48 protein-coding genes (1 of these 48 running past the window's edge) are annotated in these 57,671 nt (G+C 48.0%); 41 read left to right on the plus strand and 7 right to left on the minus strand.

The window, feature by feature from the left end; translation table 11 throughout:
• The first annotated feature begins 145 nt into the window (after window positions 1-145).
• The 3 genes from GKG43_RS08180 to GKG43_RS08190 are packed head-to-tail and all read left to right on the plus strand — an operon-like array spanning window position 146 to window position 2,861.
• The gene (locus tag GKG43_RS08180) at window positions 146-916 is read left to right on the plus strand and encodes an ABC transporter ATP-binding protein (RefSeq protein WP_050642215.1); all 771 of its coding nucleotides are present in this window, start codon (window positions 146-148) and stop codon (window positions 914-916) included.
• Between the two features lie 3 nt (window positions 917-919).
• Complete coding sequence (locus GKG43_RS08185; protein ID WP_050642216.1) at window positions 920-1,600, plus strand: response regulator transcription factor; 681 nt, start codon at window positions 920-922, stop codon at window positions 1,598-1,600.
• Entirely contained in the window at window positions 1,587-2,861 is a 1,275-nt protein-coding gene (locus GKG43_RS08190; RefSeq protein WP_055153432.1) for a HAMP domain-containing sensor histidine kinase, read from the plus strand. Before GKG43_RS08185 ends, GKG43_RS08190 begins: the two co-directional genes overlap by 14 nt.
• Window positions 2,862-2,897: 36 nt before the next feature.
• Here the strand turns inward: GKG43_RS08190 and GKG43_RS08195 are convergent, their stop codons facing one another.
• Entirely contained in the window at window positions 2,898-3,734 is an 837-nt protein-coding gene (locus GKG43_RS08195; protein WP_050642218.1) for an AraC family transcriptional regulator, read from the minus strand.
• A gap of 325 nt (window positions 3,735-4,059) precedes the next feature.
• On the opposite strand from GKG43_RS08195, the gene pap reads away from it, so the two are divergent.
• The 7 genes from pap to GKG43_RS08230 all read left to right on the plus strand — a co-directional run bounded on the left by pap (window position 4,060) and on the right by GKG43_RS08230 (window position 13,053).
• Window positions 4,060-5,607, plus strand: coding sequence for a polyphosphate:AMP phosphotransferase (pap, locus tag GKG43_RS08200; RefSeq protein ID WP_050642219.1), 1,548 nt, complete (start codon window positions 4,060-4,062; stop codon window positions 5,605-5,607).
• A gap of 172 nt (window positions 5,608-5,779) precedes the next feature.
• The gene (locus GKG43_RS08205; RefSeq protein ID WP_050642220.1) at window positions 5,780-6,781 is read left to right on the plus strand and encodes a deoxyguanosinetriphosphate triphosphohydrolase; all 1,002 of its coding nucleotides are present in this window, start codon (window positions 5,780-5,782) and stop codon (window positions 6,779-6,781) included.
• 58 nt (window positions 6,782-6,839) lie between these two features.
• Window positions 6,840-8,615 carry a DNA primase gene (gene dnaG / locus GKG43_RS08210; RefSeq protein ID WP_055153434.1) on the plus strand — a complete coding sequence of 592 codons (1,776 nt, stop codon included), beginning with the start codon at window positions 6,840-6,842 and terminating at the stop codon, window positions 8,613-8,615.
• Window positions 8,616-8,682: 67 nt separating this feature from the next.
• Entirely contained in the window at window positions 8,683-9,792 is a 1,110-nt protein-coding gene (rpoD, locus tag GKG43_RS08215; RefSeq protein ID WP_025657366.1) for an RNA polymerase sigma factor RpoD, read from the plus strand.
• A 10-nt stretch (window positions 9,793-9,802) separates the two neighbouring features.
• Window positions 9,803-10,513: a class I SAM-dependent methyltransferase gene (locus GKG43_RS08220; protein ID WP_055153436.1), complete on the plus strand. Its 711-nt coding sequence runs from the start codon at window positions 9,803-9,805 to the stop codon at window positions 10,511-10,513.
• Complete coding sequence (locus GKG43_RS08225; RefSeq protein ID WP_050642223.1) at window positions 10,503-11,285, plus strand: Nif3-like dinuclear metal center hexameric protein; 783 nt, start codon at window positions 10,503-10,505, stop codon at window positions 11,283-11,285. The genes GKG43_RS08220 and GKG43_RS08225 overlap by 11 nt, the downstream gene beginning before the upstream one ends.
• A 94-nt stretch (window positions 11,286-11,379) precedes the next feature.
• Window positions 11,380-13,053: a nucleoside kinase gene (locus GKG43_RS08230; RefSeq protein WP_050642224.1), complete on the plus strand. Its 1,674-nt coding sequence runs from the start codon at window positions 11,380-11,382 to the stop codon at window positions 13,051-13,053.
• Window positions 13,054-13,869: 816 nt separating this feature from the next.
• Here the strand turns inward: GKG43_RS08230 and GKG43_RS08235 are convergent.
• From GKG43_RS08235 to aroC, 4 genes are read right to left on the minus strand one after another with little or no spacing between them, the layout of a single operon-like run.
• Window positions 13,870-15,753: an extracellular solute-binding protein gene (locus GKG43_RS08235; RefSeq protein ID WP_055153438.1), complete on the minus strand. Its 1,884-nt coding sequence runs from the start codon at window positions 15,751-15,753 to the stop codon at window positions 13,870-13,872.
• Window positions 15,750-16,565 carry an ABC transporter permease gene (locus GKG43_RS08240; protein WP_050642226.1) on the minus strand — a complete coding sequence of 272 codons (816 nt, stop codon included), beginning with the start codon at window positions 16,563-16,565 and terminating at the stop codon, window positions 15,750-15,752. Before GKG43_RS08240 ends, GKG43_RS08235 begins: the two co-directional genes overlap by 4 nt.
• Window positions 16,555-17,628 (minus strand): ABC transporter ATP-binding protein, encoded by a 1,074-nt coding sequence (locus GKG43_RS08245; protein ID WP_050642227.1) that lies wholly within the window; start codon window positions 17,626-17,628, stop codon window positions 16,555-16,557. Before GKG43_RS08245 ends, GKG43_RS08240 begins: the two co-directional genes overlap by 11 nt.
• Window positions 17,618-18,733, minus strand: coding sequence for a chorismate synthase (aroC, locus tag GKG43_RS08250; RefSeq protein WP_050642228.1), 1,116 nt, complete (start codon window positions 18,731-18,733; stop codon window positions 17,618-17,620). Before aroC ends, GKG43_RS08245 begins: the two co-directional genes overlap by 11 nt.
• Before the next feature lie 164 nt (window positions 18,734-18,897).
• On the opposite strand from aroC, the gene GKG43_RS08255 reads away from it, so the two are divergent.
• The 11 genes from GKG43_RS08255 (at window position 18,898) to GKG43_RS08305 (ending at window position 33,689) form a co-directional block, all read left to right on the plus strand.
• Window positions 18,898-20,745 carry a L,D-transpeptidase family protein gene (locus tag GKG43_RS08255; protein WP_330377658.1) on the plus strand — a complete coding sequence of 616 codons (1,848 nt, stop codon included), beginning with the start codon at window positions 18,898-18,900 and terminating at the stop codon, window positions 20,743-20,745.
• A gap of 34 nt (window positions 20,746-20,779) precedes the next feature.
• A complete protein-coding gene (gene tgt, locus GKG43_RS08260) occupies window positions 20,780-21,916 on the plus strand; it encodes a tRNA guanosine(34) transglycosylase Tgt (protein ID WP_129878947.1) in 1,137 nt (378 codons plus the stop codon).
• Window positions 21,917-22,012: 96 nt separating this feature from the next.
• Window positions 22,013-22,318, plus strand: a complete 306-nt coding sequence (yajC, locus tag GKG43_RS08265; protein ID WP_025657375.1) for a preprotein translocase subunit YajC — start codon at window positions 22,013-22,015, stop codon at window positions 22,316-22,318.
• An 874-nt stretch (window positions 22,319-23,192) separates the two neighbouring features.
• Entirely contained in the window at window positions 23,193-24,281 is a 1,089-nt protein-coding gene (gene leuB, locus GKG43_RS08270) for a 3-isopropylmalate dehydrogenase (protein ID WP_025657376.1), read from the plus strand.
• 60 nt (window positions 24,282-24,341) lie between these two features.
• The gene (ilvD, locus tag GKG43_RS08275) at window positions 24,342-26,015 is read left to right on the plus strand and encodes a dihydroxy-acid dehydratase (protein ID WP_129878948.1); all 1,674 of its coding nucleotides are present in this window, start codon (window positions 24,342-24,344) and stop codon (window positions 26,013-26,015) included.
• Window positions 26,016-26,028: 13 nt separating this feature from the next.
• Complete coding sequence (gene ilvB / locus GKG43_RS08280; protein ID WP_129878949.1) at window positions 26,029-27,708, plus strand: biosynthetic-type acetolactate synthase large subunit; 1,680 nt, start codon at window positions 26,029-26,031, stop codon at window positions 27,706-27,708.
• A gap of 84 nt (window positions 27,709-27,792) precedes the next feature.
• Window positions 27,793-28,875, plus strand: a complete 1,083-nt coding sequence (gene serC / locus GKG43_RS08285; protein WP_129878950.1) for a 3-phosphoserine/phosphohydroxythreonine transaminase — start codon at window positions 27,793-27,795, stop codon at window positions 28,873-28,875.
• A gap of 1 nt (window position 28,876) precedes the next feature.
• The gene (locus GKG43_RS08290) at window positions 28,877-30,040 is read left to right on the plus strand and encodes a phosphoglycerate dehydrogenase (protein WP_129878951.1); all 1,164 of its coding nucleotides are present in this window, start codon (window positions 28,877-28,879) and stop codon (window positions 30,038-30,040) included.
• Between the two features lie 292 nt (window positions 30,041-30,332).
• Complete coding sequence (locus tag GKG43_RS08295) at window positions 30,333-31,721, plus strand: 2-isopropylmalate synthase (RefSeq protein ID WP_129878952.1); 1,389 nt, start codon at window positions 30,333-30,335, stop codon at window positions 31,719-31,721.
• 22 nt (window positions 31,722-31,743) lie between these two features.
• Window positions 31,744-32,466 (plus strand): GntR family transcriptional regulator, encoded by a 723-nt coding sequence (locus tag GKG43_RS08300; protein ID WP_243125832.1) that lies wholly within the window; start codon window positions 31,744-31,746, stop codon window positions 32,464-32,466.
• A 26-nt stretch (window positions 32,467-32,492) separates the two neighbouring features.
• Window positions 32,493-33,689, plus strand: coding sequence for an NADP-dependent isocitrate dehydrogenase (locus GKG43_RS08305; RefSeq protein WP_129878953.1), 1,197 nt, complete (start codon window positions 32,493-32,495; stop codon window positions 33,687-33,689).
• Window positions 33,690-33,841: 152 nt separating this feature from the next.
• Here GKG43_RS08305 and GKG43_RS08310 read toward each other — a convergent pair whose 3' ends face one another.
• Entirely contained in the window at window positions 33,842-35,767 is a 1,926-nt protein-coding gene (locus GKG43_RS08310; protein WP_050642238.1) for an ABC-F family ATP-binding cassette domain-containing protein, read from the minus strand.
• A 202-nt stretch (window positions 35,768-35,969) separates the two neighbouring features.
• Here GKG43_RS08310 and GKG43_RS08315 point away from each other — a divergent pair, with 202 nt between their 5' ends.
• The 16 genes from GKG43_RS08315 (at window position 35,970) to GKG43_RS08390 (ending at window position 54,596) form a co-directional block, all read left to right on the plus strand.
• Window positions 35,970-36,614, plus strand: coding sequence for a redox-sensing transcriptional repressor Rex (locus GKG43_RS08315; protein ID WP_025657385.1), 645 nt, complete (start codon window positions 35,970-35,972; stop codon window positions 36,612-36,614).
• A 190-nt stretch (window positions 36,615-36,804) separates the two neighbouring features.
• Window positions 36,805-38,310, plus strand: coding sequence for an NAD(P)H-hydrate dehydratase (locus tag GKG43_RS08320; RefSeq protein ID WP_129878954.1), 1,506 nt, complete (start codon window positions 36,805-36,807; stop codon window positions 38,308-38,310).
• Entirely contained in the window at window positions 38,307-39,470 is a 1,164-nt protein-coding gene (alr, locus tag GKG43_RS08325) for an alanine racemase (RefSeq protein ID WP_129878955.1), read from the plus strand. The genes GKG43_RS08320 and alr overlap by 4 nt, the downstream gene beginning before the upstream one ends.
• A gap of 101 nt (window positions 39,471-39,571) precedes the next feature.
• Window positions 39,572-39,919, plus strand: a complete 348-nt coding sequence (locus GKG43_RS08330; RefSeq protein WP_009004161.1) for a type II toxin-antitoxin system PemK/MazF family toxin — start codon at window positions 39,572-39,574, stop codon at window positions 39,917-39,919.
• Between the two features lie 114 nt (window positions 39,920-40,033).
• Window positions 40,034-40,765, plus strand: a complete 732-nt coding sequence (locus tag GKG43_RS08335) for a YebC/PmpR family DNA-binding transcriptional regulator (RefSeq protein ID WP_050642241.1) — start codon at window positions 40,034-40,036, stop codon at window positions 40,763-40,765.
• A gap of 39 nt (window positions 40,766-40,804) precedes the next feature.
• Window positions 40,805-41,560: a CFI-box-CTERM domain-containing protein gene (locus GKG43_RS08340; RefSeq protein ID WP_129878956.1), complete on the plus strand. Its 756-nt coding sequence runs from the start codon at window positions 40,805-40,807 to the stop codon at window positions 41,558-41,560.
• Between the two features lie 12 nt (window positions 41,561-41,572).
• Window positions 41,573-42,847: an O-acetylhomoserine aminocarboxypropyltransferase/cysteine synthase family protein gene (locus GKG43_RS08345; protein WP_050642242.1), complete on the plus strand. Its 1,275-nt coding sequence runs from the start codon at window positions 41,573-41,575 to the stop codon at window positions 42,845-42,847.
• Window positions 42,848-43,028: 181 nt separating this feature from the next.
• Window positions 43,029-43,757 (plus strand): ATP-dependent Clp protease proteolytic subunit, encoded by a 729-nt coding sequence (locus GKG43_RS08350; protein ID WP_025657388.1) that lies wholly within the window; start codon window positions 43,029-43,031, stop codon window positions 43,755-43,757.
• Window positions 43,758-43,860: 103 nt separating this feature from the next.
• Complete coding sequence (locus tag GKG43_RS08355) at window positions 43,861-46,296, plus strand: DNA translocase FtsK (RefSeq protein WP_129878957.1); 2,436 nt, start codon at window positions 43,861-43,863, stop codon at window positions 46,294-46,296.
• A 16-nt stretch (window positions 46,297-46,312) separates the two neighbouring features.
• Window positions 46,313-47,983 (plus strand): formate--tetrahydrofolate ligase, encoded by a 1,671-nt coding sequence (locus GKG43_RS08360; protein WP_129878958.1) that lies wholly within the window; start codon window positions 46,313-46,315, stop codon window positions 47,981-47,983.
• Window positions 47,984-47,994: 11 nt separating this feature from the next.
• Entirely contained in the window at window positions 47,995-48,834 is an 840-nt protein-coding gene (gene folD, locus GKG43_RS08365) for a bifunctional methylenetetrahydrofolate dehydrogenase/methenyltetrahydrofolate cyclohydrolase FolD (RefSeq protein WP_129878959.1), read from the plus strand.
• An 11-nt stretch (window positions 48,835-48,845) separates the two neighbouring features.
• Window positions 48,846-50,309, plus strand: a complete 1,464-nt coding sequence (locus tag GKG43_RS08370) for a chitobiase/beta-hexosaminidase C-terminal domain-containing protein (protein WP_050642246.1) — start codon at window positions 48,846-48,848, stop codon at window positions 50,307-50,309.
• Between the two features lie 168 nt (window positions 50,310-50,477).
• The gene (locus tag GKG43_RS08375; protein WP_050642247.1) at window positions 50,478-51,659 is read left to right on the plus strand and encodes an iron-containing alcohol dehydrogenase; all 1,182 of its coding nucleotides are present in this window, start codon (window positions 50,478-50,480) and stop codon (window positions 51,657-51,659) included.
• Window positions 51,660-51,870: 211 nt separating this feature from the next.
• Window positions 51,871-52,761, plus strand: a complete 891-nt coding sequence (locus GKG43_RS08380) for a sulfide/dihydroorotate dehydrogenase-like FAD/NAD-binding protein (protein WP_050642248.1) — start codon at window positions 51,871-51,873, stop codon at window positions 52,759-52,761.
• Entirely contained in the window at window positions 52,761-54,146 is a 1,386-nt protein-coding gene (gene gltA, locus GKG43_RS08385) for an NADPH-dependent glutamate synthase (protein WP_050642249.1), read from the plus strand. Before GKG43_RS08380 ends, gltA begins: the two co-directional genes overlap by 1 nt.
• A 30-nt stretch (window positions 54,147-54,176) precedes the next feature.
• On the plus strand, window positions 54,177-54,596 hold the full coding sequence (locus tag GKG43_RS08390) for a C-GCAxxG-C-C family protein (RefSeq protein ID WP_129878960.1): 420 nt from the start codon (window positions 54,177-54,179) through the stop codon (window positions 54,594-54,596).
• A gap of 78 nt (window positions 54,597-54,674) precedes the next feature.
• Here the strand turns inward: GKG43_RS08390 and GKG43_RS08395 are convergent, their stop codons facing one another.
• Complete coding sequence (locus tag GKG43_RS08395) at window positions 54,675-55,235, minus strand: rubrerythrin family protein (protein ID WP_347561992.1); 561 nt, start codon at window positions 55,233-55,235, stop codon at window positions 54,675-54,677.
• A gap of 252 nt (window positions 55,236-55,487) precedes the next feature.
• Here GKG43_RS08395 and rsmH point away from each other — a divergent pair, with 252 nt between their 5' ends.
• The 4 genes from rsmH to GKG43_RS08415 all read left to right on the plus strand — a co-directional run.
• Window positions 55,488-56,537 (plus strand): 16S rRNA (cytosine(1402)-N(4))-methyltransferase RsmH, encoded by a 1,050-nt coding sequence (gene rsmH / locus GKG43_RS08400; protein ID WP_129878961.1) that lies wholly within the window; start codon window positions 55,488-55,490, stop codon window positions 56,535-56,537.
• 67 nt (window positions 56,538-56,604) lie between these two features.
• Entirely contained in the window at window positions 56,605-57,084 is a 480-nt protein-coding gene (gene rlmH / locus GKG43_RS08405; protein ID WP_050642779.1) for a 23S rRNA (pseudouridine(1915)-N(3))-methyltransferase RlmH, read from the plus strand.
• Window positions 57,085-57,097: 13 nt separating this feature from the next.
• Window positions 57,098-57,280: a hypothetical protein gene (locus GKG43_RS08410; RefSeq protein WP_129878962.1), complete on the plus strand. Its 183-nt coding sequence runs from the start codon at window positions 57,098-57,100 to the stop codon at window positions 57,278-57,280.
• 167 nt (window positions 57,281-57,447) lie between these two features.
• Window positions 57,448-57,671, plus strand: partial view of a biosynthetic peptidoglycan transglycosylase gene (locus GKG43_RS08415; RefSeq protein ID WP_050642252.1) — the 5' end (the start) only. Its footprint extends 481 nt past the window's final position; only the first 224 of its 705 coding nucleotides appear in the window; its start codon is at window positions 57,448-57,450; its stop codon lies off the right edge, out of view.

Here is a 57,671-nt window from a genome sequence, read left to right on the forward strand (position 1 = left end):
GATCCAGGTGGTGCCGTGGCAGGTATACGGGGTTTATCCCGGAGTATTGCTTGTTGGGATTATCCTGGCAACCGTCATTGCCACTATGAACGTAAAAAAGATCAATATCCGCGAACTGAATAACCTGGAGTAGGAGGAAAAGAATATGAAGACATTAGAGGTATCGAACCTGTGTAAAACCTATATAATAAATAAGCGCCAGAACAATGTTCTGCGCAATGTAAATCTGACGATCCATGAAGGGGAAATGCTGGGAATTATGGGTCCGTCCGGATCCGGAAAAACCACGCTCCTCTATACGGTGAGCGGCATGGATACCGCAACAGCCGGGAAAGTGGACTTTTTTGGCCGGGAGCTGACTTCTCTGAAAGCAGGTGATATGAGCGATGTGCGCCTGAATGAGATGGGGTTTGTGTTTCAGCAGATGTATATGCTGAAAAATCTGTCGGTATATGATAATATTATTTTACCCGGGTACCAGACGGCGGAGGGAAAGACAAAGAGCGGCAGAAAGCAGCTCAATGAGAGGGCAAAACTGCTCATGCACAAACTGGGAATCAGTGAGATCGCGGAAAATGATGTCAACGAGGTATCGGGCGGACAGCTGCAGCGGGCGTGCATCTGCCGCAGTATGATAAACAATCCCAGAATCATATTTGCAGATGAACCCACCGGGGCGCTGAATAAGCAGAATTCCATTGAGGTAATGGAGGAGCTGAACCATATTAACAGAGAGGGGACTACGATCATGCTGGTGACCCATGATATGAAAGTGGCTTCAAAATGCGGGAGGGTGCTGTATATAGAAGACGGTGACATCCGTGAAGAAATCACTCTTGGAAGGCGGGAAAATGCGCAGGAGGACAGGGCCAGGGAGAGAACCTTAAATGACTGGCTGATCAAATTGGGATGGTAGGACATGAAAGATATATTACTGGTGGAAGACAATAAGGAACTGGCGGTTCTGATACGGGATTTCCTGAACAGAGAGGGATATTCCGTTTGTTGGGCCGGGAGCGGGAAGGAAGCGCTGGATTATATGGAGGTGCAGCCTGTGAAAATGCTGCTTCTTGATATAATGCTGCCTGAAATGGACGGATTTGCAGTCTGCCGCGCTGTGAGGGCGAAGTGGAATCTTCCGGTGCTCATCATGAGCGCACGGGCCGGCAGGGATGATAAACTGACCGGATATGAGCTGGGGGCGGACGATTACATGGAGAAGCCTGTAGACGCAGAGATTTTGATCGCTAAGGTCAAAGCGCTGATGCAGCGTGCTTATGGGGGACGCCAGGAGTCCGATCTGATCGTATCCGGGCAAATCAGCCTGGATACAAGTGCAAGGCAGGTCTATCTGAACGGCCGGGAACTGGAGCTGAATGTGAAGGAGTATGAACTTCTGCTCCTGTTTCTCGAAAACCCGGGGAAGACGCTCAGAAAAGAATATATTTTTGCACAGATATGGGGAATGGACAGCCTGAGCGAGAACCAGACCCTTACCGTACACATCAAGATGCTGCGAAGCAAGATCGAGGATAATCCCAGGCAGCCCGGGCGGATTCAGACGGTCTGGGGGGTAGGGTACCGCTATGAAGAAGTTTAACAGGCTTATTGGTCTTTCCGTGCTGCTGTATATGCTGGCGGCACTGTGGACTGCAGGCATCTCCTATAAAGATGCCGCAGACAGGGAAAAAGAATATAAGGTTGAAATAAACCGCATTTACAACAGCTTATCCGAAGGTGAACCTCTGGATAAGCTTGATTTGCATTCTTACAAATATGTACGGGGCGTAACCTTTCTGTCTTTGGCAAGTCTGGACAGCGAGGACATCACATCGGAATTCTACAGAGGGGATGACGCCGGTGAAACGGAAATCCGGCCCTTGTACACGGCGGACAGTTTGACGGGATTCTTACGCTTTGACTATGACAGGCCTGGCTTTGACCAGAGAAGGATTCTTTTGTGGACGCAGCTTTTTCTTGGAATCATGGAGCTGGGCATACTGGTGATTTTATTCTATCTGAAATACCAGCTCATACGGCCCTTCCAGAGAATGAGCAGCCTTACTTATGAACTGGCCCAGGGACACTTTAAAGGTGCGGTCAATGAAGAAAAAAGCAGATTCTTCGGGCACTTTATGTGGGGGATCAGCCAGCTCAAGGATAAACTGGATGTAACAAAAAAGAGAGAGCTGGAATTGCAGCGGGAGAAAAAGCTGCTTCTCTTATCCCTTTCGCACGACATCAAAACGCCGTTGAACACCATCCGGCTTTGCGGAAAGGCCCTGGAGGAGGATCTGTATCAAACAGAGGGGCAGAAGAAGCATGCAGTTTGGCAGATTGGGGAGAAGGCAGAGGAAATTGAGCGCTATGTAGAGGAAATTATGAAAAATACCCGTGAAGATATTCTGGATATTTCCGTAAATAACGGAGAATTCTATCTGGAGGAGCTTCTCACAAGGGTCCTCGCGACTTACCGTGAAAAGTGCAGCATCCGCATGCTGGAACTGCACGTCGGCAACTATGAAAACCGTCTGTTGAAGGGCGATTTGGAACGGTCTTTAGAGGTGTTTGAAAATATATTTGAAAATGCATTCAAATACGGGGACGGGAAGAAAATTGAGATTACCTTTTATGAGGAGGATTACTGCCAGCTGATCCGCATATTCAATACGGGAATTCCCGTGACAGATAATGAATTTAACCATATCTTTGAGAGCTTTTACCGTGCTCAAAACAGTGAAGGCAGACTGGGCAGCGGGCTGGGACTCTATATCTGCCGCGAGATTATGCGGAAGATGGGCGGCGAAATATTTGCAGAAAAGCAGCAGGACGGCATGGCTTTTGTGCTTGTATTTTCCTGAAGCTGTCCCGGCAGGCTGTCTGGTGGGTTACTCTTTTTATATAAAATGTGTTTCCCGGTAGGAGAGAGGTGTCATTCCAGTATATCTTTTGAAAGATTGGGAAAAGTAATTGGCAGAGGAGAACCCTACAAGACGGGATATCTGACTGATGCTGAAATCAGTTGTCTTGAGCAGCTCTTCGCTGTTCAGAATTCTTCTTTCTAAAAGATAATTGATCGGAGCAATCCCATAAGTTTTGGAGAATATGCGGGAAAGGTAATACTTATTAAAACCGGAAAACTCCGCCAGGGTATCCAGCGTGATATCTTCGGCAAAATGGAGCTTAATATAATCTTTAACGGCGGCGCACTCCGGCGGAAAGCTGTCCGCCGTATACAGGGCAAGTCGGTCGCCTATGAGACGCTGTATCTTCAGAAAAAAAACGGACATATAATGCTGGCATATCTGAAGGGATGACTGCTGCCTGCTCTTTGTCTCTTCCAACATCAGATTCATAACAGGCATGATCGTATGTTCAAATTCCTCAAGCGCATAGATATGAAACTGAAATTTTCTGTTATCCAGAAACTGAAAGAAGAGATTATCGATTCCCATAATCATGTAAGTCAGCGGCTCCGGTCCGCTGGAGCGTTCCGTGTGGGGCGTGCCTGGATTGATCAGCACCAGCGAATTCTTTCGGATTGGAATCTCCGCATCGTTGGAATAGAATACGCCTTCCCCGGAGGTAACAAAGAATACTTCTGCAAAACTGTGAGAATGAAGCGTGTATGCCCAGTTTTTTCCAAAAGCAGCGGATGTCATATAGACTAACTGCTCAGAAGGCTTCAGCGCCGAATGCAGAAAACTGGCAGTGGAATACTGTACTTCAGTCATGATTATGCCCCCTTTGAAGAATGAAGACAGTTCAGGCTTGCCTGACTGCTGCGAATTAAAATGTTTGGAAAAGTATATCATTTTTAATGGTAGTTGACAAGAATATGATGGAACTCCGTGCATATAAATAATTCCATGGCAGGAAAACAGGTGGATCCATGAAAGGACGCCTTTGGTGATCGGCGAAATTCTTTTCCGGAAGGCGGAAACCGTGGTATAATTAGTGACATAAAAGGAGTGCATCTGACATTGTACAAGATGCCGGCGTTTATAAATGAACGGACTCGTGAATACTAAAATCAGTAATGGACGGGAGGAGAAAATTATGTTAGAGAAAGTGGACCTTACCAAATCAATGAGGAAAGAAGAATACAAAGCGAAAATGCCGATGCTTGAGAGCCGGCTGGGAGAACTCCAGCGCCAGTGCAAGGCCCTGAATATCCCTGTGATGATCGTGTTTGAAGGATATGGAGCCGCTGGGAAAGGGCTGCAGATCGGAGAATTGATCCAGAGCCTGGACCCCAGGGGCTTCAAGGTTTTTGCCATTAAGGATGAGTCAGAAGAAGAGCGGATGCATCCTTTCCTCTGGAGATTTTGGACAAAAACTCCTGAAAAAGGCAGGATCGCCATATTCGACGGCAGCTGGTACAGAAAGGTGCTGATCGACCGTTTTGATAAAAGAACACGGAAAAAAGAGGTTCCCGATGCCTACCAGTCCATCTGTTCGTTCGAGAAGCAGTTAACGGACGACGGTACCGCTATCATCAAATTACTCCTTGCAATTGACCAGAAGGAACAGAAAAAACGCTTCCAAAAGCTCAGAAGCTCAAAAGAGACTGCATGGCGCGTGAGCCAGGGCGACCTTGAGCGGAATGTAAAATATCGTGAGTATACCCAGATGATCGAAGAGATGCTTCAGATCACAGATACGGATTATGCGCCGTGGACCATTATCGAAGCAATGGATAAAGAGTTTGCTTCTGTGAAGATCTATACGGTAGTCATCAAGGCCCTGGAAGAACAGCTGGAAAAAGTAAAAAAGGCAAGGGCAAAGGAGAAAGCGGCCGAGGCGATTGCCGAGATGGACGTGGAGGCTTCCAGCGGCACAGAAATACCTAAACAGGAGATCAACGGAAAAGAACTGCAGGAGTCTGTTCTTGCCAAGTCTGATTTGAGCCTGAGCCTGACCAAAGAAGAATATAAAGAGAAGCTGAAAAAATTGCAGAAACGCATGAGTCTTCTCCACAGCGAATTATACCGGAGGCGGATTCCGGTCGTGCTCGGTTTCGAGGGGTGGGATGCAGGTGGAAAAGGCGGTGCAATCAAACGGCTGACTGCAAAAATGGATCCAAGAGGATTTGTGGTAAATCCGACGGCGTCCCCCAATGATATTGAGAAAGCACATCACTATCTCTGGAGGTTCTGGACGGCAATGCCCAAGGCAGGGCACATCGCAATCTTTGACCGTACATGGTATGGACGCGTTATGGTTGAGCGGATCGAGGGGTTCTGTACAAAGCAGGAATGGCAGAGGGCGTACAAGGAAATGAACGATATGGAGCGTGACCTGGCGGATTCCGGGACCATTGTTCTTAAATTCTGGATGCAGATTGACAAGGACGAGCAGGAACGCCGTTTTAGGGCCCGTCAGGAAAATCCGCAGAAACAGTGGAAGATTACGGATGAGGACTGGCGGAACCGGGAGAAGTGGGATCAGTATGAGGAAGCGGTCAACGAGATGCTGATACGCACATCCACAGAATATGCCCCATGGGTTGTAGTTGAGGCAAACGACAAATATTATGCCCGCATAAAAGTACTGGAGACGGTTGTGCAGGCTATCGAAAAACGAATAAAAGAACAGGGAAAGTAACGGCTCATGGCAACAGTTCAGACAGGTCTGAACTGTTGCCCATGTTTCTGTACAGATGCCAATAAAAAGGAAATAAATCGTAAACACAGAATATATTATATATAGAAGTGTTTTATTATGGAAAAGTATGTTTTGTCCCCTGCAGTCAGGATTCAGTGTGAGGAATAGGCCTATGACAATCAGAGAGCAGCTGGAAGAACGGGAACTGGAATATTTAAGCCCTTATGCAACGTTCAGCAGAAATTCAAAGGGAAGAAAGCGGCAGGAGCCGGAATGCGATATTCGGCCCGTATTTCAACGCGACAGGGACCGGATTCTGCACTGCAAGTCCTTCCGGCGTCTGAAGCAGAAGACCCAGGTTTTTTTGCTTCCCAAAGGGGATCACTATAGGACAAGGCTGACGCATACGCTGGAGGTTTCCCAGAATGCAAGGACGATTGCAAAAGCCCTCAGGCTGAATGAGGATTTGGTGGAGGCGATTGCACTGGGCCACGACCTGGGGCATACGCCCTTTGGCCATGCGGGGGAGCGCGCCCTGAACCGCGTATACCATTTTTCCCATAACGAACAGAGCGTGAGAGTCGTGGAGTGTGTGGAGAAGCAGGGAGCCGGCCTGAACCTGACATGGGAAGTACTGGACGGCATCCTGAACCATCCCACAGCGGGCACGCCCCGCACCCTGGAGGGCCAGGTGCTCCGTCTTTCGGATAAGATAGCCTATATCAATCACGACATCGATGATGCAATCCGGGGAGGTATTCTCGTGGAGGAAGATATCCCTTACGAGTACCGCAGGGTTCTCGGCAATACCAGCAAAGAACGTCTGAACACCATGGTACATGACGTGATCATCCACAGCATGGATAAACCGGCGATCATCATGTCCGAAGAAGTGGAAACGGCAATGATCGGCCTCAGAAAATACATGTTTGAAAATGTTTATCTGAATCCAAAGGCAAAGGGGGAGGAAGACAAGGCAGTGCGCCTGATCGAACAGCTGTATGATTATTATATCCATCATATCGAACAGCTCCCCGTGCAATACCTGCAGGCGATTGACAGGACGGACAGCTGCAGGGAGCAGATTGTATGTGATTACATAGCGGGGATGACCGATAATTATGCGGTAAAAAAGTATGAAGAATTTTTTGTTCCGGAAGCATGGAAAAATTAAAGGAAATCAGAATGTTTTGTCGAATATAATATATAGGGCTTTTTTTATGGAGGAATAAATGTATTATCCAGAAGAATTGATAGAAGAAGTAAGAATGAAAAATGACATCGTGGATGTAATATCCGGTTATGTGCGGCTGCAGAAAAAAGGGAGTTCTTATTTTGGACTTTGCCCATTTCACAATGAAAAATCGCCGTCTTTTTCTGTGAGCAGAGGAAAACAGATGTATTACTGTTTTGGCTGCGGCGCTGGCGGCAATGTATTTACATTTCTGATGGAATACGAGAATTTTTCGTTTATAGAGGCTGTAAAGTTTTTGGCAGACAGGGCTGGCGTGGAGCTTCCGGAGATGGAATATTCGAAAGAAGCCAAAGAGAAGGCCGATTTGCGCGCATTGCTTCTGGAGATCAACAAAGCTGCGGCGCAGTATTTTTATGTGCAGCTAAAATCCGAGCAGGGAAAAGCAGCATATACATATTTGAAGAACAGGGAGCTCTCGGATGACACGGTCAAGGCTTTTGGACTGGGTTACTCCAACAAGTACAGCAATGACCTGTTCCAGTATCTCAGAAAGAAAGGTTACAGCGAGGATCTGATCCGCCAGGCCGGGCTGATCAATACAGACGAGAAAAACGGTGTATACGATAAGTTCTGGAACCGGGTCATGTTTCCGATCATGGATGTGAACAACCGCGTGATCGGATTCGGCGGCCGTGTTATGGGAGATGGAAAACCCAAGTATCTGAATTCACCCGAGACGGCGATTTTTGATAAGAGCCGCAATCTGTACGGCCTGAACCGGGCACGCACTTCAAGAAAGCCTTATTTTCTCATATGCGAAGGATATATGGATGTGATCTCCCTGCACCAGGCGGGATTCACAAATGCGGTGGCCTCCCTGGGTACGGCGCTGACAACCGGACATGCCTCTTTGATTAAGAGGTATGTACAGGAGGTCTATCTGACCTACGACAGCGATGAGGCGGGGACTAAGGCAGCGCTCCGTGCGGTACCGATTTTGAAGGAGGCGGGAATTTCCGCAAAAGTAATCCGTATGGATCCCTATAAAGACCCCGATGAATTTATTAAGAACCTGGGGGCAGAAGAGTTTGAAAAGCGGATAGGCAGTGCAAGGAACGGTTTCTTGTTCAGCCTCGAGATTCTGGCAAAGGACTATGACATGGAATCGCCTGAGGGAAAGACCGCATTTTTTAAGGAAACGGCAAAGCGGCTGACCGGATTTGAGGATGAACTGGAAAGAAATAATTATATTGAAGCCGTGGCAAAAGCCTACAAGGTCAGCGAGGACAGCCTGCACAAGCTTGTGACCAAGACCGCCATTAACGAAGGTATGGCAAAGCCCGCAGCAAGGCCCAGACAGGCATCCGGAGGGGGAAAGCCCAAGGAGAACGGTATTCTCGTATCCCAGAAGATCCTTCTGACATGGATGATCGAGGACGAGAAGCTATTTGGCACCATCAAGCGCTACATAAGTCCGGAGGACTTTACGGAGGAGCTGTACAGGTCGGTGGCGGAGTTGCTTTATGAGCAGTACGGCTCAGGGGAACTGAATCCGGCAAAGATATTGAATCACTTTACAGCGGAAGAAGAGCACAGGGAAGCCGCTTCTTTATTCCATACAAAGATCAGAGAACTGTCAACAAAAGAGGAGCAGGAGCAGGCCTTGAAGGAAACGATACTGCGTGTAAAGAGACACAGCATCGACGACCGGACAATGCACCTGGATCCGACGGATATGGCAGGGCTGCAGAGGCTCATGGAAGAGAAGCGCAGACTTGATGATATAAAGAAACTGCATATTTCTATTGAATAAGGATAAAATAAAACAAGATAGCCCTATACCGGGGTATACCGGCCGTAGGCAAAGGAAGGATGGACACATGGAAGAAAACACACAGAAATTTGACGAGAGGCTGAAAGAACTTGTTGCGTTGGGCAAGAAAAAGAAAAGCATCCTGGAACTTCAGGAAATAAATGACTTTTTCAATGATATGGAGTTGGACGCAGAGCAGATGGAAAAGGTATTTGACCATCTTGAGTCAAATAATATTGATGTGCTTCGAATCAGCGGAGATGATGATGACGTAGACGTTGAAGTCATCATTACTGATGAGGAAGAGGTGGATATGGAGAATATCGACCTTTCTGTACCGGACGGCGTCAGTATAGAAGATCCTGTGCGTATGTATCTGAAAGAGATCGGGAAGGTTCCGCTTTTGAGTGCGGAGAGAGAGATTGAGCTGGCACAGCGTATGGAGGAGGGAGACGAGGATGCAAAGAAAGAGCTTGCCGAGGCTAACCTCCGCCTTGTGGTAAGTATAGCAAAAAGATACGTTGGCCGTGGAATGCTCTTCCTCGACCTGATCCAGGAAGGAAACTTGGGTCTGATCAAGGCGGTGGAAAAGTTTGATTACCACAAAGGGTACAAGTTCAGTACCTATGCAACATGGTGGATCCGCCAGGCAATCACCAGGGCAATCGCAGACCAGGCCAGAACGATCCGCATTCCGGTGCATATGGTTGAGACAATCAACAAACTGATCCGTGTATCCAGACAGCTTTTGCAGGAATTAGGGCGCGAACCCACGCCGGAGGAGATCGCGAAGGAACTGGACATGCCCGTAGAGCGTGTGCGTGAGATTCTGAAGATTTCCCAGGAACCTGTGTCACTGGAGACTCCGATCGGTGAAGAAGAAGACAGCCATCTCGGAGATTTTATCCAGGATGACAATGTGCCGGTTCCGGCAGAGGCGGCGGCACAGACCCTGCTGAAAGAACAGCTGGACGAAGTGCTGGACACACTGACCGAAAGGGAGCAGAAAGTACTGCGTCTGCGTTTCGGCATGAATGACGGCAGGGCAAGAACTCTCGAAGAAGTGGGAAAAGAATTCGACGTTACCCGTGAGCGTATCCGCCAGATCGAAGCGAAAGCCCTCCGTAAGCTCCGCCATCCAAGCAGGAGCCGCAAGCTCAGGGATTATCTGGACTAGGTACGGGCGCATGGAATTATCAAAGAGACTGCAGGCAGTCGCCGCTCTGGTGACTGCCGGATATATTACAGCGGATATAGGCACGGATCACGCCTATATTCCGATCTATTTGGTGGAACACGGATTGATCCCCTCGGCCTTTGCGATGGATATCAACGAAGGGCCGCTTAGCCGTGCAAGAGAACACGTGGAAGAGAATGGTCTGTCAGACCGGATCGAGCTGCGGCTGTCAGACGGCCTGTGTGCCCTTCAACCGGGAGAAGCCGAGACAGCAGTACTTGCGGGGATGGGCGGCGGCCTGATGATCCGGATTCTGAAGAACAGTCCGGATGTTACCGCAGGCATGAAGGAGTTTATCCTGCAGCCACAGTCGGAAATAGCAAGAGTCAGAGCCTTTCTTTTAGAGGAAGGTTTTTTGTTTATCCGGGAAGATATGGTATTTGAGGATGGAAAGTTCTATCCTATGATGAAGGTGAGAACCTCCGGGGAGCGTAACTCTCACTCTGAACGCTGGAGTGATGTGGAGATCCGATACGGAAAATACCTGCTGGAGAGACGCCATCCCGTGTTGAAGGCATTTCTCGAACGCGAGATGTCTCTGAAGTCAGAGATACTCAAAGTCCTGGAGGGGCAGAGCGGTGAAAAGGCTCTGCGGCGATTCGGTGAATTAAAAGAAGAAATGGTATATGTGAGAAAGGGGCTGGATTACTATGCTGTGTAAAGAAATCATGACGATAATAGAGGCGGCTTACCCAAAGTCGGCAGCACTGGATTTTGACAATGTGGGCTTGCTGGCCGGACGCTTTGAAAAGGATGTAAACTGCGTTTATCTTGCCCTGGATGCCACCGATCAGGTCGTTGAGCAGGCGAAGGAAGCGGGCGCTGATATGCTGATTACCCATCACCCGCTGATTTTTTCGCCTTTAAAACGTGTCACGGACGGGGATTTCATCGGTAAGAGGATCGTAAGTCTCATACAGTCTGACATTTCTTACTATGCAATGCATACAAATTATGATGTTCTGGGAATGGCGGACCTGTCAGGAAGGATTCTGGAACTGGAAGACGCACAAGTACTGGATATCACTTCAGAAGCGGACGGTGTGCCGGAAGGCATCGGCAGGGTCGGCACTTTGAAAAATACCATGAGACTTGAGGAATGCTGTGCTTTTGTAAAGAATAAACTGGAATTAGGCTCGGTGAAGGTATTTGGAGATCTGGATAAAAAAGTCGGCAGGCTGGCGGTCTCTCCGGGATCAGGAAAAACCGCGGTCATGCCCGCCATACAGGCGGGGGCAGATGTGCTGGTTACCGGCGACATCGGCCATCACGAGGGCCTGGATGCAGTGGAACAGGGGCTTGCAGTTATCGATGCGGGCCATTACGGGACGGAATACATTTTTATAGAAGATATGAAACAATTTCTTCAGACCAGGCTGCCCTCCCTGAAGGTGGTAACAGCACCCATTATCCATCCGTTCCAGGTGCTGTAAAAGAACATTTCATCATCGTTAACGACCGGATACGCCGGTATATCATAACCGGAGGCAATGGAATAAGAGGCAGGAAACTGCGGAAAGGAATGCTATGGAATCAACAACTTGTACAGTACGCATCGGAGAAGAGACGAAGGAATACGCGGCGGGAACGACTTATCAGGAGATTGCACAGGAATATCAGGCCAGATACAGACATCAGATTGTGCTTGTCTTTATCAATCAGTTCCATCTCCAGGAACTGGATAAAAAACTGGAGCCGGACTGCCGGGAGATTGAATTTATCACAACGGGAGATCCTATCGGATACGAGACTTACAAGAGAAGTCTGTGCTTTATGCTTGTCAAAGCGGTACACGACGTCGGAGGCCATGACAAAGTGGAACGGGTCAGGATTCATTTTTCCATGAGCAAGGGATATTACTGTACGGTAGAAGGGGATGTGGAGCTCAACCAGGAATTCCTGGATCAAGTGGATGCGCGCATGAAGGAACTCACTGCAGAGAAAATCCGGATCGAGAAGCGTTCCGTCCATACCACAAAAGCTGTCGAGCTTTTTCGGAAACACGGGATGTTTGATAAAGAGAGGCTGTTCGAATACAGGAGAGTATCCAAGGTCAACATTTACAGCATGAACGAGTTCGAAGATTACTATTACGGATATATGGTGCCGGATGCAGGGTATCTGAAGTATTATGCACTCTACCTGTACGATGAAGGCTTTATTATACAAATGCCTACGCTGGAATCGCCTGAGACTGTAGAACCATTCTCACCCAGGCCAAAGCTGTTTCAGGTATTAAAAAGATCGGTTCTGTGGGGCGATATGCAGGGCATTGATACGGTCGGAGCCCTGAATGATATGGTCACGCAGCATGATATGAGCGAGGTTGTGCTGGTGCAGGAGGCGTACCAGGAGCGTCAGATCGGGGAGATCGCAAAGCAGATAGCCGACAGGCCGGAGGCCAAGTTTGTCCTGATAGCAGGGCCTTCCTCCTCAGGAAAGACAACATTCTCGCATCGGCTTTCCATCCAGCTCCGCGTCAACGGGCTGCACCCGCACCCAATTGCCGTTGATAACTATTTTGTTGACCGTGAGCGCACACCAAGAGATGAAAACGGCGAATACAACTTCGAATGTCTGGAAGCCATCGATGTAGACCAGTTCAACGAAGACATGCAGGCCCTTCTGTCAGGCAGGGAGGTATATCTGCCCACCTTTAATTTTAAGACAGGAAAGAAAGAATACGGCAGCATTCCCAAGAAACTGAACACGCAGGATATCCTGGTTATCGAAGGGATACACTGCCTGAACCCTAAGCTGACAGAATCACTAAACAATGACAACAAATTCAAGATATACATCAGCGCCCTGACCCAGCTGAACATTGACGAGCACAACCGGATCCCGTCCACCGACGGGCGTCTCATACGGCGCATCGTAAGAGATGCCAGAACAAGGGGCAACTCCGCCAAAAACACCATCGCCAGATGGCCGTCGGTAAGGAAAGGAGAGGAGGAGAACATCTTCCCGTATCAGGAAGAAGCAGACGTGATGTTCAATTCATCCCTTTTATATGAACTGGCCGTCCTAAAACAGTATGTGGAACCCCTGCTGTTCGGAATGGGAAAAGACTGCCCCGAATACGTAGAGGCAAAAAGGCTCCTGAAATTCTTTGATTACTTTGTGGGGATTGGGAGTGAGTCCGTGCCCACAAACTCCTTGCTTAGAGAATTCATCGGAGGGGGCTGTTTCAATGTGTAGATTTTTAGTAAGCGGGAATTTTTGGCTAGGGGGGACGCCTGTCTGAGGAGGGAGTTCAGCCGGGAGGCGGGGGACTTTGCATGTGCTTTCTGAAAGCTGTCCGTTTGCCTGCAACCCCTAAATAAAAACCATGCCGGATGGAAAGGCACCGGCGGCATTCACCCCGCAATTCTGATGAATTGCGCGGCTCAGGCCGCCTTAAAATCTGCTTTTGTGAAGCAGATTTTAGCCTTTCCATCCGGCATGGTTTTTATTAAGGGGTTACACGGCGCTCTCTATGCTTCTCAGAAAGCACATGCAAAGTCCCCCGCCTCCCGGCTGAACTCCCTCCTCAGACAGGCTGGCGCATCCTGGCGGAAATAATGCCGCTTATAGGGTGGAAATCTGACGGAGGAGGCGGATTGGGCTGGGGAAGCGGTAGTGTTTGTGCCGGAACAATTATCGCAGGTACAATGATACATCCAGGCACTATCATACGCTGCTCTCGTCCATTTACTCCCGTGCAAGCCGTCCTACCGACCGGGTGCGACTAGCTGAGCGAAAGGGGCTGGGGGCGGGGCTTCCTATGCTGTTTTTGGAACCCTCATAGCGCGCTTAGAATCCGTTACAGGGAAAATGAGGGAAATGAAGGGCAGGATTTGATTTACCAAATCAAATCCTGTAGCCGCCTGCGGTGTGAAATCATCAGATTTCACGCCAAATGCGGCTAGTACCTTCATTTCCCTCATTTTCCCTGTTACGGATTCTTAGCAAGCGGCCGGGCTCCAAAAACAGCATAGGAAGCCCCGCCCCCAGCTCCTTTCGCTCAGCGTCCCCCTACTCCGACTTCACCTCCCGCCAGAGTTGGTTATAAATGGCATCATTTTCATCCCCCAGGAATTGGAAGGTTTCGCAGTTTTTGAGATCCTCCGGATCAGGAAATGCTATTTCACTGTTCCTCATCCAGCCTTCCTCGATGAGTTTGCGTCCCTCGGAGTTCGGGATGGAGTAGGTGATGTAGTCGAAATTCATTTTGGCTATCTCGGGCAGGCAGAGATAGTTTATGAATTTCTCGGCGTTTTCTTTGTGTTTTGCGTTTTTCGGGATGACCCAGGAGTCGATCCAGAGGTTAGAGCCTTCTTTTGGGATGACATATTCCAGATCCGGATTTTCTACCTGGGTGTAAAGCGCCTCGCCGGAATAGATGACGCCTATGGCGGCTTCGTTTCCGATCATTTTGTCGCGGACCTGGTCTACTACGTATGCCTGTACCAGCGGTTTCTGCTCGATGAGAAGCTTTTTGGCGGCCTCCAGTTCGTCCAGGTCCGTGGAGTTCAGGGAGTAGCCAAGGTATTTGAGTGTGACACCGAAAGCGTCACGGACGCTGTCCTGCATGAGAATGCTGTCTTTGTATTTTTCATCCCAGAGGACGCTCCAGCTGTCTATGGGTTCGTCCACCATGGTTTTGTTGTATAAGATTCCGACCGTGCCGAAGAGATAGGGGACGGAATATTTGTTCTCAGGATCAAACTGGCGGGACTGGGTCATGTAGGTGCTGTCAATGTATTTTATGTTGGGCACATTATCAAAGTTGATTTCTGAGAGCAGGTCGTTTTCAATCATGCGCTGCACCATATAATCCGAGGGACAGACCACGTCATAGGCGATAGCGCCTGACTGGATCTTAGGGAACATAATCTCGTTTGTCTCGTATTCTTCATAGACCACATCAATCCCGGTTTCTTCTTCAAACATGGTAATTACCTCGGGATCCAGGTATTCGCCCCAGTTATAGACGATCACCTGATTGCCTCCGGAAGCGCTGTTTTGGGAGCCGTAGAAAAATCCGCCTGCTATGATGACGATCACCATGGCCGTGGGCAGTACTTTACGGAATATAAGGCGGGATACTTTGTGTTTTTTCTGGATTCTGAGCCGCTTTTCGCCTGCAGCCTCCTTTCTGTCGGGGGTTACATTTACAAGGAACAAAAGAACCAGGACTGTCACGAACATGATGGTGGACAGCGCGTACATCTCGGGCTTAATGCCTTTTCTGACTTCACTGTAAATCTTCGTGGAAAGGGTATCCACCCCGGGGCCCTTGGTAAAATGTGTGATTACAAAGTCATCCAGCGACATGGTAAAGGCCAGCAGGAAACCGGAAAATACGCCCGGCATAATATCCGGAAAAACGACTTTGAAAAAAGCATATACCGGGGAAGCCCCCAGGTCCAGCGCAGCCTCATAGGTGTGTTTGCTGGTCTGCTTGAGCTTGGGCATGACGCTAAGGATCACATAGGGAATATTGAAGGTTATGTGGGCCAGTAAAATGGTTTTGAACCCCAGTGAGAAGCGGAATGCGATAAATAAAAGCATCAGAGAGATGCCGGTTACGATATCGGCATTCAGCATGGGTATATTCGTGACTCCCATGAAAAAGGTGCGGAATTTCGGCTTCATGGCTTGAATCCCAATCGCCGCGGCGGTTCCGATGATAGTTGCGATCAGAGCTGATACAAGGGCGATGATAAGCGTTGTGTACAGCGCATTCATAATATCCCGATTCTGGAAAAGGGCCGTATACCATTTTCCTGTAAATCCTCCCCATTTGGAACGGGTTTTGGAACTGTTAAAGGACAGCACCATCAGGGTTACGATAGGAGAGTAGAGCAGGATAAAAATTAAAATTAAGTAAAAGCGTTTTGCAGCGTTTTTTATCAAAATGCGGTCCCCTCCCCATTCTTATCGTATTTGGCGATCAGCGCCATGCTGGCAATAATAAAAATCATCAAAACAAGAGAAAGCCCGGAACCTACGTGCCAGTTGCTTCCCTGTTTGAATTCCTGTTCGATTACATTTCCTATTAACAGGATCTTGCTTCCGCCCAGCAGATCCGAGATGACAAAGGTTGTCAGCGAAGGAACAAACACCATAGTGATCCCGCTGATGATGCCCGGAACGCTTAAGGGAAGTATGATTTTTGAAAATGTCTGGATACCGTTTGCTCCCAGATCCCGTGCAGCAAAAATAACATCTTTGTCTATCTTGGCAAGGACATTGTAAATGGGCAGTACCATGAACGGCAGAAAGTTGTATACCATGCCCAGCACGATGGCATAGGGCGTGTTAATCAGTGTCTGCGCCGGAAGATGAAAGAATCCCAGAATGCTGTTGATGATTCCGTTTTTTTCCAGCAGGTTCTGCCACGCCAGTGTGCGCAGAAGAAAATTCATCCACATGGGCAGGATGAATATCAGAACAATGAAGCTGGTCTGATTTACATTTTTTTCCGAAAGAATCATAGCCAGAGGGTATGCGAGAACGAGGCAGAGCAGTGTGCTTATGAAGGAAAGCAGCAGCGCCAGGCCAAGAGCCTTTAGGTTCTCAGGCGTTGTAATCTGTGCCAGATTCAGTAAGGTAAATCCTCCCTCTTTATCCGTTAGTCCGTAATACACGATCATGAGAAGAGGGATGATGATAAAAGATGCCGCCCAGAATAAATAGGGGCCGCTCAATAATTTTCTACTCTTCAATTCCTACCGCCTCCGCATCTTCAGACTCCGGTTTTTTCATGATCTGTATGTCAAATGGGTCTACTCTGATTCCCACTTCGGTTCCAACCGGGAACATATCCGTGCTGTGTACCAGAAGTTCATAGTTATTTGCAAGGACTTCCATCTCATAATGGACACCTTTGAAGATCAGGTGGGTGACTACGCCCTCGATAATTCCGTCCTCCGGTTTTACCAGGTCGATATCTTCCGGCCGGATCACCGCGTCCACGGGCTTGTTCCTTCCGAAGCCTACATCCACGCACTGCCAGATGGATCCGAGCATCTTTACCACCTTATCCTCCACCATGGTGGCCGGAAGGATGTTGCTGTCCCCGATAAAATCTGCGACAAACGCGTTCTGAGGCTCATTATAGATGTCCTCGGGCGTACCGATCTGCTGGATGTAACCCTGGTTCATGACAACAATCGTGTCAGACATGGTCAGGGCTTCCTCCTGGTCATGTGTTACGTAGACAAACGTGATCCCAAGCTCATTTTTTAAACGGATCAGCTCATACTGCATATCCTGGCGCAGCTTCAGATCCAGGGCGCCCAGCGGCTCATCCAGAAGCAGTACCTTTGGTTCGTTAACGATTGCCCGGGCGATGGCGATGCGCTGCTGCTGGCCTCCGCTCAGAGAGTCGGGGCTTCTGTCCTCGTATCCCTCGAGATTAACCAGCTTCAGTGCATAACGGATCTTATCCTGGATATAACCTTTTGATTTGCCTTTGATTTTCAGGCCAAAGGCGATATTTTCTGCGATAGACATATGGGAGAAAAGGGCATATTTCTGGAAAACAGTGTTCAGCTGCCGACGGTTGGGCGGCAGCTTATTAATGTTCTTTCCATCGAAGATGATATCCCCGGAATCCGGCGTCTCAAAACCGCCGAGAATCCGCAGGAGAGTAGTCTTTCCACAGCCGCTTGGGCCCAGAAGCGTTAGAAATTCGTTTTCACGAATATAGAGATCCAGCTGATCCAGAACTACATTCTCATCAAATGATTTTGTGATGTTTACAATATCAATCAGTTTATTGGACATTCTTTTCCTCCGTATAATAAGCTTTCACTTTATCCAGGCGGCTTCCCATGTTCTCGAGAAGCAAATCCGCCAATGTAAGGGCGGTCATGGACTCGATGACAACAACGGCTCTGGGGACGATGATGGGATCATGGCGTCCATGGATGGATATGGATGTCTCTTCCCCATCCTCCGTCACGGTCTGCTGTGCCTGGGAAATAGAAGGCGTTGGCTTAACCGCTGTGCGGACGATCAGTGTGGATCCGTCGCTCATCCCTCCAAGCACGCCGCCTGAATGATTCGTCTTTTTATATATTCTCCCGTTTTCGGAAGCAAATGCATCATTATTGATACTTCCTGTCAAAGATGCAGCCTGAATTCCGTCCCCGATCTCCACAGCCTTCACCGCGCCTACGGACATAACCGCCTTTGCAAGGCACGCATCCAGTTTATCGAATACCGTTTCCCCGAGTCCAACGGGCAGCCCGGTTACCCGGCATTCGATCGTGCCGCCGCAGGAATCCTGACCCGCGATCAGAGTATCCAGATGTTGGGCGGCTTTGGCAGCGGCCTCGTTGTTTGGCATATAGAGGCTGTTTTCTGTGATTTCCGAAAAATGATAATCTTCTTCCGGGATGTGAACCGGGCCAATCGATTTTGCGTAGGAAATGAGCCCGATTCCAAGCTCTTTTAATAATAAGGAAGCAACTGCACCGGCAGCGACACGCCCGATGGTCTCTCTGCCCGATGACCTGCCGCCTCCGCGGTAGTCGCGTATGCCATATTTTTGCGTAAAAGTATAGTCCGCATGCCCAGGACGGAAGGTGTACGCCAGATTCCCATAATCCCGGGAGCGCTGGTCCTGATTGCGGACGATGAGAGAAATTGGTGTGCCAGTTGTTCTGCCTTCGAAGATACCGGACAGAATCTCTACCTGATCCGCCTCGTTTCTCTTTGTTGTATATTTACTCTGCCCGGGCTTACGCCGGTCCAGAAATGTCTGTATATCTGCTTCGCTTAAAGGGAGCCCTGCGGGGCAGCCGTCGATTACAGCGCCTACAGCGGCGCCATGGGATTCCCCCCAGGTTGTTACCCGAAATAATCTGCCAAATGTTGAACCACTCATGGAAATACTCCTTTCTTTTTGCACATAGACTTATTATATAAGAAGATATATAATCGTGCAATCCTTAATTTATCTTTAAATTCATACTTTTTTACTGTACATTTTCCCTGTTTCGTAATATAATGTGGACTAGATATTGATTAAAAAAGAGGGAGTAATACTAGATGAGCGATAGGAATAAGACAAATTCAGACAGCATTCACCCAGAAGATAAAGAAAAAGAAGAGAAATACTACCAGGATGAGATCGATGAAACAGCCGAGGATTATTTTCTGGACGATGAGATAGATGAAGATGATGAGGACTACTTCTTCGATGAAGAAGAGGAGGAAGAGGAACCGCAAGAAGAGTCTGCCCGCACTGATACCGGCAGGGGGCAGGCGGAGCAGCCCCGGGATATAGCCAAAACCCAGGTGATTCCTGATGTGATCGAGGTCCGTTCCTCCTCACAGAAGGATGCGGCATACGATACAGACAGCGGCAGGTATTATGATGATGACTACGAGGAAGACGATGATTTTGAGGAGGAAGATGAGGAGATAGAGTTCGAAGACATCTTCGAGGAGGAAGAGCCAAAGAAAAAAAATAAGAAGTCTGGGAAAAAGAAAGGCAGAAAAAAGAAGAGTATGAAAAAGCTCTGGATAATTACAGGCAGCGTTGTGGCTGCTGTAGCGGCGGTCTATATCGGTGTCTCCGTATTCTTTATGAGCCATTTCTTTATGAACACCGAGATTAACGGGCATGATTTTTCAGGAAAGACCCCTGCGGATGTAGAGGCATACATGAAAGAACAGGTCGATGGCTATCAGCTGGAAGTCAAAGAAAAGGACAATAAGTCCGACACGATTGCCGGAAGCGAGATCTCATTAACCTACAAGGAAAATGATGATATTAAGCAGGCGTTGAAAAAGCAGAATGGTTTCCTCTGGCCGGCGGCGTTCTTTTCAAAGAATTCGGCCAAAGTGACGGTTGAGGTTTCCTATGATCAGTCTGCACTGGATTCTAAGATACAGAGCCTTCAGGCAGTGACTGCCGAACAGGTTCCTGCGCAGTCCGCGTATCCAAAGTTTGACGGAGAGAAGTTTGTCATAGAACCGGAAGTGATCGGCACCGCAGTAAATATGGACGTGCTGAAGGAAAAGGTGCACCGGTATATTTCCGAGTTTCAGACGGAACTGGATATGGAAAAAGAAAAATGTTATGCAGAGCCAAGATTCACCTCAGAGTCCGAGGAAGTAAAAAAGGCGTGCGATACCATGAATAGCTACTGTAAGGCAAGTATTACATATACAATGACCGAGCGGGAAGTTGTTGATAAGACACTGATATCCACATGGGTTACCGCCGATGAGAATATGAACGTAACTTTTAACGAAGAAGCGGTCAAATCCTGGCTGACAGAGTTTGGTGACAAATACGATACAGTGGGGACAACCAGGACAATCGTTACTCCAACCGGAAAGAGCGCGGAAGTATCCGGAGGCACTTATGGCTGGTCCATTGATGAGGATACCGAATTCGAAGCGCTGACCAACAGCATCAAGAATGGGGAAACGGTAGAAAAAGAACCGGCTTACTATCAGACAGCAGCTGCACATGCGCCTGCGGACTGGGGGAACACCTATGCGGAAGTGGATCTGTCTGCCCAGCATATGTGGTATATTGTAGACGGCGCCGTTGCGCTTGAGACGGATGTAGTTACAGGTTACCCTTCGCCGGAGAAGGAAACCCCTGCGGGAGTCTACAATATTCTGGAGATCCAGCGGAACAAGACACTGGTCGGTGAGATTGACCCGAGTACAGGAGAACCGGAATACGAGACGCCGGTCAGCTTCTGGATGCGTGTGACCTGGAGCGGAATTGGGTTCCACGATGCGACGTGGCAGCCGGGATTCGGAGGTTCGCTGTATACAAGCATTGGTTCCCATGGATGTATAAACATGCCATACGGCCAGGCTGAGGCTTTATTCAATATGATCGGTATGGGCACACCTGTGATCATACATTATTAAGTGCTTGAAAAATTATATAACAGATGAGGTTACTATGTACGAATTATTAAAACGGGACGGTCTTGCTAAGCGGGGCCGTTTTCATACGGTTCACGGAGCGATAGAGACTCCGGTATTTATGAATGTGGGCACCGCGGCAGCCATTAAAGGCGCCGTTTCCACAGAAGATCTTCAGACAATCAAGACACAGGTGGAGCTTTCCAACACATATCACCTTCATGTACGGCCAGGTGATGAGGTCGTTAAGAAGCTGGGCGGGCTTCACAGATTTATGAAATGGGACAAGCCGATTCTGACGGACTCCGGCGGGTTCCAGGTGTTTTCCCTTGCAGATCTGCGTAAGATTAGGGAAGAAGGCGTTCATTTTCATTCCCATATAGATGGAAGAAAGATTTTTATGGGGCCGGAAGAAAGCATGCAGATCCAGTCAAACCTGGCTTCTACAATTGCAATGGCATTTGACGAATGCCCCTCCAGCGTGGCAGACAGAGAGTATATGACGGATTCCGTGGCAAGAACGACCCGCTGGCTGAGGCGGTGCAAGACGGAGATGGCACGCCTGAATGCCCTGCCCGATACGATCAATCCGCAGCAGATGCTGTTCGGCATCAACCAGGGCGGCATCTATGAGGACATCCGGATTGAGCATGCCAAACAGATCACGGAGCTCGAACTGGACGGATATGCAGTGGGAGGCCTCGCGGTAGGGGAAAGCCATGAAGACATGTACCGTATTCTGGATGCCGTTGTACCTTACCTTCCATTGGAAAAGCCGACTTATCTGATGGGAGTGGGTACGCCGGCCAACATACTCGAGGGCGTAGACCGGGGTGTGGACTTCTTTGACTGTGTTTATCCGACAAGGAACGGAAGACACGGACATGTCTACACAAACCACGGAAAACTAAACCTGTTTAATGCAAAATTTGAACTGGACGACAGTCCCATTGAGGAAGGATGCCAGTGCCCCGCCTGCAGAAGCTACAGCAGAGCCTATATCCGCCATCTTCTCAAGGCAAAAGAAATGCTGGGCATGCGCCTGTGCGTCCTGCACAACCTCTATTTCTATAACACGATGATGGAGGAAATAAGGGCAGCCATTGAAGCAGGAGAGTATAAAGCGTATAAAAAAAGAAAGCTGGACGGAATGGCGGGCATAAAAGAGGCATAAAAATTTAGTGAAATTCCAAAAGATACTTGAAGATTTGTCCAATTTTGTGTATAGTTAACTTATTGTTTGTAGAGATAGTAATTAGGAGGATTTAAAATGAATGGATTATTAGCGGCAGGCGGAGCAACAGGGATGGGTGGCATTATCCTGATCTATGTTGTTATTATTGGTGGTATGTGGTTTTTGCTTATGCGCCCTCAGAAGAAAGAGCAGAAGAGAGTACAGGCAATGCTTTCCACAATGGAAGTAGGCGATACCGCTTTGACAACAAGCGGTTTTTATGGGGTAATTATTGATATCACAGATGACGATGTAATCGTAGAATTTGGGAACAATAAAAACTGCAGGATACCAATGCAGAAAGCGGCAATTGCTCAGATCGAGAAGCCTAGTGCTGAATAGGCGGGGAGACGCGGGGTGAGGGGCGCCCGTCAGGGAACACATGGTGATTCCCGGGGCAGGCCGTTTGCGAAGAAACACTAACAGCGAAAAAGCAGCAGCTGATGGAACCAGCCGCATTCACTTAGAAATCTGATGATTTCTAAGCTCAGGCGGCTTTGAAAACTGATTTGGTAATCAGTTTTCATCCATCAGCTGCTGCTTTTTCGCTATAAGTGTTTCTAACGCGCACTTTGATGCCCCGGGAATCACCATGTGTTCCCTGACGGGCTAGGCTCATCCGAGCGGGTGGACGACTATTCAGCAGGTGAAAGGCGGCGGGGAGGGCAGCGGATTGGGCTGGCTTCTAGGGGCTATTTTGGTAGGAGACGAAGGAAAATTTGCTGATCTGATAATATCCCGTCTGGTGAAAGATACACTTTGCCAGGGCACATCCGCTGCTCCCACTTCGAAATCCTACATGGGATGGAATTGTACGTGCCGGCCGGATGAACCAGCCGGCGGCAGGGGAAGGAGGGGCGGCTGCAGGCTCTTTTGGGGATTAGCAGCTCTTCATTAAAAAGGGCGGGAAAATGCGGGCTGGAACCAGGCTCACAAAGCCTGGTTCCAAGCAGGCCTGCAAGGCGAATTCATCGGAATTCGGCTTAAATGCCTGCGGTGCCCGGCATTTTCCCGCCCTTTTTAATTTAGAGCTGCTTATCCTCCAATTCCGCCCTCAGCTGCCCCTCCTTCCCCTGACGACGGCGTCCACCCTTGCGCAATCCCTCCAATCCCTCCATTTTTCGCATTAAAGGGTTGAAACGTGGCGAAAAATACGGTATGATAAAAATTAGCATTTTTATTCTATTACATATATATTTGGAAGGAAGTATTAGGTATGAGACTGAACATCGGAGTGATTAAAGGGGACGGTATTGGGCCGGAGATCGTGACGGAAGCGATGAAGGTTCTGGATAAAGTGGGAGCGGTATTCGGGCATGAGTTCTGTTATACGCAGCTTTTGATGGGAGGGGCATCTATTGATGTGAATGGCGTGCCTCTTACGGATGAGACGATTGCGCTTGCCAAGGCAAGTGATGCGGTGCTGATGGGGTCTATCGGCGGAGATGCCGCGACTTCTCCGTGGTATCAGCTGGAACCATCTAAGAGACCGGAGGCCGGGCTGCTGAGGATTCGGAAGGAATTGAATCTTTTTGCAAATCTGAGGCCGGCGGTGCTGTATGATGAGCTGAAAGAGGCGTGCCCTCTGAAAGCAGAGATCGCAGCAAAAGGGTTTGATATGATGATTATGCGGGAATTGACCGGCGGGCTATATTTTGGCCAGAGAAAGACCGTGGAAGTGGACGGGGTTATGACTGCATATGATGAACTTACATATAATGAAAAGGAAATACGCCGTATTGCAAAACGGGGATTTGATATTGCTATGAAGCGCAGGAAGAAAGTGACGAGCGTGGATAAGGCGAACGTACTGGACTCTTCCAGATTGTGGAGAAAGGTAGTAGAGGAAGTGGCTGCCGATTATCCGGAGGTTGTTTTGGAAAACATGCTGGTGGACAACTGCGCAATGCAGCTGGTTAAGGATCCGAGCCAGTTTGACGTGATATTGACGGAGAATATGTTCGGGGATATCTTGTCGGATGAGGCAAGTATGGTTACCGGATCAATCGGAATGCTTGCATCAGCCAGCCTTAATGAGACAAAGTTCGGGCTTTATGAGCCAAGCGGCGGTTCCGCTCCTGATATTGCGGGCAAGGGGATTGCCAATCCGATTGCAACAATTCTGTCGGCGGCAATGATGCTCCGGTTCTCATTTGATCTGGATAAGGAAGCTGACGCCATCGAAAATGCTGTCTCAAAAGTATTAAAAGACGGGCTTCGCACGATAGATATTATGTCGGAAGGAAATACACAGATTGGCACCAGTGAGATGGGAGATAAGATCTGTTCCTATATAAACATTTAGTTAGATCTGGGTTATAACAGCAGGAGTAATGGCATAAGTAGAAAAGGAGGTTTTATAACTATGAGAAGTGATACAGTAACAAAGGGAAGCCAGCAGGCGCCCCATCGTTCTTTGTTTAATGCGCTGGGAATGACGCAGGAGGAACTGGACAGACCGCTTGTAGGCGTAGTGAGTTCTTACAATGAGATTGTGCCCGGGCATATGAATCTGGATAAGATCACTGAGGCCGTCAAAATGGGGGTGGCTATGGCAGGAGGAACCCCTATTATGGTTCCGGCAATCGCTGTCTGTGACGGGATTGCCATGGGACATGTGGGAATGAAGTATTCTCTGGTCACAAGAGACCTGATCGCTGATTCAACAGAAGCGCTCGCTATGGCGCATCAGTTTGACGCGCTTGTGATGATTCCAAATTGTGATAAAAATGTGCCGGGACTTTTGATGGCCGCGGCCAGAATCAATATCCCGACGATCTTTGTCAGCGGAGGACCCATGCTTGCGGGACATGTGAAGGGCGGCAGAACCAGTCTTTCCAGTATGTTTGAGGCCGTTGGCTCCTATGCGGCAGGAACAATGTCCGAAGAGGATTTATGTGAATTTGAAAATAAAGCGTGCCCTACATGCGGTTCCTGTTCCGGTATGTACACAGCCAACAGCATGAACTGTCTCACGGAGGCGCTCGGCATGGGGCTGCGTGGGAACGGAACGATCCCGGCTGTCTACTCCGCAAGGCTGCAGCTGGCTAAACACGCGGGTATGCAGGTAATGGAACTGGTGAAAAAGAATATCCGGCCAAGAGATATTATCACGGAGGAGGCCATTCTTAATGCATTAACCGTAGATATGGCTCTGGGCTGCTCCACAAACAGTATGCTGCACCTTCCGGCTATCGCTCATGAGATCGGAATGGACTTTGAGATTGAATTTGCAAATTCAATTAGTGAAAAAACGCCGAACCTGTGCCACCTTGCACCGGCAGGCCATACATACATTGAAGATCTGAATGAGGCGGGCGGTGTGTACGCCGTTATGAATGAGTTAAATAAAAAAGGCCTGCTGCATACGGAATGCATGACCGTGACAGGTAAAACAGTGGCTGAGAATATTGCAGGCTGTAAGAATCTCAATCCGGAAGTCATCCGGCCGATTGAAAATCCTTACAGCGAAACCGGTGGAATTGCAGTGCTCAAGGGAAATCTTGCACCTGACGGCAGCGTGGTTAAGCGCTCCGCAGTTGTTCCGGAGATGCTGGTACATGAAGGACCTGCAAGAATTTTTGAAAGCGATGAAGCTGCCACCGAGGCGATCAAGACAGGTAAGATCAACCCGGGGGATGTCATTGTTATCCGCTATGAAGGACCAAAAGGAGGCCCGGGCATGAGGGAGATGCTCAATCCGACCTCTGCAATCGCAGGATACGGGCTTGGTTCTACCGTGGCGCTTATTACGGACGGACGTTTCAGCGGCGCATCCCGCGGCGCATCCATCGGGCATGTGTCACCGGAAGCTGCTGTGGGCGGACCGATTGCGCTGGTAGAGGAAGGCGATATTATTAAGATCAATATTCCAGAACTGAAGCTGGAATTGGATGTTTCAGATGAAGAGATGTCAGCCAGAAGAGCTAAATGGCAGCCAAAGGAGCCGGAGATTAAGACCGGATACCTGGCGAGATATGCATCTATGGTTACATCCGGCAACAGAGGGGCAATACTGGAAGTGCCAAAGACAAATTAGGAGGTCCTTATCAATGCATTTAACTGGAGCAGAAATCGTCATTGAATGTCTGAAGGAGCAGGGCGTGGATACTGTTTTTGGGTATCCGGGCGGCGCGATCCTGAACGTCTATGACGCTTTATATAAACACAGTGATGAGATCACGCATATCCTGACCTCCCACGAACAGGGGGCTGCGCATGCCGCAGACGGATATGCGAGAGCGACGGGCAGGGTTGGCGTCTGCTTTGCCACAAGCGGACCGGGAGCCACGAACCTGGTTACCGGCATCGCTACGGCTTATATGGATTCCATCCCGGTTGTTGCAATTACCTGTAATGTTGGCGTATCCCTGCTTGGCAAGGATAGTTTTCAGGAGATTGATATTGCAGGCATTACAATGCCGATTACAAAGCACAACTATATTGTAAAAGATGTCAGTAAGCTGGCCGGGACGATCCGTAAGGCATTCAGAATCGCGCAGACAGGCCGCCCCGGGCCGGTACTGATTGATATTCCAAAAGATGTGACCGGTGAGAAAACCGATTATAAGCGTGAAGCAATTACTTCCGTCATCCCAATGGGGATTGAGGAAGTCTCTGACAAAGAGGTGGAGACAGCAATCAGCATGATTAATAAGGCAAAGCGCCCTTATATCTTTGTCGGCGGCGGAGCCGTTTTATCGGGTGCAAGTGAAGAACTGACTGAGTTTGTTCATAAAGTTGACGCGCCGGTCACGGATTCACTTATGGGCAAGGGCGCATTTCCGGGAACCGATGGGAGATATACGGGCATGCTTGGCATGCACGGGACCAAGACGTCCAATTACGGGGTCAGCGAATGCGACCTGTTGATTGTTATCGGCGCAAGGTTCAGCGACAGAGTGACCGGCAATACCAGGAAGTTTGCAAAGAATGCAAAGATTCTTCAAATTGATATCGATGCGGCCGAGATGAATAAAAACGTCATCATTACCGCCGGCGTTGTGGGCGACATCAAAGAAGTCCTGAAGAAGATAAATGCAGGCCTGGAACAGCAGCGCCACCCCGAATGGATGAGTAAAATCCGGGAATACAAAGAAAAATACCCGCTCAATTACCATACGGACGTACTGACAGGCCCCTATGTCGTAGAAGAAATCTACAGGCAGACACAAGGGGACGCCATCGTAGTAACAGAGGTGGGGCAGCATCAGATGTGGGCCGCGCAGTATTACAAGTATACAAAGCCGCGTACCTTCCTGACTTCCGGTGGTCTGGGAACGATGGGATACGGCTTGGGAGCGTCTCTTGGTGCGAAGACCGGCTGTCCCGACAGCATTGTGGTTAATATCGCAGGGGACGGCTGTTTCCGTATGAATATGAATGAAATAGCCACAGCGGTGCGGCACCGGATTCCCGTCATCCAGGTTGTGATTAACAATCACGTCCTTGGCATGGTCCGCCAGTGGCAGAACCTGTTTTATGAGCAACGCTATTCCGCCACCGTTTTGAACGATGCGGTGGATTTTGTGAAGCTGGCGGAAGCCATGGGGGCAGAAGGGATCCGTGTAACCACAAAGGACGAATTCCAGGCGGCATTTGCGAAAGCCTTAACGCTGAATAAGCCGGTTGTCATCGACTGTCAGATTGACAGTGATGATAAAGTATGGCCCATGGTAGCTCCGGGAGCTGCAATCAGCGAAGCTTTTGACGAGAGCGATATCAGCCATTAGTACCCGAAGACAGGATAGAGATGGCTTGAGTTGTAATGAAACCTATCAATGATGAAGCATAAAAAGTGCAGGAGGAAATTTGAAATGAGTAGAGTGTACAATTTTTCAGCAGGGCCGGCAGTTTTACCGGAAGAAGTATTAAAATCAGCAGCAGAAGAGATGTTGGATTACAAGGGAACCGGCATGTCGGTCATGGAAATGAGTCATCGCTCAAAGGCTTTCGAAGAGATCATTACATCAGCAGAGGCTGATCTGAGGGAGCTTATGAATATTCCTGACAACTATAAAGTCCTGTTTCTGCACGGAGGAGCATCCCAGCAGTTTGCCATGATACCGATGAACCTTATGAAAAATAAGGCAGCCGACTATATTGTGACAGGACAGTGGGCGAAAAAAGCTGCCAGTGAAGCCGCAAAATACGGTAAAGTTAACAAAATAGCATCTTCTGAAGACAAGACGTTCTCATATATACCAGATTGCTCTGACCTTCCGGTTTCAGAGGATGCAGATTATGTCTATATTTGTGAAAACAATACAATTTACGGAACCAAATTCAAAGAACTTCCGAATACAAAAGGCAAAACTCTGGTTGCCGACGTATCATCCTGCTTCCTGTCCGAACCAGTGGACGTAAGCAAATATGGGGTGATTTACGGAGGAGTCCAGAAGAATATCGGGCCTGCAGGCGTTGTGATCGTAATTATCCGTGAAGATTTAATAACGGAGGACGTACTGCCCGGCACACCGACCATGCTTACATATAAAACACACGCAGACGCAAAATCCCTTTACAATACCCCTCCGGCATACGGCATCTATATTTGCGGAAAGGTATTTAAATGGCTCAAGAGCATGGGAGGCCTGGAGACAATGAAGGCCCGCAACGAAAAGAAAGCAGCGCTTCTGTATGATTTCCTGGATCAGAGCAAGATGTTCAAAGGCACCGTTGAGCCAAAGGATCGTTCTCTGATGAATGTGCCTTTTGTTACAGGAAATGCCGAATTGGATGCCAAGTTTGTGAAAGAGGCGAAAGCCGCAGGCCTGGAGAATCTGAAAGGTCACAGAAGCGTGGGCGGCATGCGTGCCAGCATATACAATGCAATGCCATATGAGGGTGTAGAAGCACTCGTTGCATTTATGAAGAAGTTCGAGGAGGAGAATCTGTAAAATGTATAAGTATAATTGCCTGAATCCAATAGCCCCGGTGGGACTGGAGAAATTTAATGAAAACTATGTAAGAACAGAGGACGCAGGGGAGGCGGACGCCATCCTCGTAAGGAGTGCAGGAATGCATGATATGGACTTCAGCAGCAGCCTGAAGGTCATCGCACGGGCAGGTGCGGGCGTTAATAATATCCCGCTGGACAAATGTGCAGAAAAAGGAATCGTTGTATTCAATACCCCCGGAGCTAATGCCAATGGTGTAAAAGAACTTGTGATCGCGGGAATGCTTCTTGCGGCGCGTGACATAATAGGCGGTATCAGCTGGGTTCAGGAGAATGAAGAGGACGGGGACATCGCCAAGATGACCGAAAAAAAGAAAAAGGCCTTTGCCGGGACAGAGCTGGAAGGCAAAAAATTGGGCGTCATAGGTCTCGGAGCAGTCGGAGTTCTGGTAGCAAATGCTGCAACGCATCTCGGAATGGAAGTATACGGTTATGACCCATATGTATCCGTCGACGCTGCATGGAAGCTTTCACGTAATATCCACCATGCAAAAACGGTAGATGAGCTCTATAAAGAATGTGATTATATCACGATCCATGTACCGGCCCTGGAAGATACGAAGGGCATGATTAACAAAGACACGATCAGCCTGATGAAAAAAGATGTGGTCATCCTGAATTTTGCAAGAGATGTGCTCGTAAACAGTGAGGACATGGTTGATGCCCTTGTAGCAGGAAACGTGAAATGTTATGTAACAGACTTTCCAACACCGGAGGTCACAGGAGTTAAAGGGGCAATTGTAATTCCACACCTCGGAGCTTCCACAGAGGAATCCGAAGACAACTGTGCAAAAATGGCAGTCAAGGAAACCATTGATTACCTGGAAAATGGTAATATTACACATTCCGTAAACTACCCGGATTGTGATATGGGACAGAAAGGTGAAGGATCCAGAATCACCATCCTGCACCATAACATACCAAACATGCTCGGGCAGTTCACGGCATTGCTCGCAAAAGAAAAGTTAAATATCTCCCTGATGACAAATAAGAGCAGAAAAGAATATGCCTATACCATGATGGATGTAGATGGGGATGTATCAAGGGCAGTAATAGATGAACTCAGCGGTATCGAGGGGGTTTTGAAGGTTAGAGTTATTCTTTAGTTTAGAAGGTGATGGTTCAGAAACCGGACACAGTGGGGTCTGGAAACGGGTTCTGGCTGTAAAGTGCAGCCGGAAGACGCTTCCAGACCCCACTGTGTCCGGTTCTTGGTCTATTGTTTCAAAACGGGAGGAAACTGCCTCTTATGGAGTTCAAGGAGGGGGTGGAAGGAATCTGCATTTAAAATTTGTTATTGACAAGAAATGTATTATTGTATACAATTATACACGGATGTAATTTACACAATTACAATGTTACAGTATGTCAACTGGCTATGTAGGAGGTAAGGACTAAATGGAAGACAGGAAAGTTTTTTTGAACAAGCACACGAATCTTTTGGAACTGGAAGAGTATATTTATCAGCTGGTGGATGTTGATAATCCGAATGTATTCCGCAATCTGTTTCACTATGATGAGATTCCTAAAATTGCTTTTAATGACAGAATCGTGCCTCATAATATGCCGGATGAGATATGGATTACGGATACGACGTTCCGTGACGGACAGCAGTCACGCGCTCCTTATACGACGGAACAGATTGTAGCTGTTTTTGATTATTTACATAGACTCGGGGGCCCGCAGGGGAAGATACGGCAGAGCGAGTTTTTCCTGTATAGTAAGAAGGACAGGGATGCTGTCTATAAATGTCTGGAGAAAGGATATGAATTTCCGGAAATCACAAGCTGGATCCGTGCCAGTAAGAAAGATTTTGGGCTGGTTAAGGATATCGGGCTGAAGGAAACGGGGATACTTGTCAGCTGTTCGGATTATCATATATTTTATAAATTGAAGATGACCCGCAGGGAAGCAATGAACCACTATCTGTCCGTAGTGAGGGAGTGTATGGAAACTGGCGTGAAGCCGCGCTGCCATCTGGAGGATATTACGCGGTCTGATATATATGGGTTTGTGATCCCCTTCTGCCTGGAGCTGATGAAGCTGATGGAAGAGTACCAGATACCGGTTAAGATCCGTGCCTGCGATACTATGGGATACGGTGTGAATTTCCCCGGTGCGGTAATTCCGAGATCTGTACCGGGCATTATATATGGGTTGATGACACATGCGGGTGTCCCAAGCGAGCTGATTGAGTTCCACGGGCACAATGATTTCTATAAAGCAGTCAGCAACTCAACAACGGCCTGGCTGTATGGCGCTTCGGGAGTCAACTGTTCCTTGTTCGGTATCGGAGAGCGTACTGGCAATACCCCGCTTGAAGCGATGGTATTTGAATACGCACAGCTCAGGGGTACATTGGACGGGATGGATACAACTGTGATCACAGAGCTGGCGGAGTACTATGAAAAAGAGATCGGATACCGGGTTCCCTCCAGAACACCGTTTGTGGGGAAGAATTTTAATGTAACCCGTGCCGGGATTCATGCGGATGGAATGCTCAAAAACGAAGAAATTTATAATATTTTTGATACCGACAAATATTTAAACCGCCCGGCGCTTGTATCTGTCTCCAATACGTCCGGTATTGCGGGAATTGCTTACTGGATTAACGCATACTACAAGCTTCCGGCAGAACGCCAGGTGGATAAAAATTCAGAGCTTGTGCTGGCGTTAAAGACCTGGGTGGACAAAGAATATGAAGAAGGTCGCGTTACAGTCTTGACAGATGACGAATTAGTTGCCAAAATAGACAGTGTATGCAGTGAACTGCATATAAAACTCTGACTTGGGAGGACATATAAGCAAAATGGAAGAATATCAGGACCATTCCTTAGGCAGCCGTGTTTTTCAGAGAATCCGTGACGATATCCTGAAGGGAAAGTATGAGGAACACGATGAGTTAAGGGAAAATACGATCGGGAAAGAACTGGGGGTCAGCCGCACGCCTGTGCGAGAGGCGCTGAGGCAGCTTGAATTGGAAGGCCTTGTCTCTATCATCCCGAATAAGGGGGCATATGTGACGGGAATATCTTCGAAGGATGTAAGCGACATCTATATGATCCGTTCTATGCTGGAGGGGCTGTGCGCGAGATGGGCTACAGAAAACATTACGGACGAGCAGCTGGATGAGCTGGACGAGATTATGCTTCTTTCCGAGTTTCATATGAAAAAAGAGGGTGGCGGCAGTGCGGATCAGGTGGCTGAACTGGACGGCAAGTTCCATGCGGTTTTATATGAGGCGTCAAACAGCAAGATACTCAGCCATGTACTGACAGATTTCCACAAATATGTCCAACTGGCGCGTAGATCTTCCGTAGTCTCAGAAGAACGGGCCAGAAAGTCGATCCGGGAGCATAAGCAGATTCTGCGCGCAATCCGGGATAAAGATGCAGACCTTGCGGAGCAGCTCGCCAACGAGCATATTCTGCATGTCATACAGAACCTTAAAAAACAAGGTTATACCCATGGGCATCCCGTAATTCATGCCCCTGCGGGGCTGGTTTCCAGCAAGCCGCAAAATAATGTATGAAAAACGATTAGGAGGAGACAGTTAAGATGGAAAAGATTAAGATGAGTACACCGATTGTTGAGATGGACGGGGATGAGATGACAAGAATCCTCTGGAAGATGATTAAAGATAATCTTCTGGAGCCTTACATCGAGCTGAATACGGAATATTACGATCTGGGCCTGGAATATAGAAATGAAACAAACGACCAGGTAACGGTGGATTCCGCGAATGCTACAAAGAAGTACAAAGTAGCTGTTAAGTGTGCAACCATCACCCCGAATGCTGCACGTATGGATGAATATGACCTGAAGGAGATGTGGAAGAGCCCGAACGGGACCATCCGTGCCATTCTGGACGGTACGGTTTTCCGTGCGCCGATCGTCGTAAAAGGAATTGAGCCATGCGTTAAGAACTGGAAAAAGCCGATTACCATTGCCCGTCATGCATACGGTGATGTATATAAGGGCTCAGAGATGAAGATTCCGGGCGCTGGCAGGGTGGAGCTTGTCTATACGGCTAAAGACGGGACAGAGACAAAAGAGCTCGTACATAATTTTGATGGACCGGGTATCGTGCAGGGCATGCACAATATCAATCAGTCCATCGAAAGCTTTGCAAGAAGCTGCTTCAACTATGCGCTGGATACAAAACAGGATCTCTGGTTTGCCACAAAAGATACGATTTCCAAAAAATATGACCACACATTCAAGGACATTTTCCAGGAAATCTATGATGCAGAATACGATGAAAAATTCAAGGCAGCCGGGATCGAGTATTTCTATACACTGATTGATGATGCGGTAGCGCGTGTTATGAAATCAGAGGGCGGATATATCTGGGCGTGCAAGAACTACGACGGCGACGTCATGAGTGATATGGTATCCTCCGCATTCGGATCGCTCGCCATGATGACATCCGTGCTTGTGTCTCCCGACGGATATTATGAATATGAGGCGGCCCACGGAACCGTACAGCGCCACTATTACAAGCACCTCAAGGGGGAGGAGACATCCACCAATTCAGTTGCAACTATTTTTGCATGGACAGGGGCTTTAAGAAAGCGCGGAGAGCTGGATGGAAACAATGATCTGATGGCATTTGCGGACAGACTGGAAAAAGCGACCATTGACACCATAGAATCCGGAAGCATGACAAAGGATCTGGCACTGATTACAACGATTGAGAATCCGACTGTTCTCAACAGTGAGGACTTTATCAAAGCGATTGCAGCAAGGCTGTAAATTTTATCTGCCTCATTCAATGCTTAAAAAGTCATCAAATAAATGATACTTCAAATTAAATGATGCAAAAACGGACCGGCACGCAGATCTGCATGCCGGTCCGTTTTTTATAAAGGCGTTGGAGCGTTGAAGTGAGCTTCCCCATTTTATTCTTATTCTGCAAGTTCTCCCCATTTTTCATAGAGAATGTCCAGTTCCTCTTCATTAGAAGCCTTTTCTGCAGCAAGTTCCTGGCATTTGACCGAGTTGGAATACACATCTTCATGGGTCATCAGTTCATCGATCTCTTCATTTCTTTCTTCCAGTACAGTGATGCGTTCTTCCGTCTTTTTCAGTTCATTCTGTTTTTTGCGCTCCCTGGCCTGCTGTTCCTTCTGTTCCTGCCAGCTGAGCTTTGCGTCTGAAACAGATTCCTTCGGAATACCGGAATCATCCGTGCCCCTGGCTGCGGGGGAAGCATAGACGGCCGTCAGCTCTTCCTTTTTTTCCAGATAATAGTCATAATTGCCGATATAGTTTACAAAGGTCTGATTCACCAGCTCTAATATGCGGGTAGCTGTCTGGTTGATAAAATAGCGGTCGTGTGAGACGTATAAGACGGTACCGGTATAGTCGTTGACTGCTTTTTCCAATATCTCTTTTGATGTGATATCCAGATGGTTTGTGGGCTCATCGAGGATTAGGAAATTGGCCTCGGAGAGCATCAGTTTTGCCAGCGATACGCGTCCCTTCTCGCCGCCGCTCAGGTCCCCGATCAGTTTGTACACGTCATCACCGGTAAACTGGAATGCGGCTAGCGTATTTCTGATCTGCGTATTATTCAGAGTTGGATAGTCATCCGAAATCTCGTCAAATATATTTTTCTGGTCGTGCAGCACATGGTGTTCCTGATCGTAATAACCGATTCTCACCTTAGACCCCAGAGTAAAGGAGCCCGTATCCGGGGGAACCACCTGGTTGATAATCTTAAGCAGCGTGGTTTTCCCGGTGCCGTTGTCACCGATTACAGCCACATGTTCGCCGCGTCTGATATCAAAGCTGATATCCGTAAATAAGGTCTGACTGTCAAAGCTTTTAGACAACCCCTCCACTGAAAGCACGTCGTTGCCGCTCAGGCAAGAGGGCTCCAGGGAAAAATGGATCTCCTTCGCCGCCTCCTGGGGCTTATCGACCAGCGTCATCTTATCCAGCAGTTTTTCACGGCTTTCCGCGCGCTTGATGGACTTCTCACGGTTAAAAGACCGGAGTTTTTCTATGACGGCCTCCTGATGCTTGATTTCCCTCTGCTGGTTCAGATATTCTTTCATCATGGCGTCGCGGATCTGTTGTTTTTTGTCCGCATAGGCCTTATAGTTGCCGGCGTACATCCGGACAGCCCCATTTTCGATCTCCACCACTTTTGTGACCACTCTGTTTAAGAAGAAACGATCATGGGAGACGATAAATACGGCGCCGGGGTAGTTCAGCAGATAGGTCTCAAGCCAGGTGATGGAATTTAAATCCAGATGGTTTGTGGGCTCATCCAGAAGCAGGATATCGGGTTTTGTGAGGAGCAGTTTTCCCAGGGAAACCCTTGTTTTCTGCCCTCCGGAAAGGGTGTCCGTTTTTTTGTCAAAATCCTCCTCCTGAAACCCAAGTCCTTTGAGGACGCCTGTCAGCTCGCTTTCGTAAGCATACCCATTCTGTGCCTCAAACGCGGACATCATGCGATGATAGGTATCGAGCCTGCTCTGAAGGGCATCACCGCTCAGAGACTTCAATTCCTTTTCAATAGCACGGATTTGATTTTCCAACTCGATAATATCAGCCTTTGCTGTCTTTACTTCCTCATATATGGAGCGGCCGCCCTCGAGTTTCTGCTGCTGTGCGAGATATCCGAGAGTTTTCCCTTTTGTAACTACAATTTCACCGCTGTCGGCTGGCTCTTCCTTTACGATCATCTTAAGAATGGTGGATTTTCCGGCCCCGTTTACTCCGACCAGAGCCGCTTTTTCTCTGTCTTCTATATGAAAAGAGCCGTCTCTGACAATGACCTGTCCACCGAAAGCTTTATTGAGATTATGGCATGCAAGTATCATAAGAAACCTCCTGTTGTCTTCTGTATCGGGCCTTCGGTTATGCTTCAGCCGCCGAAACCCCGCCCGCCGGGCATGAGTTACGGTATGCCCTTGAGTATACTTATTTCATTATAACGAAAATTGTTTAAAATACAACTAAAATTTGACTTTGCCCGTACAATTCTATATAATATTAAATAGATTAAGTTTGGAGGGGATAGCTGTGGAAGATAGAGAGATATCACGTGCAGTAATTGGACGGCTGCCCAGATATTACAGATATTTGGGAGAATTACTGGATGCAGGAGTAGAACGGATTTCATCAAATGACCTGAGCAAGAAGATGAGCGTCACTGCATCTCAGATTCGCCAGGATTTAAACAACTTCGGTGGTTTCGGCCAGCAGGGCTATGGATACAATGTTAAGTATCTCTATACAGAGATCGGAAAGATTCTGGGACTGAACAGAAAACATAACGTAATCATAATAGGAGCGGGTAACCTGGGACAGGCGCTTGCCAATTACGCGGCTTTTGAAAAGAGCGGCTTTATACTGCAGGGGATTTTTGACGTGAATCCAAGACTGGAAGGGGTAACTATACGTGGAATCCCGATCCGTATGATGGACGACCTGAGAGAATTTGTTGAAAATACGGACATAGAGATTGCTGCATTGACGATTCCAAAGTCAAAAGCAGTGGAAGTAGCCGATATGCTTGTTGAGAATGGTATCAAGGGCATATGGAATTTTGCGCACACTGATCTGCACCTGCCGGATGATGTGATCGTAGAAAGCGTACATTTGTCTGATAGTTTGATGAAACTGTCTTATAATATCAGCCGTTACAATGAAGAACATGATAATTGATTAACAATATAAAACGTGTAACAAAGGCACTGCGCCTTTGTTGCACGTTATTTCACTTATTGGGACACCTGCGCCTATCAGATACAATCCCTTCGGATACGCACAGTGGTATTAGAGGCAGATGCGGTGAGGACGCTGCGGACGCGGGTTTCACAAGCAAAACACTATGAAAATAAAGGAGAGTGAGTATATGAGATATCTGCCTACCGGTGAATGGATGCAGAAAGCGGACAATTACACGATCCATGAGATCGGGATTCCCTCTATGGTGCTGATGGAGCGGGCTGCTCTGGCGGCGGTGGCCGTTATGGAGCAGGAAAAAATCAATACACACAGAACGCTGGTGGTCTGCGGCTCCGGCAACAACGGCGGCGACGGCTTTGCAGTTGCGCGCCTGTTAAAAGAAAAAGGCTGTGATGTTGAGGCCGCTTTCATCGGAAACGAAGAATCCAGGACTCCTGACTGCATGCAGCAAATGAAAATCGCTGAAAATTGCGGTGTTCCTGTAGTAACAACAATCAACAGAAAGGAATATACTGTTATAGTGGATGCCGTTTTCGGCGTGGGCTTGAATCGGGAAGTCTCGGGAGCTTATGCGGCAAATATTAAAAAGATGAGTGCGCTGCCGGGACAGAAGGTTGCCATAGATATCCCTTCCGGCATCTGCTCAGCCACTGGAAAGGTATTAGGGACGGCATTTTCAGCCGATCTGACGGTTACTTTTGAGTGCGAAAAACTGGGCTGTGTTTTACATCCGGGCTGCCAATATGCCGGAAAAACTGTTGCCGTATCCATCGGAATCAGCCGGAAGCTTTTTGAAAAAGAACCGGGTGTCTGCTACACATTTGAAAAATCGGACCTGCCGGAGCTGATCCCGCCCCGAAGGCCCAATTCACATAAAGGAAACTATGGGAAGATCCTGATGATTACCGGAAGCCGCGGTATGTCGGGCGCCGCATATTTGAGTGCGAAGGCCGCGTATAGATGCGGCGCGGGTCTGGTCCGGATTTATACACATGAAGATAACCGGGTGATATTGCAGCAGCTTTTACCGGAAGCGATTGTAAGCACTTATACTGAATATGAGGAAGAAGCCATTCGGGATCTCCTCGCATGGGCGGATGTGGCCTGCATTGGCTGCGGGCTGGGACAGAGCCGTGTTGCGGAGAGTATCTTGACTCAGGTCGTGAAAGAGGTTCAGATTCCCTGCGTGATAGATGCAGATGGGCTGAATATACTGGGGTGCCATCCGGAACTGCTGGAAGAACGGGAGCGGCCCATTGTCCTGACGCCGCATATGAAAGAAATGTCCGGCCTGCTGGGCTGTTCTGTTACAGAGCTGCAGGAAAAGCGTTTTGAGATGACCAGGGCATTTACAGACTGGGCGGGTGTTGTCTGCGTCTTAAAGGATGCACGAACAATTGCGGCCAAGTGGGACCGTCAGATATTCGTCAATACTGCGGGAAACAGTTCTATGGCAAAGGCCGGGTCCGGGGATGTGCTCGCGGGGGTTATTACAGGGCTGATGGCCCAGGGACTGAAGCCATATGAGGCGGCTGTCTGCGGGGTATACCTGCACGCCTGCGCGGGAGACGAGGCCAAAGCAGCCAGGGGTTCCTACAGTGTGCTGGCAGAAGATATAACGGCGGGAATCGGGGACTGCCTAAAAAGAACAGAGGAGAGTATGGAGCAATGAAACAGTTTAACAGGGTATTTGCCAGGGTAGACCTGGATGCCGTATCATATAATATGGAACAGATGAGGCGGCGGATCGGGGAAGGGGCGCAGATCATCGCCGTGATAAAGATGGATGGGTACGGCCATGGCGCCGTGCCGATTGCGGAGATGTTTGAAGAAAAGGATTACATATGGGGCTACGCCACCGCAAGCCTGGAGGAGGCTGCAGCTCTCCGGAAGGAAGGGCTTAAAAAACCAATTCTCGTACTCGGCTGTATTTTCCCGGAGCAGTATGAGGAGATGATTCTTAAAGATATCCGTGCCACTGTTTATATGAAGGAGATGGCAAAAGGCATGTCAAAAGCCGCGGAAAAACTTGGCAGAACAGCACGTATACATATCAAAGTTGATACAGGGATGGGAAGGCTTGGATTCTTACCCGGCCCGGAGAGTGTAAAGGCCATCCGGGAGATCGGCGGGCTGCCTAATACAGAGATCGAGGGAATGTATACGCATTTTGCCAAAGCCGATGAGACCGACAAGAGCTACACACATAAGCAGCACGAAAAGTTTGAATGGATGAAGAAGGCCCTGGAGGCGGAAGGAACCTCCATTACATATTATCACTGTGACAACAGTGCCGGGATTATCGACTTCCCGGACATGAAACATAATCTGGTCCGCGCGGGTATTTCCACATACGGAATGTACCCGTCAGGGGAGGTCTCGCAGGAAGTCGTGGATCTCAAGCCGGCGCTTGAGCTGATCAGCCACGTTACTTTTGTGAAGGAAGTAGAAGCGGGTACTTCCATCAGCTATGGCGGTACTTTCATTGCACCTAAGAAGATGAAAGTAGCCACTATTCCTGTCGGGTACGGTGACGGATACGCCAGAGGGCTTTCAAATAAAGCTGACGTGCTGATCCGCGGCAGGCGGGCCAGGATACTTGGAAGGGTCTGTATGGACCAGTTTATGGTTGATGTGACAGATATCCCGGGCGTGACGTTCATGGACCAGGCTGTTCTGGTAGGCTTTGACGGGGAGGAACACATCTCTGTGGAAGAACTAAGCGGTCTCTGCGGACGTTTTAACTATGAGTTCGTCTGCTGTCTGGGCAGAAGGATCCCAAGGGTATATACCAGGAACGGGAAAGTTGTAAAACAGGTAGAATATTTCTAGTACATCGTAAAGATTGTCCAAAGTTTTCGTGCACTTGCATACATCCGAAAAAAGCGGGAATACTCAAGTATCAAAGTATTAGAATCGGAGTGTGAAGTGATTTGGTAATTAAAAGAGGCGATATATATTATGCAGATTTGAGTCCTGTCGTGGGCTCGGAACAGGGCGGTATCCGTCCGGTACTGATTATACAAAATGACGTGGGCAACAAGCACAGCCCTACGGTAATCTGTGCGGCAATCACATCCAGGATGAATAAAGCAAAACTTCCTACCCATATTGAAATCAGCGCAGAGAAATACCATATTGTAAAGAATTCCGTGATCCTGCTGGAGCAGATCCGGACGATCGACAAGCAGCGTCTGAAAGAATTTGTCTGCCATGTAGACAGTGGAATGATGAAGCGGGTGAACGATGCGATCCGGATCAGTCTGGAACTTCCTACATAACCCAGAGATGAATCTGTGAAGAAAGAATTGAAATATACAAAAAAGAGTGGTAAAATTGTATGGCAAGTTCTGCGGATAGAATACGTAAAGAAAATTTAAAAGAGGAGATTAGAGATGTCAGGACATTCTAAATTTGCGAATATTAAACATAAGAAAGAAAAAAATGATGCTGCAAAGGGCAAGGTCTTCACGAAACTTGGACGTGAGCTTGCCGTTGCAGTAAAAGAGGGCGGCGGTCCGGACCCGAACAACAACAGCCGCCTGCGCGATGTAATCGCTAAGGCAAAGGCCAATAATATGCCGAATGACACCATAGAACGGAATATTAAAAAAGCGGCCGGCGAGGGTGCGGGCGACAATTATGAGCATATTACATATGAAGGATACGGGCCCAACGGGACAGCGATTATCGTAAAGGCCCTGACGGACAACAAGAACCGGACTGCTTCCAATGTAAAGAACGCATTTACAAAGGGAAGCGGTAATGTGGGAACCCCAGGCTGTGTCTCTTTTATGTTCGATGAGAAGGGGCAGATACTGGTTGACAAGGAAGAGTGCAGCATGGATGCCGATGAGCTGATGATGCTGGCACTGGACGCAGGTGCGGAAGACTTTACCGAGAGCGATGACAGCTTTGAGATCCTTACCGCGCCGGAAGATTTCAGCGCAGTACGCCTGAAGCTGGAAGAAGAGGGCATCAGTATGGCAGATGCCGAGGTTACGATGATTCCGCAGACCTATGTGGAACTGACTTCTGAGGATGACATTAAGAATATTCAGAAGACACTGGATCTGCTGGATGAAGATGATGATGTACAGGACGTATATCATAACTGGGACGAATAATCAGCGGTAAGCCAATACCTTACAAAAAGAGGAGATAATATGAATCAGGAAAATCTGCAGGCAGATATGATTTCTTTATTTCAGGAAACTGCCGAATATGCAAAGAAGTTTCATAAAAAAACTTATGCATCTGATATGGACATATTACTGAACAGGCACGGCGCGCTCCTGGGGCGTATCAGAGAAGCTTTCGAGGAGTCAGATGAAGCGCTGGCAAAAACTGCTTCTGTCATCCCGGATTATGCGGCAAAGCAGCTGGCGGCGGTGCCTTCAAAAAGGAAGCGGGATCTGGCCTGTCTTGACTTTAATATGAATATGGTATCTTTTTTTGTCCCGCTTCTGGGGGAGATCAGCAGTGTGAAGACAAAAGAGTTTACTGAAAAGATGATTGAGTTATATAATGAAAGGATGCCGGATAATAAAATCGGGCATTCCACCCGTGAACAGATCCAGGGAGGCTTCAAAAAAGGGCTCTGCTATATCACAACAGCAGTCTGCAGAAGCCTGGATAAACCGGACGACTGTTATGAACTGACGCTGCTTCGGAATTACCGTGACCAGTATCTGCTGGAGTCCAAAGAAGGTATGGATACGGTGAATGAATATTATAATATCGCACCAACCATCGTAAAACGCATCGACAGGCAGGAAGATTCAGCCAGTATATACGCGGGAATCTGGCAGGATTATCTGAGTCCCTGCGTCCATCTGATTGAGGAAGGCAAAGAGAAGGAATGCCAGATGCTCTACAGCGATATGGTACGGAAGCTGGAAAAGAAATATCTATATTCTTAGGAGGAAGGAAACATGAGCAGCTATAAGATAGAGACAAAATGCATACAATCCGGTTATGAACCGGGAAACGGAGAGCCGAGAGTCCTGCCAATCTGCCAGAGCACTACTTTCAAGTACACAAGCAGCGAGCAGATGGGGCGCTTGTTCGACCTGGAAGAAGCCGGATACTTTTATACAAGGCTGCAGAACCCGACCAATGATGCGGTTGCCGCTAAGATCTGTGATTTAGAGGGTGGTGTTGCCGGCATGCTTACCTCCTCCGGCCAGGCGGCTAATTTTTATGCGGTCATGAACATTGCAGAGGCAGGAGACCATATTGTATGTGCTTCTGCACTTTACGGCGGTACATATAACCTGTTTGCGCATACCATCAGAAAGATGGGAGTGGAAGCCGATTTTGTAGATCCGGACTGCACGCCGGAAGAGCTTGAGGCTGCTTTTAAGGACAACACAAAGGCTGTATTCGGGGAGACCATTGCAAACCCGGCGCTAGTCGTTCTTGATTTTGACAAATTTGCAAAAGCGGCGCATGCACATGGAGTACCATTTATTGTGGACAATACATTTGCAACGCCGATCAACTGCCGTCCCTTTGAGTGGGGGGCAGACATTGTGACCCACTCTACCACCAAGTATATGGACGGCCACGCATCCTGTGTGGGCGGAGCCATTGTGGACAGCGGTAATTTTGACTGGGAAGCGCAGCCCGGGAAGTTTCCGGGACTGACGACACCCGATGAGACCTACCATGGGATTGTCTATACACAGAAATTTGGCAAACTCGCCTATATTCAGAAAGCCACCGCACAGCTGATGAGAGATCTGGGATCTATTCAGGCGCCGCAAAACGCATTTTTATTAAATATCGGGCTGGAGACGCTTCATCTGCGTATGCCACGCCATTGTGAAAATGCACTTACCGTTGCAAAGTACCTGCAGAGCCATGAGAAGGTAGCCTGGGTGTCCTGCCCTTCTCTTCCCGGGGATAAGTATTATGACCTGGCTCAGAAGTATATGCCGGACGGCACCTGCGGCGTACTGACATTTGGTCTGAAAGGCGGACGCAGCGCGGCAGTTGAGATGATGGATAAACTGAAAATGGTGGCGATCGTGACTCATGTTGCGGATGCGCGCAGTTGTGTGCTCCATCCTGCAAGCCACACGCACCGCCAGATGAATGAGCAGGAGCTGCTGGAGGCAGGTGTTCAGCCTGACCTGATCAGATTCAGCGTTGGGATTGAAAATGTAGAGGATATTATTGCGGATATTGAGCAGGCACTGCAATAATTTGAATGGTATGGATGTATACAATCATCCATACCATTTTTGATTTGTCCGATTACAAATCAAAACATGCCCCTGTGGAGCGGTTTTGCTGCAAGCTGCAAATCAATGTATAATTCCTGTTTTTCTTTCAGATACTATATAAAAATGAAGCATTGTTACGAGAAGGAAAGGCAGGAATAAAATGGATAATAATAAAGAAGAGCAGATTCGGAAAACTCAGGCTGATGAGAACGAAGAGATTAAAGAGACCGGTACCCTCAGGCTTGGCAAGGAAAGCGGCAGGCATAATATCCAGCTGATGACGATTATCGGCGAGATTGAAGGGCATGAGGCAGTCTCCGGCAATACAAAAGCCACAAAATATGAGCATCTGATTCCGCGTCTGGCAGAAGCAGAGGACAATGATGAGATCGAAGGCATTCTGATTCTTTTGAATACACTGGGAGGCGATGTGGAGGCGGGACTTGCCATCGCAGAGATGATAGCTTCGCTCAGTAAACCCACTGTGTCACTTGTTTTGGGCGGAAGCCACTCTATCGGAGGACCGCTCGCCGTTTCCGCAGACTATTCCTTTATTGTACCCAGCGGTACGATGATTGTACACCCGGTAAGATCTACCGGCATGTTTATTGGAGTGATTCAGAGTTACCGCAACATGGAAAAGACACAGGACCGGATCACAAAGTTCATTGCATCCCATTCCAATATAACCCAGGAACGCCTGGAAAAATTAATGCTGGATTCCACACAGCTTGTAAAAGATGTGGGAACCTTGCTGGAAGGTGAAGACGCAGTGAAAGAAGGACTGATCGACGAGGTCGGGGGCATCAGCCAGGCGCTTTCCAAACTTCATTCCATGATTGAAGACAGGAACAGAGAAGAAACAGGTTTGGATCTTCCCGGTTTATAATCTAATCCCTGATATTTTTGAGTGAGAAAAATTTAATAATGACATGCTTTTCAAATAATGGTATACTAAATACAGTATGTGTAAATACCAAGGGGGAAGTATAATGGCTGCAAAGTCGACAAAGAAAAGAAAAACAACAGGCCGGAGGACGAAAAAGCAGGAAAATACAGCCCTGAAAGAAGAGATTCTGATACTTGCCGTATTGGCGGTTTGTATCCTGCTTGTGATTAGTAATTTTGGCCTGGGGGGAATTGCGGGGGAGGCAGTTTCGTCAGTCATGTTCGGATTATTCGGATTTATGGCATATCTATTGCCATTTATCCTGTTCGGTGTGGTTGCCTTTTCCATATCAAATAAAGGCAACGCACACGCGTACATAAAAGTGGGAGCCATTGTTCTGCTGCTGCTTTTGTTGACCGCATTTTTAGAATTGGTCATGAATCCTTACGATTCTGAAGCGGGATTATTGACCTATTATAAGCTTGCCAGTCAGCATAAGAATGCCGGCGGTCTGATAGGCGGCTGTATTGTAAAGCTGTTGTGTCCGCTGATCGGCGTCGTGGGCACCTATGTGGTGATCATCATATTTGCGGTAATCTGTGTGATCCTGATCACGGAGAAATCGCTTCTTGCGCCGCTGGGGCACCACAGTAAAAAGGCGTATGAAGACGCCAGAACGAAAAAAGCGGCTGCTGCCCGGAGACGGGTGGAGCAGAAACAGCAAAGAGAGACTGAAAAGCAAAAAAGACAGGATCGTAAGGTATCCGGAGTTTCTTTTGCCACCACCCTGTCAGACAAAACAATACACAGAAAGACTCCTGATCTGCAGGAGTTAACACCGGAGGACACGGGGGCCGGAGAAGCGCCTGTGCCATCTCCGTTTGAGGAGCTGGTAATTAACCGTCCGGAGCCGGAATCCGTGGAGGAGATCGTACCGGACACACCGGTTAAGACACCCGAACCGGCCAAAAAGCGTAAGACACAGGAGAGTGCCCAGATGGTGGCTGCCGAGGCAGTACATGTAGAAGAGACCATCAAGGCACAGGAAGAACACCCTGTGGCAATCTACCGGATTCCGCCGCTTTCCCTGCTGAACCGGGGGAAGAAAACGAGCGGGGATTCAGACGCCCACCTGCGGGCCACCGCACTCAAGCTGGAGCAGACGCTTCAGAATTTTGGCGTACAGGTACATGTGACCAATGCAAGCTGCGGTCCCTCTGTCACCCGTTATGAGATTCAACCGGAGCAGGGTGTAAAAGTCAGCAAAATCGTGGGCCTGGCCGACGATATTAAACTGAACCTGGCTGTGACCGATCTCAGAATTGAGGCTCCCATTCCCGGTAAGGCAGCCGTCGGCATCGAAGTGCCCAACAGTGAAAATACGGCGGTTATGCTGAGAGACCTGTTGGAATCCAGTGAATTTAAGAACAAGAAGTCCGGTATCTCCTTTGCAGTGGGCAAGGACATTTCCGGGAAAGTGGTGGTTGCGGATATTGCAAAGATGCCGCATCTCCTTGTTGCCGGAGCCACTGGATCCGGTAAATCTGTATGCATCAACACATTGATTATGAGTATCATTTATAAGGCTGACCCGGAAGACGTGAAGCTGATTATGGTAGACCCGAAAGTGGTGGAACTCAGTGTATATAACGGAATTCCGCATCTGTTGATCCCAGTGGTTACGGATCCTAAGAAAGCAGCCGGGGCACTGAACTGGGCCGTCGCTGAGATGGAAAAGCGCTATAAGCTTTTTGCGGAATACAATGTAAGGGATCTGAAAGGATTTAACGATAAGATCGGCCATTTGGAAACGAACGGAGACGCGCCAAAGAAGATGCCGCAGATCGTGATTATTGTGGACGAGCTGGCAGATCTGATGATGGTAGCGCCCGGAGAAGTAGAGGGAGCCATCTGCCGTCTGGCACAGCTGGCCAGAGCAGCCGGACTGCATTTGATTCTGGCGACCCAGCGGCCTTCTGTCAATGTAATTACCGGGCTGATTAAGGCGAATATGCCATCCAGAATCGCTTTTTCTGTATCATCAGGGGTTGACTCCCGAACGATTATTGATATGAACGGGGCGGAAAAGCTTCTAGGAAAAGGTGATATGTTATTTTACCCGACAGGTTTTCCGAAGCCTGTCAGAGTGCAGGGGTCGTTTGTTTCTGACAAGGAAGTGCAGAAAGTCGTTGATTATCTGATTGAACACAATGGCAACGCTTCTTATAGCGAAGAAGTGGAAGAGCATGTGAACGCGAATGCGGGAGCGCCTGCAGCCGGCGGTATGATGCCCGGGGCTGCGGAAGGCGGAAGCGACAGGGATACATATTTCGTGGAGGCAGGAAAACTGATCATAGATAAGGAAAAAGCATCTATCGGCATGCTGCAGCGTATGTTCAAAATTGGTTTTAACAGAGCGGCGCGCATCATGGATCAGCTGGCTGAAGCAGGTGTTGTCGGGGAAGAAGAAGGGACTAAGCCCAGAAAGATCCTGATGTCAGAAGAAGAATTTGAACAGTATATAAAAGATAATATATAATCCAGGAGGGAATCAAATGAAAACAGATATTCAGATTGCGCAGGAGGCAGAGATGCTGCACATAAGGGATGTGGCGGCAAGCATTGGAATTGAAGAAGATGATCTTGAATTCTACGGCAAATATAAAGCAAAACTTTCCGAGGATCTGTGGGATAAGGTCAAGGACCGCAAGGATGGGAAATTGGTTCTTGTAACGGCAATCAATCCGACCCCGGCGGGGGAAGGGAAAACCACCACCACAGTAGGTCTTGGCCAGGCAATGGCCAAGCTGAATAAAAAAGCGCTGATTGCCCTGCGGGAGCCGTCTCTCGGCCCCTGCTTCGGAATCAAAGGCGGCGCAGCCGGAGGCGGATATGCCCAGGTGGTTCCGATGGAAGATCTGAACCTTCATTTTACAGGTGATTTTCATGCAATCACCTCTGCAAACAATCTGCTGGCGGCAATGCTGGACAATCATATCCAGCAGGGAAACGCGCTGGGAATCGATCCCCGGCAGGTGGTCTGGAAACGCTGCCTGGATATGAACGACAGGGTGCTGCGCAATACGGTCGTGGGGCTGGGCAGTAAAATGGACGGAATGGTGAGGGAAGACCATTTTGTTATAACCGTAGCCTCAGAGATCATGGCCATACTGTGTCTGGCAGATGATCTGGCGGATTTGAGAAGGAGACTCGGCCGAATTATCGTGGCCTACAATTTTGATGGAGATCCGGTTACGGCAGACGATCTGCAGGCCACAGGAGCGATGACCGCTCTTTTAAAGGATGCGGTCAAACCGAATATTATTCAGACGCTGGAACATACACCTGCGCTGATACACGGCGGGCCCTTCGCGAACATTGCCCATGGCTGCAACAGTGTCCGTGCCACCAAGATGGCGCTTAAGATCAGCGATATTACGATTACCGAGGCAGGATTCGGTGCGGATCTGGGCGCAGAAAAGTTCCTGGATATCAAATGCCGCAAGGCAGGACTAAAACCGGATGCCGTAGTTTTAGTTGCAACAGTGCGCGCTTTGAAGTATAATGGGGGAGTTGCAAAAAGCGATTTGGGCGAAGAGAACCTGGAAGCGCTTGCAAAAGGGATTGTCAATCTGGAAAAACATATAGAGAATATCCAGAAATATGACATACCTGTTATTGTAACATTGAATTCTTTTGTGACAGATACAGCGGCGGAAAATGAATACATCCGCACATTCTGTGAGGAGCGCGGCTGTGAATTTGCACTTTCAGAAGTGTGGGAAAAGGGCGGAGCCGGCGGTATCATGCTGGCGGAAAAGGTACTTGAGACCCTGGAGAATAAGGAAAGCCATTACCATCCGCTATATCCGGACGAACTGTCACTGAAGGAAAAAATAGAGACCATAGCAAAAGAAATATACGGAGCGCGCGGTGTAGTCTACGAACCTGCGGCCGAGAAGCAGCTGGCTAAGATCGAGGCGATGGGCTTCGGAACCTTCCCCGTCTGTATGGCCAAGAATCAATATTCGTTGTCTGACGACGCGAAAAAACTCGGACGGCCGGAGAACTTCGATATCCACATCCGGGAGGTATATGTCAGTGCCGGCGCAGGATTTGTAGTCGCGCTGACGGGCGCAGTTATGACGATGCCGGGGCTTCCTAAAGTCCCCGCTGCTAATCATATAGATGTTACTGAAGATGGTAAGATTACCGGGCTCTTCTAAAGGAGGATGGAATGGCACAGATAATTGACGGAAAGCTGATTTCAGCTCAGATAAAGGACGAATTAAAGGAAGAAGTACAGAAAATAAAGGAAATGGGGGGCAATATCTGCCTGGCGGTCGTACAGGTGGGGGATGATCCGGCCTCCTCTGTGTATGTCAATAATAAGAAAAAGGCCTGCGCGTATATCGGGATAGAATCCCGGGCGTTTGAACTGCCTGAGACTACGACGGAGGCGGAACTTGTATCTCTCGTGGAGACATTGAATGCGGACAGCGGTGTCAATGGAATTCTGGTGCAGCTGCCTCTGCCTTCCCACATTAATGAAGATCTGGTTATCCGGACAATCTCACCGGATAAGGATGTAGACGGCTTCCATCCGCAAAGCGTCGGACGCCTCTGGATCGGGGAAAAAGGATTTTTATCCTGTACGCCAGCCGGCATTATCCAGCTTCTGAAGCGCTCCGGTATCGGAATAGAAGGAAAAGAATGCGTTGTGATCGGAAGAAGCAATATTGTAGGCAAGCCCATGGCGGCTCTGCTTCTTCGGGAAAACGGGACGGTAACCGTAGCGCATTCCCGCACGAAAAATCTGAAAGAAGTTGCCCGGCGTGCGGATATACTGATCGTTGCAATCGGGAAAAAGCAGTTTATTAATTCAGAATATGTAAAAGAGGGTGCAGTCGTCATTGATGTGGGGATGCACCGGGATGAGAATAACAAACTTTGCGGAGATGTGGATTTTACGGATGTGGCTGATAAAGTGTCTGCTATTACGCCCGTGCCGGGCGGGGTAGGTCCTATGACAATTGCCATGCTGATGAACAACTGTGTGGAAACTGCGCGCAGCTAGGAGGAAATAAGATGAGATGTACACATTGTGGTGCCATGATTCCGGACGACATGCTTTACTGCCCGGAATGCCATATGGAAGTTCAGATTGTACCAGATTATAATCCTCTGGAAGATGTCCTCGCTCAGGAAGTGAAGGGTTCTATCGAAGACGCCACAAGACAGATTAGGACAGACGATATCCGAAGATACCGCCGTGACGGAACAAGGGAGTACAGTAATTCGACAAGAGTACTGAACCAGGGAGAACTGGACGAGATACGCGCCCGGAGAAATGCGGCAGCGAGACAGGGGCGTCAGCCCGGCAGAGCGGCATCGGGTCCTTCGCGTCAGCCTGGAGCCGATTCCAGATATCAGACGGGCCGCACTTCCACAGGTTCCGTGCGCCAGGGCAGCCGGTCCTCTACCGGTCCCATGCGCCAGACAGGCAGAAACACTGGTTCTATGCGGCAGACGGGAAGAATGGCAACCGGATCCATGCGCCAGAGCACAGGCTCCCTGCGGCAGGAAAGAAATGAAGCGGAAGAAAGACGGCGCCAGCAGATAGCCCGCAAAAAAAGACTTGCGAAAAAAAGGCGTCAGAGAGCGCTCATCATCGTGCTTGTCCTGCTGATTCTGGCGGGAGTGCTTGGATTTGTCTTTTATCAGAACTCCTATACCGGCCAGATCCGCAAAGGCAATCAGGCGCTAGTGACCAATGATTATACGCAGGCGGAAAATTATTTTAATAAGGCGATCTCAAAAAACGATAAGAGAGCAGAGGCCTATACCGGCCTTTCTAAGGTATACAGCCAGCAGGACGACCTGGAAGGGGCGGAAGCGGTCTTTATGACTGCCATAAGCTCACAGCCTTCCAATGTGGAACTGTATCAGGCAGCCATAGACTTTTACGTGGAGACTAAGCAGCTGCTGAAAATATCGGAATTGCTGGATGGCTGCGAGGATGATAACGTTCTTCTTGGCGTAAAGTCCTACGTATCCGAAGAGCCGGAATTCAGCCTGGAAGAGGGCACCTATCCGGAGGTACAGGAAGTGTCCTTAAGCTCCGCAGGTGAAGCTATCTATTATACTACAGATGGTTCCGAACCGGATACCTCCAGCACGAAATATCAGGATCCGATTCTCCTGGAAGAGGGGACGACGACGATAAAGGCAATCTCCGTCAATAAGAAAAAGATTCCGAGCCTTACAGCTTCGAGAGTATACAACGTGGACATTCCGGTAGAAGATGCACCCGCCGTGACCCCGTCCACAGGCCAGTATGATACGGCAACACAGATAACAATCAATGTGCCGGAAGGGTATACTGCATATTATACCATGGACGGAACGGATCCCAGCGCCGCTTCCGCCAAATATGAAGGCCCTATTGATATGCCGGAAGGGCAGACGATGTTCTGTGCGGTCCTTGTCAGCAAAAGCGGCAAAACCACACAGATCACAAAGAGAAATTATGTATTGGAACTGCCTGAATAAGCAAAGAATAACACCGCTGCAATTGTGTATATTTTTGACATAATTGCAGCGTTATTTTTGTGCATTTTTTAACATGATTTTACGTGTATTTGGGTTGCGTTAAAACTTTAACAGTGTTATAATTAGCATGTTAAAAAAATAACGTACTTATAAAGGAGATGCAATAAAATGAGCAGATTCACATTACCAAGAGACATTTATCACGGAAAAGGCTGTCTGGAAGAACTGAAAAACCTGAAAGGGAAAAAGGCAATCCTCGTCGTGGGAGGCGGTTCCATGAAACGCCAGGGCTTCCTTGACAGAGCAGTCGGATACCTGAAAGATGCAGGCATGGAAGTAGAGCTTTTTGAAGGGGTTGAGCCGGATCCATCCGTTGAGACGGTTATGAAGGGCGCCGAGGCGATGCGCGCGTTTGAGCCGGACTGGATTGTTGCGATGGGCGGTGGTTCCCCGATAGATGCAGCAAAGGCAATGTGGGCTTTCTATGAATACCCTGAGGTGACATTCGAAGACTTATGCATTCCGTTCAACTTCCCTGAATTAAGACAGAAAGCAAAGTTTGCAGCAATTCCGTCTACATCAGGAACTGCAACGGAAGTAACGGCTTTCTCCGTTATCACAAATTATCAGACAGGCGTTAAATATCCGCTGGCTGACTTCAATATCACACCGGATGTTGCAATCGTGGATTCCGAACTGGTAGAGGGACTTCCTGCAAAACAGGTTGCATATACAGGGATGGATGCACTTACCCATGCAATCGAAGCATATGTTTCTACTCTAAACTGTGCATTTACAGATCCACTGGCAATTCAGGCAATTGAGATGGTATTTGATTACCTGCCGGCTTCCTACAGAGGCAACATGGAAGCAAGGGAGCAGATGCATACGGCACAGTGCCTGGCAGGAATGGCATTTTCAAATGCATTGCTTGGTATCGTACACTCAATGGCTCATAAAACAGGCGCTGCTTTTTCAACAGGGCATATTACACACGGATGCGCAAATGCAATGTACCTTCCATATGTAATTAAGTACAATGCAAAAGATCCTGTTGCCGCAAAACGTTATGCCGAAATCGCACGCAGAACAGGACTTCAGGGAACTTCCGAAAAGGCTCTGATCAACAGTCTTTGTGAAAAGATTGACGACTTCAATGTTCAGCTGAGCATTCCAAAGACCCTGAAAGAATTCGGTATTAATGAAGAGGAATTCAAAGAAAAAATTGCACATATTTCCGAACTGGCCGTAGGTGATGCCTGCACAGGTTCTAATCCGAGAAGCATTACTCCTGCAGAGATGGAAAGATTATTTAACTGCATTTACTATGGAACAGAAGTTGATTTTTAATTGAATGGTTCCCTGGTACATATGGATGGAGGCAGGCACGAGTGTGTGTCTGCCCCATTTTTATGATAAGGAAAACGGTTACTGTGCATAACCGCAGGGTGTGAACAGCAGCCAAAAACAGAACATGCTCTGTTTTTTGAAAGAATACTTGCCAATCCTTTATTTATAGCGTATTATAAGGAAAGGGTGATTTTTTACAAGGAGGAATAAGATGTACAAGATATTAAAAGCAGAAAAACTGGCTGATAAGATTTATCTTATGGATGTACATGCACCGCGTGTTGCCAGCCACTGCCAGCCAGGACAGTTTGTGATTGTTAAGATGGATGATAAAGGTGAGAGAATTCCGCTTACAATCTGCGACTATGACAGAGAGGCAGGAACGATTACCATTGTTTTCCAGGAAGTGGGTGCGTCCACAACGAAGATGGCGTACTTAAAAGAGGGAGACAGTTTCCGGGACTTTGTCGGACCGCTCGGATGCCCGTCTGAGTTTATTCATGAAGATATCGAAGCACTGAAGAATAAAAAGATTTTATTTGTAGCTGGAGGTGTCGGCGCGGCGCCGGTTTACCCACAGGTAAAGTGGCTGCATGAGCGCGGCATTGAAGCCGATGTTATTGTAGGTTCCAAGACGAAGGACATGCTGATTCTTGAAAAAGAGCTTGCGTCTGTAGCAGGCAATCTCTATGTTACAACGGACGACGGTTCTTACGGACGTTCCGGCATGGTTACGGCCGTTATCGAAGACCTGGTGCAGAACGAGGGAAAACAGTACGATGTATGCGTGGCAATCGGACCGATGATCATGATGAAGTTCGTATGTCTGCTTACTAAGAAACTGGATTTGCCGACAATTGTCAGTATGAACCCGATTATGGTAGACGGAACCGGAATGTGCGGCGCATGCCGCCTTCAGGTAGGCGATGAGATCAAGTTTGCCTGCGTTGACGGCCCGGAATTCGACGGACATCTTGTAGACTTCGACCAGGCAATGAAGAGAAGCCAGATGTATAAGACAGAAGAAGGCCGTGCGATGCTGAAAGTTCAAGAGGGAGATACTCATCATGGTGGATGCGGAAACTGCGGAGGTGACAACTAATGGCTGATGTATTAAAGAAAGTGCCTGTCAGAGAGCAGGACCCGAAAGTACGTGCAACGAATTTTGAAGAAGTCTGCCTTGGATATAACCGGGAAGAGGCTATGGAGGAGGCAAACAGATGCCTTGGCTGTAAAGTGGCCAAATGTATCGACGGCTGCCCGGTAGCAATCGATATTCCTGGTTTTATTAAAGAAGTAAAAGAAGGCAATATAGAAGAAGCCTATAAAGTAATCGGAAAAGCTTCCGCACTTCCGGCTATCTGCGGACGTGTATGTCCTCAGGAATCACAATGCGAAGGAAAATGTATCCGCGGAATCAAGGGAGAGCCTGTTTCGATCGGTAAACTTGAGAGATTTGTAGCCGATTATGCGCTGGAACATGACATCAAACCGGAGTGTCCTGAGACGAAAAACGGACATAAAGTGGCAGTCATCGGTTCTGGACCTTCCGGGCTTACCTGTGCCGGAGACCTGGCAAAGATGGGATATGACGTAACTGTTTTTGAAGCGCTGCATGAACTCGGCGGCGTACTTGTATACGGAATTCCTGAATTCCGTCTTCCAAAGCAAAAGGTTGTTGCGAAAGAGATCGAGAAAGTAAAAGAGTTAGGCGTCAAATTTGAGCCTAATGTTGTAATCGGTAAATCCACAACCATAGACCAGCTTGTGGAAGAAGAAGGCTTTGAGGCCGTATTTATCGGTTCAGGCGCGGGACTTCCAATGTTCATGGGAATTCCGGGAGAGAATGCGAACGGGGTCTTCTCAGCCAATGAATATCTGACAAGAAGCAACCTGATGAAGGCATTTGATGACAATTACGATACTCCGATTGTTGCAGGCAAAAAGGTGGCAGTAGTCGGCGGCGGTAATGTTGCCATGGATGCGGCAAGAACTGCATTAAGGCTTGGCGCCGAGGTACATATCGTTTACAGACGAAGCGAAGCAGAGCTTCCGGCCAGAGTAGAAGAGGTTCATCATGCGAAAGAAGAGGGGGTTATTTTCGACCTTCTTACCAATCCAAAGGAAATCCTTGTGGACGATAACGGATACGTAAAAGGAATGAAGGTTATCAAGATGGAGCTGGGCGAACCGGATGCATCCGGAAGAAGACGCCCTGTAGAGATTCCAGGTTCCGAGTATGAGATCGAACTGGATACGGTCGTTATGTCACTCGGTACCTCTCCGAATCCGTTGATTTCTTCTACAACAAAAGGCCTTGAAGTGAACAGAAGAAAATGTATCGTTGCGGAAGAAGAAAACGGACAGACATCCAAAGAGGGGGTTTATGCAGGCGGAGATGCCGTAACGGGCGCTGCCACAGTAATCCTCGCAATGGGCGCCGGAAAAGCAGGTGCAAAAGGCATCGATGAATATCTGAACAAATAAAGAAGCTGATTTTACACAGGAGGAACTTCTATGACCAGAAAAGAAACCGCACTGGGATATCATAAAAAAGGGTATAATTGCTGTCAGGCCGTAGCCTGCACATTCTGCCGGGATTTCGGCATATCGGAAGAGGAGATGTTTCGGATTTCAGAAGGATTCGGATTTGGCATGGGTATGATGGAAGTGTGCGGAGCCGTGTCCGGCATGACCATAGTACTGGGGCTGCAGAACAGTGTAGGAAGCCTTGAAAAAGGGAAATCTACAAAAGCGGACACCTATAAGAAAGTAAAGGAGTGCGCAGCAAAATTCCGTGAGAAGAACCAGTCTATCATTTGCCGTGAATTAAAAGGGATCGGTTCCGACAGACCTATTTGCAGCTGTGATCAATGCATTGAAGATGCGGTGGAATTGACAGAAGCGTATCTGGCTGCTAATCCTGTGAAAGAATAAATAGAAGCCGCACTGGAAGATGCTGAAAAGAGACTGCCTAAAGCAGTCTCTTTTTTTACATAAAAGCAGCCTAACCGGCTATCCGCAGTATTCGTCGTACAGTGACTCATAAATCTGGATATGAAGTTCCTCATCCATGATGATCCTCTCCAGGCATCTTACAATATTCTCATCCTGGATCTTAGCACACTGAGAGCGGTATTTCTGAACGGCCTGGCGTTCATGGTTGACTGCGTTTATAAGCAGAGACTTGATATCCATGGGGTAATTATTAAAGCCGGGTGACCAGTAAAACATCTGATTGCCCCTGTAAGTCCAGAGTCTGGGATTCTCCCCCATCATTCTCGCCAATTGTCCGAATGTCTCGAGGTGATGCATCTCCACGATACTGATTTTGTGAAAGACATAGGATAGCCGTTCATCCTCCAGCAACAGCAGGTTGTTGTAGAGATAAAGGCTGACAGCGGTCATCTCTGAATTCTGTCCGCCTACATTATCCAGCATCATTCTTCCATAGAGACGGTTAACACCATCCACACAGACCGGTGGATAGGGGGCGTCGGCTGCAAAAAGTTCTTTTTTCTGACAGGCATCCGGTTTAACGGCATCGTTATTTCTCCCATTATCACAGTTATTCATATCATATTTACTCCTTTACTTGAAGGTACTGACAGAACAATCTATGTATGAAGGTAAGAAAATATGTTTTTTCCAGGAAGCTCGAGCATCATGGGAGTTTCCGATTAAAAAAGATTGCCGGCATATCTTTCCTGATATATAATAAGAACATATTTGTTCATGCTTCTGAACAGATACACAGATTTTTAGTAAGTGGTTATTATACAAACTGAAATTTCCCTGAAAACCACTTATGACGAAAGGGTAAAGAAAATGGAAAACCAGGAACAGCAACACAAAAGGCGTCCCAGATATAAGGGAACGCATCCCAGGAATTATAAAGAAAAATACAAAGAACTCCACCCGGAAAAGTATGCATCTACTGTTGAGAGGGTCATACAGAAAGGAAGTACGCCCGCCGGAATGCATATTTCGATCTGTGTAAATGAAATCCTTGATTTCCTGCAGATTCGGCCCGGCCAGAAGGGACTGGATGCCACATTGGGGTATGGCGGACATACACTGGAAATGCTGAAATGCCTGGAACATGAGGGGCATATTTATGCCCTGGATGTGGATCCTATCGAATCAGTGAAAACAAAAGAACGCCTTGCAGGTATGGGATACGGGCCAGAGATTCTGACTGTGAAGCTTTTAAATTTTGCGGACATAGACCAGATGGCTGCAGAGGCCGGACAGTTTGATTTTGTGCTGGCTGATCTCGGGGTATCTTCTATGCAGATTGACAATCCGGACAGAGGTTTCTCATACAAAACAAACGGGCCTCTGGATTTAAGAATGAATCCCGAAAAGGGAATCACAGCGGCGCAGAGGTTGCGTACCATAGAGCAGGAAGAACTTGAGGGCATGTTGCTTGAGAATTCGGATGAACCCTATGCAGGAGAGATCTCCAGAGCGGTTACAGCTGAGCTTAGATCGGGAAATAAAATCGAAACGACAGGACAGCTGCGCAGCGTAATTGATAAAGCACTGAATTTCCTCCCTGCCGCTGAGAAAAAGGAGGCCGTTAAAAAATCCTGTCAGAGAACCTTCCAGGCACTGCGCATTGATATTAATAACGAGTTTGAAGTGCTCTACCAGTTTTTAGAAAAACTTCCCAATATCCTTGCACCAGGCGGAAGAGCGGCCATATTGACGTTTCATTCAGGCGAAGACAGGCTGGTAAAGAAATCATTTAAGCAGCTGTTTCAAGAAGGGATATACAGCAGCTATTCCAAGGATGTAATCCGGCCTTCGGCAGAAGAATGCGCCAGAAACAGCAGGGCCCGGTCTACAAAAATGAGATGGGCAGTAAAAGCCTGACAGAGTATCTGCAGTCTTAGAGCAGATTAGCTGCATGTCGATACAAAAAACTGAAGGAATAAAAGATATGAAAATCACTGTATTAACAGTAGGTAAAATTAAAGAAAAATATCTGAAAGATGCAATCGCGGAATACAGTAAGCGACTGAGTAAATACTGCAAATTGAATATCATAGAGGTTGCCGATGAAAAAACACCGGACCAGGCAAGCGCGGCGGTCGAAGAAAGCATCCGTGAGAAGGAAGGGGAACGGCTTCTAAAGCATATCAAAGAGGATGCCTTTGTCATGACTCTTGAGATCCAGGGAAAGCAGATCACTTCAGAAGAGCTGGCTGGTAAGATTGAAAAACTGGGCGTTACTGGTACCAGCCATATCATGTTCGTGATTGGAGGTTCCATCGGTTTAAGTTCTTCTGTATTGGCGCGATCTGATTTTGCCCTGAGCTTTTCTAAAATGACCTTTCCGCATCAGCTAATGCGGGTGATACTGCTGGAACAGGTTTATCGCAGCTACCGTATTATTCAGGGGGAGCCATATCATAAATAAAAAGCGGTTTTTTATGATATATAAAATTCCTCTGGAATTTGTTTACAAATACTTTTGGAATGGCACAGAGATGGCGAAGGAAGATTATCTCAGTTCTCTAAATGAAATATATGATAAAACGAAAGCAACAGAGGGATATGAAAGTGATGCCTTTTATAGCGCCGAAGAATTACTTGCGGTGTTAGAAAGTAATTAGTATGCATAGTAGTGTTACAAAAGATTCCTTAACCATATGGAGGGCAAGCCGCGTAATAAGGGGGGTTAGGATTTTAAGAAAAATTTAAGAGTATTATTAGGTTAATATTATCTTCCTCTGATATGATTTCAATAGATACAGATAAGCGTACGAAAGAGAGGTCAAATATGAAATTTATCAGACGGCTGCTGGCATTGATTCTCCTGTGTCTTCTGTGTGTGGGTGGATATTTTGGATATAAGGGTTATGTAAAATACGAAGATGCTTTAGAGAATATGAGCATAGACCAGAAAGCGGAAGAAATCAAAGCATCACCATCGTACACACCGCTGAAAGAACTGCCGGATATCTATTTGAACGCGGTTGTGGCCGTAGAAGATAAACGTTTTTA

It is taken from the genome of Eubacterium sp. BIOML-A2, from assembly GCF_009680135.1.
Classification (GTDB): Bacteria; Bacillota; Clostridia; order Lachnospirales; family Lachnospiraceae; genus Faecalicatena; species Faecalicatena contortus_B.

What these genes read in the sequence shown, in the direction of transcription:
- GKG43_RS08180 (WP_050642215.1), top strand. Translation starts at nt 146, where the DNA reads ATGAAGACATTAGAGGTATCGAACCTGTGTAAAACCTATATAATAAAT.
- GKG43_RS08185 (WP_050642216.1), top strand. Translation starts at nt 920, where the DNA reads ATGAAAGATATATTACTGGTGGAAGACAATAAGGAACTGGCGGTTCTG.
- GKG43_RS08190 (WP_055153432.1), top strand. Translation starts at nt 1,587, where the DNA reads ATGAAGAAGTTTAACAGGCTTATTGGTCTTTCCGTGCTGCTGTATATG.
- GKG43_RS08195 (WP_050642218.1), bottom strand. Translation starts at nt 3,734, where the DNA reads ATGACTGAAGTACAGTATTCCACTGCCAGTTTTCTGCATTCGGCGCTG.
- pap (WP_050642219.1), top strand. Translation starts at nt 4,060, where the DNA reads ATGTTAGAGAAAGTGGACCTTACCAAATCAATGAGGAAAGAAGAATAC.
- GKG43_RS08205 (WP_050642220.1), top strand. Translation starts at nt 5,780, where the DNA reads ATGACAATCAGAGAGCAGCTGGAAGAACGGGAACTGGAATATTTAAGC.
- dnaG (WP_055153434.1), top strand. Translation starts at nt 6,840, where the DNA reads ATGTATTATCCAGAAGAATTGATAGAAGAAGTAAGAATGAAAAATGAC.
- rpoD (WP_025657366.1), top strand. Translation starts at nt 8,683, where the DNA reads ATGGAAGAAAACACACAGAAATTTGACGAGAGGCTGAAAGAACTTGTT.
- GKG43_RS08220 (WP_055153436.1), top strand. Translation starts at nt 9,803, where the DNA reads ATGGAATTATCAAAGAGACTGCAGGCAGTCGCCGCTCTGGTGACTGCC.
- GKG43_RS08225 (WP_050642223.1), top strand. Translation starts at nt 10,503, where the DNA reads ATGCTGTGTAAAGAAATCATGACGATAATAGAGGCGGCTTACCCAAAG.
- GKG43_RS08230 (WP_050642224.1), top strand. Translation starts at nt 11,380, where the DNA reads ATGGAATCAACAACTTGTACAGTACGCATCGGAGAAGAGACGAAGGAA.
- GKG43_RS08245 (WP_050642227.1), bottom strand. Translation starts at nt 17,628, where the DNA reads ATGTCCAATAAACTGATTGATATTGTAAACATCACAAAATCATTTGAT.
- aroC (WP_050642228.1), bottom strand. Translation starts at nt 18,733, where the DNA reads ATGAGTGGTTCAACATTTGGCAGATTATTTCGGGTAACAACCTGGGGG.
- GKG43_RS08255 (WP_330377658.1), top strand. Translation starts at nt 18,898, where the DNA reads ATGAGCGATAGGAATAAGACAAATTCAGACAGCATTCACCCAGAAGAT.
- tgt (WP_129878947.1), top strand. Translation starts at nt 20,780, where the DNA reads ATGTACGAATTATTAAAACGGGACGGTCTTGCTAAGCGGGGCCGTTTT.
- yajC (WP_025657375.1), top strand. Translation starts at nt 22,013, where the DNA reads ATGAATGGATTATTAGCGGCAGGCGGAGCAACAGGGATGGGTGGCATT.
- leuB (WP_025657376.1), top strand. Translation starts at nt 23,193, where the DNA reads ATGAGACTGAACATCGGAGTGATTAAAGGGGACGGTATTGGGCCGGAG.
- ilvD (WP_129878948.1), top strand. Translation starts at nt 24,342, where the DNA reads ATGAGAAGTGATACAGTAACAAAGGGAAGCCAGCAGGCGCCCCATCGT.
- ilvB (WP_129878949.1), top strand. Translation starts at nt 26,029, where the DNA reads ATGCATTTAACTGGAGCAGAAATCGTCATTGAATGTCTGAAGGAGCAG.
- serC (WP_129878950.1), top strand. Translation starts at nt 27,793, where the DNA reads ATGAGTAGAGTGTACAATTTTTCAGCAGGGCCGGCAGTTTTACCGGAA.
- GKG43_RS08290 (WP_129878951.1), top strand. Translation starts at nt 28,877, where the DNA reads ATGTATAAGTATAATTGCCTGAATCCAATAGCCCCGGTGGGACTGGAG.
- GKG43_RS08295 (WP_129878952.1), top strand. Translation starts at nt 30,333, where the DNA reads ATGGAAGACAGGAAAGTTTTTTTGAACAAGCACACGAATCTTTTGGAA.
- GKG43_RS08300 (WP_243125832.1), top strand. Translation starts at nt 31,744, where the DNA reads ATGGAAGAATATCAGGACCATTCCTTAGGCAGCCGTGTTTTTCAGAGA.
- GKG43_RS08305 (WP_129878953.1), top strand. Translation starts at nt 32,493, where the DNA reads ATGGAAAAGATTAAGATGAGTACACCGATTGTTGAGATGGACGGGGAT.
- GKG43_RS08310 (WP_050642238.1), bottom strand. Translation starts at nt 35,767, where the DNA reads ATGATACTTGCATGCCATAATCTCAATAAAGCTTTCGGTGGACAGGTC.
- GKG43_RS08320 (WP_129878954.1), top strand. Translation starts at nt 36,805, where the DNA reads ATGAGATATCTGCCTACCGGTGAATGGATGCAGAAAGCGGACAATTAC.
- alr (WP_129878955.1), top strand. Translation starts at nt 38,307, where the DNA reads ATGAAACAGTTTAACAGGGTATTTGCCAGGGTAGACCTGGATGCCGTA.
- GKG43_RS08335 (WP_050642241.1), top strand. Translation starts at nt 40,034, where the DNA reads ATGTCAGGACATTCTAAATTTGCGAATATTAAACATAAGAAAGAAAAA.
- GKG43_RS08340 (WP_129878956.1), top strand. Translation starts at nt 40,805, where the DNA reads ATGAATCAGGAAAATCTGCAGGCAGATATGATTTCTTTATTTCAGGAA.
- GKG43_RS08345 (WP_050642242.1), top strand. Translation starts at nt 41,573, where the DNA reads ATGAGCAGCTATAAGATAGAGACAAAATGCATACAATCCGGTTATGAA.
- GKG43_RS08350 (WP_025657388.1), top strand. Translation starts at nt 43,029, where the DNA reads ATGGATAATAATAAAGAAGAGCAGATTCGGAAAACTCAGGCTGATGAG.
- GKG43_RS08355 (WP_129878957.1), top strand. Translation starts at nt 43,861, where the DNA reads ATGGCTGCAAAGTCGACAAAGAAAAGAAAAACAACAGGCCGGAGGACG.
- GKG43_RS08360 (WP_129878958.1), top strand. Translation starts at nt 46,313, where the DNA reads ATGAAAACAGATATTCAGATTGCGCAGGAGGCAGAGATGCTGCACATA.
- folD (WP_129878959.1), top strand. Translation starts at nt 47,995, where the DNA reads ATGGCACAGATAATTGACGGAAAGCTGATTTCAGCTCAGATAAAGGAC.
- GKG43_RS08370 (WP_050642246.1), top strand. Translation starts at nt 48,846, where the DNA reads ATGAGATGTACACATTGTGGTGCCATGATTCCGGACGACATGCTTTAC.
- GKG43_RS08375 (WP_050642247.1), top strand. Translation starts at nt 50,478, where the DNA reads ATGAGCAGATTCACATTACCAAGAGACATTTATCACGGAAAAGGCTGT.
- GKG43_RS08380 (WP_050642248.1), top strand. Translation starts at nt 51,871, where the DNA reads ATGTACAAGATATTAAAAGCAGAAAAACTGGCTGATAAGATTTATCTT.
- gltA (WP_050642249.1), top strand. Translation starts at nt 52,761, where the DNA reads ATGGCTGATGTATTAAAGAAAGTGCCTGTCAGAGAGCAGGACCCGAAA.
- GKG43_RS08390 (WP_129878960.1), top strand. Translation starts at nt 54,177, where the DNA reads ATGACCAGAAAAGAAACCGCACTGGGATATCATAAAAAAGGGTATAAT.
- GKG43_RS08395 (WP_347561992.1), bottom strand. Translation starts at nt 55,235, where the DNA reads ATGAATAACTGTGATAATGGGAGAAATAACGATGCCGTTAAACCGGAT.
- rsmH (WP_129878961.1), top strand. Translation starts at nt 55,488, where the DNA reads ATGGAAAACCAGGAACAGCAACACAAAAGGCGTCCCAGATATAAGGGA.
- rlmH (WP_050642779.1), top strand. Translation starts at nt 56,605, where the DNA reads ATGAAAATCACTGTATTAACAGTAGGTAAAATTAAAGAAAAATATCTG.
- GKG43_RS08410 (WP_129878962.1), top strand. Translation starts at nt 57,098, where the DNA reads ATGATATATAAAATTCCTCTGGAATTTGTTTACAAATACTTTTGGAAT.